The 57671-nt window shown below is 49.4% G+C and carries 52 protein-coding genes and 2 pseudogenes (1 of these 54 running past the window's edge); 22 read left to right on the forward strand and 32 right to left on the reverse strand.

What is annotated here, in order from left to right; translation table 11 throughout:
- On the forward strand, positions 1 to 85 hold an 85-nt coding region (locus tag ACJHYW_RS12690; RefSeq protein WP_088551278.1), incomplete at its 5' end, for an IS3 family transposase.
- A 99-nt stretch (positions 86 to 184) separates the two neighbouring features.
- Positions 185 to 334, forward strand: coding sequence for a type I toxin-antitoxin system toxin HokB (gene hokB / locus ACJHYW_RS12695; protein ID WP_001320773.1), 150 nt, complete (start codon positions 185 to 187; stop codon positions 332 to 334).
- Here hokB and yncP read toward each other — a convergent pair.
- The 3 genes from yncP to cybB all read right to left on the reverse strand — a co-directional run bounded on the left by yncP (position 312) and on the right by cybB (position 1354).
- Positions 312 to 380: a hypothetical protein gene (yncP, locus tag ACJHYW_RS12700; protein ID WP_212591405.1), complete on the reverse strand. Its 69-nt coding sequence runs from the start codon at positions 378 to 380 to the stop codon at positions 312 to 314. The two genes, hokB and yncP, sit on opposite strands and share 23 nt — an antisense overlap.
- A gap of 25 nt (positions 381 to 405) precedes the next feature.
- Positions 406 to 579: a hypothetical protein gene (locus tag ACJHYW_RS12705; RefSeq protein WP_000731851.1), complete on the reverse strand. Its 174-nt coding sequence runs from the start codon at positions 577 to 579 to the stop codon at positions 406 to 408.
- 244 nt (positions 580 to 823) lie between these two features.
- Positions 824 to 1354, reverse strand: a complete 531-nt coding sequence (gene cybB / locus ACJHYW_RS12710; RefSeq protein ID WP_001361839.1) for a cytochrome b561 — start codon at positions 1352 to 1354, stop codon at positions 824 to 826.
- A 188-nt stretch (positions 1355 to 1542) separates the two neighbouring features.
- Between cybB and gap the strand changes: the two genes are divergently transcribed.
- Positions 1543 to 2544 carry a type I glyceraldehyde-3-phosphate dehydrogenase gene (gene gap / locus ACJHYW_RS12715; RefSeq protein WP_000048646.1) on the forward strand — a complete coding sequence of 334 codons (1002 nt, stop codon included), beginning with the start codon at positions 1543 to 1545 and terminating at the stop codon, positions 2542 to 2544.
- A gap of 40 nt (positions 2545 to 2584) precedes the next feature.
- Here gap and aldA read toward each other — a convergent pair whose 3' ends face one another.
- The 3 genes from aldA to hrpA form a co-directional block, all read right to left on the reverse strand.
- A complete protein-coding gene (gene aldA / locus ACJHYW_RS12720) occupies positions 2585 to 4024 on the reverse strand; it encodes an aldehyde dehydrogenase (protein WP_000115973.1) in 1440 nt (479 codons plus the stop codon).
- A 196-nt stretch (positions 4025 to 4220) separates the two neighbouring features.
- Complete coding sequence (ydcF, locus tag ACJHYW_RS12725; RefSeq protein WP_001027939.1) at positions 4221 to 5021, reverse strand: DUF218 domain-containing protein YdcF; 801 nt, start codon at positions 5019 to 5021, stop codon at positions 4221 to 4223.
- Between the two features lie 272 nt (positions 5022 to 5293).
- Positions 5294 to 9196 carry an ATP-dependent RNA helicase HrpA gene (gene hrpA, locus ACJHYW_RS12730; RefSeq protein WP_000139608.1) on the reverse strand — a complete coding sequence of 1301 codons (3903 nt, stop codon included), beginning with the start codon at positions 9194 to 9196 and terminating at the stop codon, positions 5294 to 5296.
- Between the two features lie 200 nt (positions 9197 to 9396).
- Here hrpA and azoR point away from each other — a divergent pair, with 200 nt between their 5' ends.
- The gene (gene azoR / locus ACJHYW_RS12735) at positions 9397 to 10002 is read left to right on the forward strand and encodes an FMN-dependent NADH-azoreductase (RefSeq protein ID WP_000048962.1); all 606 of its coding nucleotides are present in this window, start codon (positions 9397 to 9399) and stop codon (positions 10000 to 10002) included.
- Positions 10003 to 10055: 53 nt separating this feature from the next.
- On the opposite strand, the gene ACJHYW_RS12740 is transcribed toward azoR, so the two are convergent.
- The 8 genes and pseudogenes from ACJHYW_RS12740 to ACJHYW_RS12775 form a co-directional block, all read right to left on the reverse strand.
- The gene (locus ACJHYW_RS12740) at positions 10056 to 11348 is read right to left on the reverse strand and encodes a phosphatase PAP2/dual specificity phosphatase family protein (RefSeq protein WP_024179513.1); all 1293 of its coding nucleotides are present in this window, start codon (positions 11346 to 11348) and stop codon (positions 10056 to 10058) included.
- Between the two features lie 13 nt (positions 11349 to 11361).
- Positions 11362 to 13119 carry a bifunctional alpha/beta hydrolase/class I SAM-dependent methyltransferase gene (locus ACJHYW_RS12745; RefSeq protein ID WP_000431188.1) on the reverse strand — a complete coding sequence of 586 codons (1758 nt, stop codon included), beginning with the start codon at positions 13117 to 13119 and terminating at the stop codon, positions 11362 to 11364.
- Between the two features lie 15 nt (positions 13120 to 13134).
- Positions 13135 to 14031, reverse strand: coding sequence for a phosphatidate cytidylyltransferase (locus ACJHYW_RS12750; protein WP_000890921.1), 897 nt, complete (start codon positions 14029 to 14031; stop codon positions 13135 to 13137).
- On the reverse strand, positions 14031 to 14636 hold the full coding sequence (locus ACJHYW_RS12755) for a CDP-alcohol phosphatidyltransferase family protein (protein ID WP_000177518.1): 606 nt from the start codon (positions 14634 to 14636) through the stop codon (positions 14031 to 14033). Before ACJHYW_RS12755 ends, ACJHYW_RS12750 begins: the two co-directional genes overlap by 1 nt.
- Before the next feature lie 170 nt (positions 14637 to 14806).
- Positions 14807 to 17113 carry a DUF2773 domain-containing bactofilin gene (locus tag ACJHYW_RS12760; protein WP_061092961.1) on the reverse strand — a complete coding sequence of 769 codons (2307 nt, stop codon included), beginning with the start codon at positions 17111 to 17113 and terminating at the stop codon, positions 14807 to 14809.
- 63 nt (positions 17114 to 17176) lie between these two features.
- Positions 17177 to 18037, reverse strand: coding sequence for a pyridoxine 4-dehydrogenase (gene pdxI, locus ACJHYW_RS12765; protein ID WP_000097798.1), 861 nt, complete (start codon positions 18035 to 18037; stop codon positions 17177 to 17179).
- A gap of 231 nt (positions 18038 to 18268) precedes the next feature.
- Complete coding sequence (paaY, locus tag ACJHYW_RS12770; protein WP_001123442.1) at positions 18269 to 18859, reverse strand: phenylacetic acid degradation protein PaaY; 591 nt, start codon at positions 18857 to 18859, stop codon at positions 18269 to 18271.
- Positions 18841 to 18993: pseudogene (locus tag ACJHYW_RS12775) on the reverse strand (phenylacetic acid degradation operon negative regulatory protein PaaX); the annotation flags it as partial. The pseudogene ACJHYW_RS12775 and the gene paaY, both read right to left, overlap by 19 nt.
- On the opposite strand from ACJHYW_RS12775, the pseudogene ACJHYW_RS12780 reads away from it, so the two are divergent.
- Positions 18994 to 19200: pseudogene (locus tag ACJHYW_RS12780) on the forward strand (helix-turn-helix domain-containing protein); the annotation flags it as partial.
- Between the two features lie 170 nt (positions 19201 to 19370).
- Here the strand turns inward: ACJHYW_RS12780 and ACJHYW_RS12785 are convergent.
- From ACJHYW_RS12785 to ACJHYW_RS12795, 3 genes are read right to left on the reverse strand one after another with little or no spacing between them, the layout of a single operon-like run.
- Positions 19371 to 19700, reverse strand: a complete 330-nt coding sequence (locus ACJHYW_RS12785) for a YdbL family protein (protein WP_072275320.1) — start codon at positions 19698 to 19700, stop codon at positions 19371 to 19373.
- 4 nt (positions 19701 to 19704) lie between these two features.
- Entirely contained in the window at positions 19705 to 19890 is a 186-nt protein-coding gene (locus ACJHYW_RS12790; protein ID WP_000698145.1) for a YnbE family lipoprotein, read from the reverse strand.
- The gene (locus tag ACJHYW_RS12795) at positions 19887 to 22526 is read right to left on the reverse strand and encodes a YdbH family protein (RefSeq protein ID WP_410233362.1); all 2640 of its coding nucleotides are present in this window, start codon (positions 22524 to 22526) and stop codon (positions 19887 to 19889) included. The genes ACJHYW_RS12790 and ACJHYW_RS12795 overlap by 4 nt, the downstream gene beginning before the upstream one ends.
- Positions 22527 to 22733: 207 nt before the next feature.
- Here ACJHYW_RS12795 and ldhA point away from each other — a divergent pair, with 207 nt between their 5' ends.
- Together ldhA and hslJ are read left to right on the forward strand one after the other, a co-directional pair.
- Entirely contained in the window at positions 22734 to 23723 is a 990-nt protein-coding gene (ldhA, locus tag ACJHYW_RS12800; protein WP_000762236.1) for a D-lactate dehydrogenase, read from the forward strand.
- 110 nt (positions 23724 to 23833) lie between these two features.
- Positions 23834 to 24256: a heat shock protein HslJ gene (gene hslJ / locus ACJHYW_RS12805; RefSeq protein WP_001298828.1), complete on the forward strand. Its 423-nt coding sequence runs from the start codon at positions 23834 to 23836 to the stop codon at positions 24254 to 24256.
- On the opposite strand, the gene ACJHYW_RS12810 is transcribed toward hslJ, so the two are convergent.
- Complete coding sequence (locus tag ACJHYW_RS12810) at positions 24253 to 24519, reverse strand: DUF333 domain-containing protein (RefSeq protein ID WP_001295715.1); 267 nt, start codon at positions 24517 to 24519, stop codon at positions 24253 to 24255. The genes hslJ and ACJHYW_RS12810 overlap by 4 nt on opposite strands.
- 273 nt (positions 24520 to 24792) lie before the next feature.
- Here ACJHYW_RS12810 and nifJ point away from each other — a divergent pair, with 273 nt between their 5' ends.
- The 4 genes from nifJ (at position 24793) to ttcA (ending at position 31497) form a co-directional block, all read left to right on the forward strand.
- Positions 24793 to 28317 carry a pyruvate:ferredoxin (flavodoxin) oxidoreductase gene (gene nifJ, locus ACJHYW_RS12815; protein ID WP_000628178.1) on the forward strand — a complete coding sequence of 1175 codons (3525 nt, stop codon included), beginning with the start codon at positions 24793 to 24795 and terminating at the stop codon, positions 28315 to 28317.
- A gap of 360 nt (positions 28318 to 28677) precedes the next feature.
- On the forward strand, positions 28678 to 29811 hold the full coding sequence (gene ompN / locus ACJHYW_RS12820) for a porin OmpN (protein WP_000837933.1): 1134 nt from the start codon (positions 28678 to 28680) through the stop codon (positions 29809 to 29811).
- 140 nt (positions 29812 to 29951) lie between these two features.
- Positions 29952 to 30386: a universal stress protein UspF gene (uspF, locus tag ACJHYW_RS12825; protein WP_001295593.1), complete on the forward strand. Its 435-nt coding sequence runs from the start codon at positions 29952 to 29954 to the stop codon at positions 30384 to 30386.
- A 175-nt stretch (positions 30387 to 30561) separates the two neighbouring features.
- The gene (gene ttcA, locus ACJHYW_RS12830; protein ID WP_000081418.1) at positions 30562 to 31497 is read left to right on the forward strand and encodes a tRNA 2-thiocytidine(32) synthetase TtcA; all 936 of its coding nucleotides are present in this window, start codon (positions 30562 to 30564) and stop codon (positions 31495 to 31497) included.
- Positions 31498 to 31625: 128 nt separating this feature from the next.
- Here ttcA and dbpA read toward each other — a convergent pair whose 3' ends face one another.
- The 4 genes from dbpA to ydaN all read right to left on the reverse strand — a co-directional run bounded on the left by dbpA (position 31626) and on the right by ydaN (position 34521).
- The gene (dbpA, locus tag ACJHYW_RS12835) at positions 31626 to 32999 is read right to left on the reverse strand and encodes an ATP-dependent RNA helicase DbpA (protein WP_000123786.1); all 1374 of its coding nucleotides are present in this window, start codon (positions 32997 to 32999) and stop codon (positions 31626 to 31628) included.
- 29 nt (positions 33000 to 33028) lie between these two features.
- Positions 33029 to 33202, reverse strand: coding sequence for a protein YnaL (gene ynaL / locus ACJHYW_RS12840; RefSeq protein WP_001296046.1), 174 nt, complete (start codon positions 33200 to 33202; stop codon positions 33029 to 33031).
- Positions 33203 to 33476: 274 nt separating this feature from the next.
- Positions 33477 to 34460 (reverse strand): zinc transporter ZntB, encoded by a 984-nt coding sequence (zntB, locus tag ACJHYW_RS12845; protein ID WP_000387388.1) that lies wholly within the window; start codon positions 34458 to 34460, stop codon positions 33477 to 33479.
- A gap of 13 nt (positions 34461 to 34473) precedes the next feature.
- Positions 34474 to 34521, reverse strand: a complete 48-nt coding sequence (gene ydaN, locus ACJHYW_RS12850; protein ID WP_211180494.1) for a protein YnaN — start codon at positions 34519 to 34521, stop codon at positions 34474 to 34476.
- Positions 34522 to 34714: 193 nt separating this feature from the next.
- On the opposite strand from ydaN, the gene dgcM reads away from it, so the two are divergent.
- On the forward strand, positions 34715 to 35947 hold the full coding sequence (gene dgcM, locus ACJHYW_RS12855; protein WP_001361837.1) for a diguanylate cyclase DgcM: 1233 nt from the start codon (positions 34715 to 34717) through the stop codon (positions 35945 to 35947).
- Positions 35948 to 35967: 20 nt separating this feature from the next.
- Here dgcM and smrA read toward each other — a convergent pair whose 3' ends face one another.
- A complete protein-coding gene (gene smrA / locus ACJHYW_RS12860; RefSeq protein WP_001046840.1) occupies positions 35968 to 36531 on the reverse strand; it encodes a DNA endonuclease SmrA in 564 nt (187 codons plus the stop codon).
- A 329-nt stretch (positions 36532 to 36860) separates the two neighbouring features.
- Positions 36861 to 37769, reverse strand: coding sequence for a LysR family transcriptional regulator (locus ACJHYW_RS12865; protein ID WP_000885457.1), 909 nt, complete (start codon positions 37767 to 37769; stop codon positions 36861 to 36863).
- A gap of 175 nt (positions 37770 to 37944) precedes the next feature.
- Between ACJHYW_RS12865 and abgA the strand changes: the two genes are divergently transcribed.
- The 6 genes from abgA to uspE all read left to right on the forward strand — a co-directional run bounded on the left by abgA (position 37945) and on the right by uspE (position 44838).
- Positions 37945 to 39255, forward strand: a complete 1311-nt coding sequence (gene abgA, locus ACJHYW_RS12870) for a p-aminobenzoyl-glutamate hydrolase subunit AbgA (protein ID WP_000444923.1) — start codon at positions 37945 to 37947, stop codon at positions 39253 to 39255.
- Positions 39255 to 40700 carry a p-aminobenzoyl-glutamate hydrolase subunit AbgB gene (abgB, locus tag ACJHYW_RS12875; RefSeq protein ID WP_001156455.1) on the forward strand — a complete coding sequence of 482 codons (1446 nt, stop codon included), beginning with the start codon at positions 39255 to 39257 and terminating at the stop codon, positions 40698 to 40700. The genes abgA and abgB overlap by 1 nt, the downstream gene beginning before the upstream one ends.
- Positions 40701 to 40736: 36 nt before the next feature.
- Complete coding sequence (abgT, locus tag ACJHYW_RS12880) at positions 40737 to 42263, forward strand: p-aminobenzoyl-glutamate transporter (RefSeq protein WP_000062964.1); 1527 nt, start codon at positions 40737 to 40739, stop codon at positions 42261 to 42263.
- Between the two features lie 10 nt (positions 42264 to 42273).
- Positions 42274 to 42789, forward strand: coding sequence for a methylated-DNA--[protein]-cysteine S-methyltransferase (gene ogt, locus ACJHYW_RS12885; protein ID WP_000945046.1), 516 nt, complete (start codon positions 42274 to 42276; stop codon positions 42787 to 42789).
- A gap of 194 nt (positions 42790 to 42983) precedes the next feature.
- Positions 42984 to 43736: a fumarate/nitrate reduction transcriptional regulator Fnr gene (gene fnr / locus ACJHYW_RS12890; RefSeq protein ID WP_000611911.1), complete on the forward strand. Its 753-nt coding sequence runs from the start codon at positions 42984 to 42986 to the stop codon at positions 43734 to 43736.
- A 151-nt stretch (positions 43737 to 43887) separates the two neighbouring features.
- The gene (gene uspE, locus ACJHYW_RS12895) at positions 43888 to 44838 is read left to right on the forward strand and encodes a universal stress protein UspE (protein ID WP_001262123.1); all 951 of its coding nucleotides are present in this window, start codon (positions 43888 to 43890) and stop codon (positions 44836 to 44838) included.
- Positions 44839 to 44887: 49 nt separating this feature from the next.
- Here uspE and ACJHYW_RS12900 read toward each other — a convergent pair whose 3' ends face one another.
- Positions 44888 to 45145 carry a DUF2534 family protein gene (locus ACJHYW_RS12900; RefSeq protein WP_000605090.1) on the reverse strand — a complete coding sequence of 86 codons (258 nt, stop codon included), beginning with the start codon at positions 45143 to 45145 and terminating at the stop codon, positions 44888 to 44890.
- A 243-nt stretch (positions 45146 to 45388) separates the two neighbouring features.
- Between ACJHYW_RS12900 and ynaI the strand changes: the two genes are divergently transcribed.
- Positions 45389 to 46420 (forward strand): low conductance mechanosensitive channel YnaI, encoded by a 1032-nt coding sequence (gene ynaI / locus ACJHYW_RS12905; protein ID WP_000559889.1) that lies wholly within the window; start codon positions 45389 to 45391, stop codon positions 46418 to 46420.
- Positions 46421 to 46470: 50 nt separating this feature from the next.
- Here ynaI and mppA read toward each other — a convergent pair whose 3' ends face one another.
- Positions 46471 to 48084 carry a murein tripeptide ABC transporter substrate-binding protein MppA gene (mppA, locus tag ACJHYW_RS12910; protein WP_000683029.1) on the reverse strand — a complete coding sequence of 538 codons (1614 nt, stop codon included), beginning with the start codon at positions 48082 to 48084 and terminating at the stop codon, positions 46471 to 46473.
- Between the two features lie 182 nt (positions 48085 to 48266).
- On the opposite strand from mppA, the gene mpaA reads away from it, so the two are divergent.
- Positions 48267 to 48995, forward strand: coding sequence for a murein tripeptide amidase MpaA (mpaA, locus tag ACJHYW_RS12915; RefSeq protein WP_001327891.1), 729 nt, complete (start codon positions 48267 to 48269; stop codon positions 48993 to 48995).
- Here mpaA and ycjG read toward each other — a convergent pair.
- Positions 48970 to 49935 (reverse strand): L-Ala-D/L-Glu epimerase, encoded by a 966-nt coding sequence (gene ycjG / locus ACJHYW_RS12920; protein ID WP_001361834.1) that lies wholly within the window; start codon positions 49933 to 49935, stop codon positions 48970 to 48972. The genes mpaA and ycjG overlap by 26 nt on opposite strands.
- Positions 49936 to 50053: 118 nt before the next feature.
- Here ycjG and tpx point away from each other — a divergent pair, with 118 nt between their 5' ends.
- Positions 50054 to 50560: a thiol peroxidase gene (gene tpx / locus ACJHYW_RS12925; protein ID WP_000084387.1), complete on the forward strand. Its 507-nt coding sequence runs from the start codon at positions 50054 to 50056 to the stop codon at positions 50558 to 50560.
- Between the two features lie 43 nt (positions 50561 to 50603).
- Here tpx and tyrR read toward each other — a convergent pair whose 3' ends face one another.
- The 3 genes from tyrR to ACJHYW_RS12940 all read right to left on the reverse strand — a co-directional run bounded on the left by tyrR (position 50604) and on the right by ACJHYW_RS12940 (position 54748).
- On the reverse strand, positions 50604 to 52145 hold the full coding sequence (gene tyrR / locus ACJHYW_RS12930; protein ID WP_001296041.1) for a transcriptional regulator TyrR: 1542 nt from the start codon (positions 52143 to 52145) through the stop codon (positions 50604 to 50606).
- A gap of 147 nt (positions 52146 to 52292) precedes the next feature.
- A complete protein-coding gene (locus ACJHYW_RS12935; RefSeq protein ID WP_000138717.1) occupies positions 52293 to 53354 on the reverse strand; it encodes a YcjF family protein in 1062 nt (353 codons plus the stop codon).
- Positions 53351 to 54748, reverse strand: a complete 1398-nt coding sequence (locus tag ACJHYW_RS12940) for a YcjX family protein (RefSeq protein ID WP_000825768.1) — start codon at positions 54746 to 54748, stop codon at positions 53351 to 53353. Before ACJHYW_RS12940 ends, ACJHYW_RS12935 begins: the two co-directional genes overlap by 4 nt.
- A gap of 143 nt (positions 54749 to 54891) precedes the next feature.
- On the opposite strand from ACJHYW_RS12940, the gene ACJHYW_RS12945 reads away from it, so the two are divergent.
- On the forward strand, positions 54892 to 55890 hold the full coding sequence (locus tag ACJHYW_RS12945) for a LacI family DNA-binding transcriptional regulator (protein ID WP_000075366.1): 999 nt from the start codon (positions 54892 to 54894) through the stop codon (positions 55888 to 55890).
- Between the two features lie 50 nt (positions 55891 to 55940).
- Here ACJHYW_RS12945 and ompG read toward each other — a convergent pair whose 3' ends face one another.
- Together ompG and ACJHYW_RS12955 are read right to left on the reverse strand one after the other, a co-directional pair.
- Positions 55941 to 56846: a monomeric porin OmpG gene (ompG, locus tag ACJHYW_RS12950; RefSeq protein ID WP_280740079.1), complete on the reverse strand. Its 906-nt coding sequence runs from the start codon at positions 56844 to 56846 to the stop codon at positions 55941 to 55943.
- Between the two features lie 44 nt (positions 56847 to 56890).
- Positions 56891 to 57671: the 3' portion of an ABC transporter ATP-binding protein gene (locus ACJHYW_RS12955; protein ID WP_000068002.1), read on the reverse strand. 302 nt of this gene lie beyond the right edge of the window; 781 of the gene's 1083 nt are visible here — the last part of the coding sequence; the start codon falls outside the window, past its right edge; it ends in the stop codon at positions 56891 to 56893.

Below are 57671 nucleotides of genomic sequence, written 5' to 3' on the forward strand. Positions count from 1 at the left end.
CTACAACAGCAGAAGAATTAGCCTGAAATTAAAAGGTCTGACTCCAATTGAATATCGGAATCAGACCTATATGCCTCGTGTTTAACTGTCCAACTTTCTGGGGTCAGTACAAACCGAGGCCAACGAATGAACCTAGCAATTCAGATCTTAGCCTCTTACCCGCCATCCGGCAAAGAGAAAGGCTATGAAGCACAACCCTCTGGTGGTGTGTCTGCTCATTATCTGCATTACGATTCTGACATTCACACTCCTGACCCGACAAACGCTCTACGAACTGCGGTTCCGGGACGGTGATAAGGAGGTTGCTGCGCTCATGGCCTGCACGTCCAGGTAAGGGCAAGCGCGGGGATTTTCCCCGCGCATCTGACTAGCAGATTCATTTTCTCATGGCACCCCTTTTACACTTCAGTTAGTGCATGTTTTTTTCGATGCACTAATAGAACCATCATTACAGACAAATTTGCCGCCTGCCGTACAGTGTGAGATCCCCCCTTTCGAACCAGAACAGGGTTTGCGCCCGGCATCGGCATAAAAGGAAACAAGCGCTCCTATAACCAAGATAAGTGCCAGTTTTTTCATATAACCTCCATGGTTTATCGAATCTTATGTTCGATTTGAACGTTATACGCTGGTTTATTTTGATACTGTTGATGAGATCAAAGATCGTGTGAATTGATTAAAGATAAGCCAGATGGACATATGGACAAGGATTATGGTTTTATTTGTCATACAAATAAATATAATAGGCGCTTCCGATGTAGGCCCGTACTCTTCGCCTGTACCGCGGGTCGGTTTTAGTACAGGCGTTTTCTTTAAAGATCCTTCAGGAACGTTTACGCGGCATCATGCGTAGAAGTGTGTTGTCCTTCCAGAAATAGTGGTGTGCCAGTGCAGCCGCAGCGTGCAACCCGATGACAAAATATCCCAGATTCGCCAGCGTCTCATGCCACCACTTTAAGCTATCAACCCGTTCGAAATTGGCCTCTGCTGCATAAGGCATTGTCATACCAAACGCAGACCACGGGTTGCCCCGGTTATACATCATCACCAAACCAATCACTGGCAGCGCAATAAACAGGAGATAGATCACCAAATGTCCCAAATGCGCCAGTCCCGTCATCATCGGTTTTGGTTTAGGTACAATCGGCGGAGTTGGGTATTTAAGCCTTAACAAAAGACGAACAACCATCAGCACGAGAATTGAGATGCCACAGGAAACATGAATCATGTTGATAAGCGGCCTATCGCCACGTGGGAAAAAACCACGAAACTCCATTGCGCAATACGCTGCGATAACCAGCAAAAAGACCAGCCAGTGAATGCCGATTTGTAACCTTGAATATTTACTTTCCATAACATTTCCTGCTTTAACATAATTTTCCGTTAACATAACGAGCTTTTCTTAAAATTTCATTAAATATTGTTCACCCGTTTTCAGTACGTTACGTTTCACGGCAAGAATGTAGATTGCCCATCCCGCCATCCTGGTCTAAGCCTGGAAAGGATCAATTTTCATCCGAACGTTCCTGACAGGAGAAGACCATGAGTAAAGTTGGTATTAACGGTTTTGGTCGTATCGGTCGACTGGTGTTGCGTCGATTACTTGAAGTCAAAAGCAACATAGACATTGTTGCTATTAATGATCTCACTTCCCCAAAAATTCTCGCCTACCTGTTGAAACATGATTCAAACTACGGACCGTTCCCCTGGAGCGTTGATTTTACGGAAGATTCACTTATCGTTGATGGAAAAAGTATCGCGGTTTACGCCGAAAAAGAGGCTAAAAATATTCCATGGAAAGCGAAAGGCGCAGAAATCATTGTCGAATGTACTGGCTTTTATACCTCCGCCGAGAAATCGCAGGCGCACCTTGATGCTGGTGCGAAGAAGGTGTTGATTTCCGCCCCTGCCGGTGAAATGAAAACCATCGTTTATAACGTCAATGACGACACACTGGATGGCAACGACACCATTGTTTCCGTGGCGTCATGCACCACTAACTGTCTTGCACCGATGGCCAAAGCCTTGCACGACAGTTTCGGAATAGAAGTCGGCACGATGACGACCATTCATGCCTATACCGGCACTCAGTCACTGGTGGATGGTCCGCGAGGTAAAGATCTACGCGCTTCACGTGCAGCGGCAGAAAATATCATTCCCCACACTACAGGTGCGGCAAAAGCCATTGGTCTGGTGATCCCGGAACTGAGCGGCAAACTGAAAGGTCATGCGCAACGCGTGCCGGTGAAAACAGGTTCGGTCACTGAGCTGGTGTCCATTCTCGGAAAAAAAGTGACTGCCGAAGAGGTGAATAACGCACTTAAACAAGCAACCACCAATAACGAGTCATTTGGTTATACCGATGAAGAAATAGTCTCTTCCGATATCATTGGCAGCCATTTCGGTTCGGTGTTTGATGCCACGCAAACGGAAATTACCGCCGTGGGCGATTTACAACTGGTGAAAACGGTCGCCTGGTACGATAACGAATATGGCTTCGTCACACAGCTCATTCGCACCCTCGAAAAATTCGCTAAACTCTGACGCACACAGGCGGAGGAAAAACCTCCGCCTCTTCCACTCATTAAGACTGTAAATAAACCACCTGGGTCTGCAGATATTCATGCAGGCCATGTTTACCATCTGCGCCGCCAATACCAGATTTACGCCATCCGGCGTGGAAGCCTTGCATAGCTTCGAAGTTTTCACGGTTGATGTAAGTTTCACCAAACTTCAGCCCGTTAATGGCTTTCATCGCGACGTTCAGATTTTGGGTATAGATTGATGAGGTCAGGCCGTAATCACTATCATTCGCCATTGAGATAGCCTCTTCCAGCGTATCAAATGCGACCACCGGCAGAACCGGGCCAAAGGTTTCCTCATGCATAATCGACATTTCCTGGCGAACATCCAGCAGCAATGTCGGCGGATAATAATATCCTTTCCCCTCTACCGCTTTGCCACCCAACGCCACTCTCGCCCCTTCTTCTACTGCGCGCGCCACTTTTTGCTCGACCCTTTCCAGCGCCGCGGCGTTAATCAACGGCCCCATCGCAATGTCGTTGCGTTCAGCGGGGTTACCAAATTGAACCGCCTGCAACGCTTCACCCAGCCGATTGACAAACTGATCATAAATGCCTTTCTGTACATAAACACGTTCTGCACAGTTACACACTTGCCCACTATTAATAACGCGTGAATCAACGATGGCTTTGACTGCCAGTTCAAGATCGGCATCGTCCATTACGATAGCCGGTGCTTTACCCCCCAATTCCAGGCACACTTTGGTGATGTTTTTCGCCGCAGTCGCCATAATCTTTTCACCTGCAGAGACGCTGCCTGTCATACTGACCATTGCGACCTTTGGGTTACCCGCCAGTTCTTGCCCAACGGTTTCACCACGCCCCAGAACAAGGTTAAACACGCCGCGCGGAAGGCCTATTTCATCGACAATTTTGGCGAATGCAATCGCATTGTTTGGCGTAAATTCACTGGGTTTAATGACGATGGTATTACCGGTCAAAAGAGCGGGGGCCATTTTGCGGGCAATGAGGAAGAACGGGAAGTTCCACGGCAGAATGCCGGTAGTCACGCCAAGCGCACGTTTAAACAGAAGAATATTTTCTCCTGGACGATCGCTTTGAATAATCTCGCCTTCATAACGCCGTGCCCACTCCGCCATGTAATCGATATAGTCCGCAGTAAAAGCCACTTCGACTTCAGCCAGCTGCTGGATCTTGCCCCCTTCTTCAACAATCAGCGCACTGATTTCGCTGGCGCGTTTGCGGATCCCGGCGGAGATTTTGCGCAACCAACTGGCGCGTTCAATAGCAGGCAACGCTTCCCATTCTGGTTGTGCACGTTCTGCTGCATCGATTGCCTTACGGACATCCTCGGCCTGACCATCGGGAATGCGGGAAATGACAGCCTCTGTTGCAGGGTTTACCACATCAATCCATGCGTCTCCACGCCAGGTAACAAACTGTCCATCAATATACATAGGATGTTGAACGGGTACTGACATGAGCGACTCCTGTGATTTATATGTTTGTTTTTAGTAAATACATTGTTAATTAACATCAATCATCAGAGAGACGGCATCATGAAAGGACAATTCTGTGAAGGGCTTCATAAAAACAAGTGTAAAAGGAATAAGAGGCAGAAATAAAAGGCAGGAGTTATGCCCGTTTGCAAACAAGTGGTTCACAAACGGGCAATTTTTAACGTAACGAGCGACTTTCCATCGCCTCGATGAGCACCGCATCGTGTTTCAGCGTTTGCCATGCCTGGATGACTTCTGCCGGAAAATCAACGTGAACGATAAAATCTCGCCCGCGGGGACCGTAGCCATCGCTATCATCGTGTAAACGCGGCAGCTCGCCAGTGAGTAGTGATAGATAACGCTCAACCGGCCATAATCCTTGTAACTGATTAATAAAGATTACACTGTCTGCGTTATTTCCTAACTGAGGAACGAATCCGGGATAACTTAACCAGCGTGGTGCATCGGGATTGTCCCCGGTCATACGGCGGAACGTCGCCATCGTGCGCCGCTGCATGGTGGGGTCCTGAACAACGATAGCTGTGTGAACTCGTTCTACGGCCTGATTCAATAGCGCGATGCTAAAGCGTGCGTTTTCACCGCAGTTTGTTGACTGGTCTTCAATCCAGATTTTTTCATGCGGAATGTGCCAGAACTGATGAGCGATATCCGCCAGGATGGTAGCTTCAGCTCTGCCAGTGGTGCGGATAGTGTTGTAGTGCGGATGCTGTGCGATGGCGCTATACAAAAAAGTTGTCGAGTGACCGATACCACCACTAATCAGTAAAGGAATTTGCTGATCGCGGGCAATCTTACATGCCGCATCGATAGTCGGCATAACCGCATTGCCTGCAAGGATCACGCAATCGGCCTGATACGGCACCTCACCGGAGAAATCATCCTGCGCCAGCCACTGACCGATAACATTTATGGCATCTATGGTTGCCGGCGAAAGCGTCGGAAACGGGGTAATGTTCATGGTTCCTCCTTATCGTTCCCTTAAGAATACTGCGTGAGATAATAGTGAGAAGCGGAGCACTCTGAAAGGAGGAAGTCGTATTTCCTTAACTACCACTCCGCAAGCCTGACATATCTTTTAAGGAAATGCTGTAGATAAACATTATTCATCTTGCAGCAGAGAATTGTATTTTTCTGAACTCCTGAATTTTTTCCCATACCGTTTTTAGAATTAATAAAAAACCCGGCGCTAAATGCTTACCGGGTTTTAGATTTATCAGGCAAATAGCAGTGTTAACCGCTAATCTGCTCCATCGCCTGCAAAATACGCTTATCTGAAATCGGATAAGGCGTACCAAGTTGTTGAGCGAAGTAACTAACGCGCAACTCTTCTATCATCCAACGGATCTCTTTCACGTCTTCATCCTCACGACGTGCGGGCGGCAGTTTGTTGATCCATTGCTGCCACGCCTGCTGGACGTTTTCGACTTTCAGCATCTGAGCACGGTCACGATGCGGATCAACCGCCAGTTTTTCCAGTCGTTTTTCAATCGCCTGCAAATAACGCAGCGTGTCGCCCAACCGTTTGAAGCCGTTACCAGTGACAAAACCGCGATATACCAACCCGCCCATCTGCGCTTTAATGTCAGAAAGCCCCAGCGCCATAGTCATATCCACCCGCCCTTTCAGACGTTTATTGATATTGAACACCGCAGTGAGGATTTGCTCGACCTGCTTCGCAATATCCACCACCGTGTCGTTCAGTTCAGCACGGACTTTTTCATGCAGCGCAGCAAAGCCTTCTTCCGTCCAGACCGGGCCACCATTGGCGTCGATCAGTTGATCCACCCCGCAGGAGATACAGTCGTCGATCAGCTCCAGCACTTTGCCATACGGGTTAAAGTACAGCCCCAGCTTGGCTTTGTTCGGTAACTTTTCATGCAAATACTTGATCGGCGATGGAATATTCAGCAGCAGTAGACGGCGAAGACCGTTCCACATTGCCTGCTTTTGTTCCAGCGGATTATCAAACAGTTTGATCGCCACGCTGTCGCGTTCATCCACCAGCGCTGGCCACGCCTTCACTTTGTAGTTGCCACGCTTCTGTTCGTAGCTTTCCGGCAGCTGACCAAAACTCCAGATATGTAAGCCGCTCTGCTCGATACCGTCATCCGCCACCGCAGACAGCGTTTCCTGCACTTTGCCTTTCAGCGCATCTTTCAGATCTTGTAGAGAGCGCCCTTCTTTTAGCTTCTTGTTTTTGTCATCCACCACACGGAAGGTGATTTTCAGGTGATCGGGCACCTGATCCCAGTGCCAGTCTTCGCGGTCAACGGTAACACCGGTCATCCGCCGTAACTCGCGCTCAAGGCTGTCGAGCAACGGTAACTCCAGCGGTGTGACGCGGCCTAAAAACGCTTCGGCGTAGTTTGGTGCAGGCACAAAATTACGGCGTACCGGTTTCGGCAACGATTTAATCAGTGCGATGATCAGTTCACGACGCAGGCCGGGGATTTGCCATTCAAACCCGCTCTCTTCTACCTGATTAAGCAGCGGCAGCGGGATATGCACAGTCACACCGTCAGCATCCGCGCCGGGCTCAAACTGATAGCTCAAACGCAGCTTGAGATTGCCCTGATGCCAGAAGTTCGGATAATCCAGCTTGCTGATTTTTTCCGCCCCTTCTTTGATCAACATGCTCTTTTCAAAGTTGAGCAAATCAGGCGTTTCGCGGCTGACTTTTTTCCACCAGCTGTCGAAGTGACGAGCGGAGATTACATCGTGGCTGATGCGCTGGTCGTAGAACTCAAACAACGTTTCGTCATCAACCAGAATATCGCGGCGACGTGATTTGTGTTCCAGCTCTTCCACTTCGGCCCGCAGTTTCAGGTTTTCACGGAAGAATGCGTGACGCGTCTGCCAGTCACCTTCCACCAGAGCGTGGCGAATAAAGAGTTCACGACATAACGCCGGATCGATCTGGCTGTAGTTGACCTTGCGCGCAGCAACAATCGGCAAACCATAAACAGTGACTTTTTCCGTTGCCATCACCGCGCCCTGCGCCCGTTCCCAGTGCGGTTCGCTGTAGGTGCGTTTAATCAAATGCTGAGCAACGGGTTCTACCCATTCAGGGTCGATACGCGCAGCAATACGCCCCCACAGGCGGCTGGTTTCTACCAGTTCCGCCACCATTACCCATTTCGGCGGCTTTTTAAATAAGCCGGAACCGGGGAAAATGGAGAAACGCGCGTTACGTGCGCCGGTATATTCTTGTTTATCGGCATCTTTCATGCCGATATGGGAAAGTAAACCCGTCAGCAACGCAATGTGAATTTCACGATACTCCGCCGGTTCGCTGTTAACCGGAATGCCAAGTTCTTTCACCACCTGGCGCAACTGGGTGTAGATATCCTGCCATTCGCGCACGCGCAGATAGTTGAGATAATCGGTACGACACAGGCGACGGAAGGCGTTGGAAGAAAGCGCCTTTTGCTGCTCGCCAAGATAATTCCACAGATTTACAAACGCGAGGAAGTCGGATTCTTTGTCGTGGAAGCGACGATGTTTTTCGTCCGATGCCTGCTGTTTATCCATCGGACGCTCGCGCGGATCCTGAATGGAGAGCGCGGACGTGATAATCATCGCCTCACGCACGCAGCCATGTTTTTGCGCTTCCAGCACCATACGCGCCAGACGTGGGTCGACAGGCAACTGCGAGAGCTGGCGACCGAGCGGCGTCAGTTTATAGGCGCTGGCCTGTTCATCCGTGGTGATCGCGCCCAGTTCTTCGAGCAGACGCACGCCATCCTGGATATTGCGTTTATCCGGTGCTTCAACAAACGGGAACGCAGCGATATCGCCCAGCCCCAGCGCAGTCATCTGCAAAATAACCGAGGCCAGGTTGGTACGCAGAATCTCCGGATCGGTAAATTCCGGGCGCGAAAGGAAATCGTCTTCGGAATAGAGACGAATACAGATCCCTTCGGACACACGACCACAGCGGCCTTTACGCTGATTGGCAGACGCCTGCGAAATGGGTTCAATCGGCAAACGCTGCACTTTGGTGCGATAGCTGTAGCGGCTGATACGCGCTGTACCGGGGTCGATAACGTATTTAATACCCGGTACGGTCAGCGAGGTTTCCGCGACGTTGGTCGCCAGCACAATGCGCCGTCCACTGTGCGACTGGAAGACGCGGTTCTGTTCGCTGTTCGAAAGCCGCGCATAAAGCGGCAAGATTTCGGTATGCCGCAGATTTAGCTTGTTCAGCGCATCGGCGGTATCGCGAATTTCCCGCTCACCGCTCATAAAGATCAGAATGTCGCCAGGGCTTTCCTGGCTCAGTTCGTCTACGGCGTCAAAAATCGCCTGCAACTGATCGCGCTCGGTGTCATCAGCTTCTTCAACGATCGGGCGATAGCGCACTTCCACCGGATAGGTCCGACCGGAGACTTCGATAATCGGCGCATTATTAAAGTGGCGCGAAAAGCGTTCCGGGTCGATAGTCGCGGAAGTAATAATGATTTTTAGGTCAGGACGCCGCGGCAGCAACTCTTTCAAATAGCCGAGCAGAAAATCGATATTCAGGCTGCGTTCGTGCGCTTCGTCAATAATGATGGTGTCGTACTGCATCAGCAGGCGGTCTTGCTGGATCTCTGCCAGCAGGATACCGTCGGTCATCAGCTTGACCATCGTGTTATCACTTACGTGATCGCTGAAACGCACTTTGTAACCGATGCAACCGCCCGGCTCCGTTTTCAGCTCTTCCGCAATACGGTTAGCCACCGTTCGTGCCGCCAGGCGACGCGGTTGGGTATGACCGATCAGCCCTTTAATACCGCGCCCCAGCTCCATACAGATTTTCGGTAGCTGAGTCGTTTTACCGGAACCGGTTTCCCCGGCGACGATCACCACCTGGTGATCACGAATCGCGTCGAGAATGTCCTGCTTTTTCTGACTAACCGGCAAATTGTCGGGATAAGTGATTTCCGGTCGTGCCGCTTCACGCAGCAGTACTTTCCCTGCCGCCTGGTCAATCTCTTTCGCCATCTCCTGGAAAATGGCCTGTTGTGCATCAGGATTTTTAACCTTCTTAACACCGTGCAGACGGCGAGAAAAACGCTGTCTGTCGCGCAGCATCAGCGAATCCAGCCGCTGCTGCAAGGCCGTAAAGGTCAATTTTTGTTGTTCTGTCATAACGTTAGTGGGCAGTAGGCTGCCTGATTAATTTTCTTTTAAATGATAGATATAGAGTACCACATCGCGGCTTTCTATGCGTTGTTCAATAAATTCGAACATAGGCTTCGATTTATTGCGCTATCTCTGTGGCAGGATTGTGAATAAAGTGTCAGCAAGCAACGGGGCATCGCCCATTCAAACATCTATAAGGAAACACCATGAGCAAGGTATTAGTTCTTAAATCCAGCATCCTGGCAGGGTACTCTCAGTCTAATCAGTTGTCCGATTATTTTGTTGAACAATGGCGCGAAAAGCACTCCGCTGATGAAATCACCGTTCGCGACCTGGCTGCAAATCCGATTCCGGTGCTGGATGGCGAACTGGTTGGTGCGCTGCGTCCGAGCGATGCGCCGCTGACTCCGCGTCAGCAGGAAGCGCTGGCGCTTTCCGATGAGCTGATTGCCGAGCTGAAATCCCACGACGTTATCGTTATTGCGGCACCGATGTATAACTTCAACATCTCGACTCAGTTGAAAAACTATTTTGACCTGGTTGCACGTGCAGGCGTTACTTTCCGCTATACCGAGAACGGTCCGGAAGGTCTGGTAACGGGTAAAAAAGCCATCGTGATTACCAGCCGCGGTGGGATCCATAAAGATGGCCCAACGGATCTGGTAACGCCGTATCTGTCCACATTCCTGGGCTTTATCGGCATTACCGATGTGAAATTTGTCTTCGCCGAAGGGATCGCGTACGGCCCGGAAATGGCAGCGAAAGCACAGTCTGACGCGAAAGCAGCCATCGACAGTATTGTTGCTGCATAACCGGACACTATTTTGATGTGGACTGTAGATATTCAGTCCACATCTCAATCCGCTTACCTGTTTTCCCATAATTTCAGCATCGCTTTGTGCTCTTCCTTAAGCACAATCCGCGAGCGTCTGGCTCGAATATAACTAATCGCTTCATCAACGGTTTTACAATGTCCGTAACATAACAGCCATGCCGCCACCACCAGCGCACTGCGCGATAATCCCAACGCGCAATGGACCAGAACGCCGCCTTGCTCTTCGCGTAATGTTTCCAACATCGCCACGGCCTGTCGGAGCTCCCCCTCTTCCGGAACCACCAGATCCAGCATCGGTACACAAAAATAGAGTTGATCTTTTGTGGCTCGTCCGCGAGGGAATTCAAAGGTGACGTCCAGAACCGCATTCTGTGCCGGAATATGTTGTGGAAACGCCCCTAAATAAACACCAGCAGTAATTTTGCTCACTGGCTCAAGGCGAAGACAAAACCAACGCATAGACAGCCACATCCCGATGCGCCATGGCAATGTCAGCCAGTAAACGGCGGGCGGGAGTTTCCCCTGACTATCTTTACCTGTTGTTATCGCGCCAAGCCCACCGTACCCACGGCCAATAATGAATAGCGATAATACTGGCCAACATAACCAGACTGACCACCATAACTGAAGCATTATCATTAGCTCCATCAACACAATGCACGAGCACGCGCCTGCGACATATGGCAGTGCTATTTTGATTCGACGTTGATCAGGTTTCTGATAATTCCAACGACGGTCTACGGGCACCATCCAGTCAATTAACATACCTACCGCCAGCCCCGTGATGACATCAATAAAATGATGCTGCCAGGTCGTCAGCGTCGAAATGGCGATGAGTAAAAACCATCCGCCGCAGACTTTACGCCACCTCACAGCCAGATGCTGACGAAAGTGACGCCAAAGTAGCCAGCAGAGAATAATATGCAGCGAAGGAGACTGGTTATAGGGCAGATCAAACAGTTCAAGTTGCGAAAATAGCCATCCTGTCACCCCACTCACTTCAGGACGGATAAAACTAAACTTCAGCGGATAGAGAAAAAAACCGCAGCAGGCCATTACCGTTGCCAGAATAAGCCGGTGAACCAGACGGCGCTGCTCAAATGTCGAGCTACAAATGAACAGCGAAAATCCATATAAAAGATCCAGACTCCAGTAAGGAACAATAGTCCAGGGAAGAAAAGGGATCGCCGTTTCCCAACCGAATACCTGACTGGGGATATCATGGTTGTTAAGATCCTGAGTCGCGGTGAACTGATTAAGAAATCCATATGTGAAGAAGAAAAACGGGGCCAGCAACAATAACCAGCCAGCTCCTTGTAGCAATACGTTCCGGCGTTCAGTTGTCACGACGCACCGCCATCGAAACCGTAAAAATGCCCCACACATCAATCCGTTGTGTGCATTTATCGAATCCGGCATCATGCACGAGCGAATCCATCTCCCCTTGCGAACGCACGCGCATTACCCACGGTTTACCATCTTTATGACTGGTTAACACCCCGGCAATCAGCTCCAGTTGTGGGTGCCACGGCTGCCCGGTGTAGAGGAGAATGCCACCCGGATCGATGGCATTGGCAAGACCTGCGAGTGAGTTTTTTACCTGCTCATTTTCGGGAAAAAGCTCATACAGTCCAGAGACAATCGCCAGCGTAGGCCGCGGAGTTAACGCGCTGAGTTCCTCCGGGTTAAACGCATCGCCCTGTTCAAAACGCACCCGCCCAGACATTCCCCGTTGAGCAATCATCTCTTGCCCCTGTGCAACATTTAACTCGCTGTAATCACGTAACAAAATATCGCTTACGGCAGGCTCGTTTGCCAGCGCATCCAGTACATAGCGCCCATGCCCTGCGGCAATGTCAACCACGCGGACGGCTAAACCTTTGGCGTGGAGATCGGCAACGGCTTGTTTAATCAGTATTTGTAAATGGGTTTTGCGCTGGCGAATACCGCGCCAGCCAACACTGTTCAGGTAGATTTTGTCGATTAAGCGCCCGAATGCGTTACTACCTTGCGGTTGATTTTGATAGACATAATCCAGCGAACTGCCTGAATCAAAGCCGGTGCTCATTCCGAGATGCAGGCCCGCAGAGTGCGTCCCGAACAATTTCATCTCTTTACGCATAAAGCGATACGCCAAATCAACCGGCGATAATGGCACGGGTCCACCTGAAAGTAGCCGCCATCGATCCGCTGATGGTCCTGTGCAGTCTTCATGCTGATAATCAAATTTTTGTGACTTGTTAGCATATAAATGACTAATAAAGCTTTGCATTTTTTCAAATACCAGCGCCCTGTTCTCTTCACCCAACGTGTCGTGATAAAAGCCTGGCAGCAGATACAGCTCTTTGAGAGGGCTACGTAAACGCTGATAAAAATCAATCTGCGGTTGGCGATGCACCACATAGTCATCGCCTGATATCAGAAGTTGCGTGGGGAGCGTAATCGCCGCCGCATCGCTAACAATACGTTCAGACGTTTTATAGAGATCGAGCAAGATATTGACGGCAATCGCCCGTGTGATCAGCGGATCATTATTGAAACTTGCCACCCGTTGCCGATCGTGGGTCAAATAGCGTCCTTTCACATAGGAATTAATAAAAAACAGACCACGCAGACGATGCCATAACGCCAGCGCAGGACGTGCCAGCGGCACATACAATTTAACCTTAAAGGCCGGAGAAGCCAGCACCAGCCCGCGAATAGCAGGCGCATAATCATGAACCCATGTAGCAACCATCACTGCGCCGACGCTTTGCGCGATCACAACCACCTCTTCCAGTCCGACCTGGCTGTCGCTGGCAGCAAAACGGACAAATTCATCGACATCCTGCACTGAACGCGCAAGAGATGGGCTATAACCACGCGGCCCTGACGTTTGTCCATGCCCTCGGGCATCCCATGCATAAAAAGCAGTATCTGGCATCGCCAGTTCATCAACGAGATGTTGTAGACGCCCGGAATGTTCATGACCGCGATGAAATAAGACGATGACCTTTTTCGCCCCGGGCTGTAAAGCGGGCCAGTGCCGATAAAACAACGCTGTATTATCACTGGTAGTAAAAAAATATTCCCCAGGGATGCGTGGATTTTCCATTTTCTCTATTTTCCTTCAGTAACAGCAGTAGCGAATAAAATAAAAAAATACCGGGGCAGTGAAAATTAATGAGTCAATCCTGTCAAGGAGTCCGCCATGTCCTGGTAATAGTTTTCCGCTATCTTTAACACCAACATCTCGTTTGATGGCTGACATCACTACATCGCCGCAAAAACCACTAATACCAATTAACAAACCCGCTAATAATGCCTGTAATGTATTTAGCGGTGTCAGCAACGGTCCAATAATCAGTGACGCAATCATGGTGGTGATGACGCCCCCCACCAGACCTTCCAGCGTTTTTCCCGGGCTGACTTTGGGGACCACTTTTCTTCTGCCGCAGGATTTCCCCCATAAATACTGTGCAATATCGTTTGACTCGGTTAATGCCAAAAGAAATAACACCAGTAACGCCTCGCCCTGGATATTTATGGTTGGCAACATTAACAACCAGGCGGCATGACTCAAGGCGAAAACGGTCATTATCCAGCCCCAAAAAATGGCGCTCACTGTATGCAGAAAACCGGAGGGGTCACCCACAAAAACTCGCCAGGTGGCTAATATCAGAAACCCAGCCAAAGGTATAAATAACAGAAACAGCTCAAAGTAATTAAAACCGATAAGCAAATAGTTAAGAGGAATACCCCAATATAACCAACGCGGAAAATGTACAGATATAAGCGTACAATATTCTTTCAATGCCAGAAAACTTATCAGCGCAAAAAACGTCAACGTCATCCAGCGTGGACCTGAAATCACCATTGAAAAACAAATGACGATGCCCCACCAGGTACGAATACGTAATGTAACCTCACCCCCTTTTCTCTCCGGTAACCGCCATATCAGAAAACGGTTTATCAGCGTTGCTAAAATTAACAACGCGAAAAGTGTTGCCAGAGATTTTTCCAGCATTATCTTTCAGCACTCATAAAAAGCACACTTCGACAACGATTAATCGCAGTCCAGATAAGCAGAATTGAAGCAATGCCCCATAAAAGATTATTCCATTGCATCCACTGTGGATAAATGGCAACGGCTAGCCCCCACAGACCAAATATTAACGCGCGATCGCTTTTGCCAAATGGACCGGCATAACTGCGAATACCGTTAATCGTCTGCGCGAGTAAACCACAAAACTCAGTCAATATGGTGCAAAATAACATGATTATTACGAGTGATGCGTTACTTTCCGGTAAAAATAAAAACGGTAAATAGAGCGCAATATCGGAAATAACATCGCCAGTTTCATTCAAAATCTCCCCCAGACGTGTTTGCTGATTGCACTCACGCGCCAACATGCCATCCAGCGCATTGAGCGCCATACGGATAAAAAGCACGATAGGCAATAGCAAAAAGAGGATGGGTTGTGCCACCAACATCAACAGCAATCCGGTAAGAAGAGAAAGCGCCAGTGCAGCAAGAGTGATGTGATTCGCTGTAACGTGGTGCTTATAAAGCCAAAACATCGTCGGCCTTAACAGCGACTGAAAGAGCGGTTTTATCTGGTAGAGCGTCATTATCAATCCTTGATAATTCGGTTTGCGCTATGGTGCATCAATTCCCCTGACGGAGATATCGCAACACGCCGCTTCATTAAAAATTCAGAATATATCAAGGTATTGGGGACTCACTGTCAGGAATTATTATCCCCAATTAATCAAAGGGTTAAAAAATATTACGCTGTTATTCAATACAACTCATCAAGTTTTCTCATCGCTTGTTCCCGTATTGCGCGCGTCTTACCATTAAGCGCCAGCTGGCGGACTAAATCCAGTTCAGGTTTAACAAGCTCTAACGCCAGCAAAGGATCACGTTTCAGCCTCGCCTTCAATACATCAACTGGGAAACGGGGATTATTCATCGCCATAATCCACCACTCGGGATCAATTTCTGCCGCCAGTGCCGCAGACGGTGTATGGCGATTGTTAAGTGCGCCGAACTTGAAAAATGTAAGATTGCTTTTCGCCAGCGTACTCCACCATATACGATCCGGTTGTTTTGCCAGTTTATCCAGTTGCGCTAACGCATCGGGGTCAAGTGCATAATAAACACGTAACGCTTCGTTAACCTGCGCACGAGAGCTGTTTTCCTGCCTCAGAAAAAACTTCGCCCAAATATCATTGCGTGGCATATTTTGCTGTAATTCCTTGAGGACAACAGCGGGTAAATTATCCCAACTAACTAATGCACTCTCTAAAAAGTCCCAGCCTTCCGAACGTATCAGAGAGGTGGCATTTAATAGCATCTGGTCATCAACTTCACCGTGGCTAATCAGCTCAGACAAAATCATATCAGCGCTGGTTTCATATGCTGCAGAATCTGCTTTCGGATTATTTTTTCGATGCGATAAAGCGCGATGCCAAATTTTTTGTTTCATCGCCGTACTCAGATACTGATTTTTCGCCAGATTACTCCACCCTGCAGGATCGTTGAAACGTGTCAATAACCGTTGTAAAGCAGCGTCAGAGTGAATTATCTGCATATCCCGACAGCAAAAATAGGCAGGAAATTTTTTCTCCATCTTTTTAACAAAATTAAACTGTAAGTTATCTGGCAATGCTAAAAATAACACACGTATTAGATCATCGTCATTCTCGAATTTTTGGTGTAAATATACTGCTATTTTGTCACTCTCTTGTGGCGTCATCCGCAACAATTGACCATGGTGTTTAATCTCTGCCAGCTTGAACGCTAAGTTTGTGACAACATCGTTTGATGAATCGTTCGCCAACTGCATTGCCTGATTGTAGGTGAGTTGTCCTCCAGCACCGACCTGACGAATAGAGGAATCATCACTGCGGATATAGCCATCAATAATGGATTCGGGCAATAACCACGCATCTTTATAAAGCTCCTGAATGATCATATCCCAATCTCTTTTCGCCAGAGTCATGACGATATCCAGAGGGAGATTTTCACGTAGCGCAAGATTCAACGGACCGGCACCATCAGGTAGACGACTCATTCGCGTCATTATTTCGACAGCGAGCGGTTCACGGTTGAGCAAACCCAGAACAACAGGCTGGTAACCCAATTGCTGATCGGTCAACTCCAGAATCTCATTGTCAGGCATATATCTCGCCATACTTTCAATCGTTTGTTCATCATTGCTATTAATAAGTTGTTTGCGTAGGTTAACTGAAATTCCTTTAAGCCTTGGGAGAGTTCGCATTATGGCAAGATCAAATGTCGCAATGTCTCGTCCTTCAAATGCAGCAACGTTGCCTTCATCCAGCATTTGCAATTCCTGCACTAATTCAGGAGAAGGCTTAGGGCGAAACAGCGCTTCTTTTTTCATCTGATTACAGACATTCCCTGCCATGCGAATATTGCTTCGCTTAAAAATTTCTTTCAGAGCATCTTCATCATTTATTAGGCCCCAATAATATGCATCAGGATTTATTATCGTTAGCGCTTTTTTGACATTTTCAGTGTCATTTTTGTCTCCCGCTCGGACCATGAATTCACTATTTGTCGAAGACACAACAACAGGTGCAATTATGTCATTGATAAATATCCCGCGCGCATTAATACTCCCCTTAATCGTAGACGGATTATAGTAATATGAGTCGATAAATACCAGTCCACTTGCATTTATCGAACCGGTAATTAACAGTGGTGAATCCGTAACTATATTCGTTGCCGTCACATCACCGAGAATAACCCATGGATTAGAAAGAGAGAAAGTGGAAATATTTCCTTTGACTGTCAAATTGCCAAGAACAATCAATTTTTCATTACTCTCTATATTACCTTCCACCACTAAATTGCCACGATGCACTTTCCAGTCCGGTGCAGATAAACCGACGGGGACAAGATTCACGCTACTATTGATAGCTTGTTCAATTTGCTGTTTATCTTCAGCGGTAGCCGCAGAAAAAAATGGTTCAATATCAACTGTATTTGCAACACATCGAAGTTCCGCCTGTACTGGAAGACTCAGGATAAACAGGGGAAGTAAACCTATCCAGCTGCAAATCCTGGGCTTAAACATATGCACTCCATGCCATTAAAAAAGAAACAAAAGGGAAATGCATCTTTCCCTTTTGTATATTCGTTATTCTCGCGAAATACCATCCAACGTAGACAACACTTCCTCAGAAAGATGCAATTTTTCAGCAGCCATATTCTCCCGTAAATGCGCAACAGAAGACGTCCCTGGGATCAGCAAAATATTCGGTGAACGTTGTAACAGCCACGCCAGCGCCACCTGCATTGGTGTTGCACCCAGGCTCGCAGCAACATCGGAAAGCGTTGAAGATTGCAGCGGCGTAAAGCCCCCGAGCGGAAAGAACGGCACGTAGGCAATGCCGTCACGAGCCAAAGCATCAATCATTGCGTCATCAGCACGATGAGCAATGTTGTATTCGTTCTGCACACAGACGATTTCGGTAATCTTACGCGCCTCTGCAACCTGCGTCGGTGTAACGTTGCTCAGACCAATATGTTTTACCAGGCCTTGTTCTTGCATCTCTGCCAGCACGGTCAGGCTGGCTTCAATCGATCCTTCCGCTGGGCCATGACCATCCCCCATCATAACGCGCAGGTTAACCACATCCAGTACGTCCAGCCCGAGATTACGTAGATTATCGTGCACCGCTTTTTGCAACTCTGCCGGAGAAAATGCGGGCAACCAGGAGGCGTCCTCTCCACGCCGCGCCCCAATTTTAGTAACAATGGTCAGGTCGTCAGAGTAAGGATAAAGCGCTTCGCGGATAATCTGATTGGTGACGTGCGGACCATAAAAGTCGCTGGTATCAATGTGATTGACGCCCAATGCCAGCGCCTCGCGCAGCACAGTTATAGCGACGTGGCGATCTCTTGGGGGGCCAAAAACCCCAGGACCTGCCAGTTGCATCGCGCCATAACCAAGACGGTTAACGGATTTTGTACCGAGAGTAAATGTGTTGCTGCTCATCGCACCCTGCCCTGTAATAAAACGAATTCAGAAAAATCAGTATAGAAACGAAAAGAGTTAAATAATGCGAAGGCGTAAACAAGATTACTGGATGAGTTGCTCTATTGCCCTGAAAGACACCAAAACAAAACGCGTAAAGCCCCGCATTCGGCAATAAAAAAACCGCAACCTGTATCAGCGTTGCGGTTTAGGTATCACATGCTAAAAATTAGAACGTCCAGCATCAGGACGTTACTGTTTCGGTCGCAGATTCTCATCAAATACCAGGCGCTGCCTGCCAGGTTCAACTTCCCGCAATGGCTCGACTTGATGTAACGTCTGCTTACAGCGTGTCACCAGCACCTGGTACTCATGCGTACCCTGCTTTTTCCATGCCAACTCCTGCTCACTGAGTTCACGAATCGCTTTCGCCGGGCTGCCGACAATCAGGTAATTAGCTGGCATTTCTGCTTTGGCTTTCACAAATGCGGATGCGCCAACAATGCTGTTCTCGCCAATCACCGCACCGTCTATCACTACCGCGTTCATTCCCACTAATGCATTGCGGCGGATAATGCAGCCGTGAAGGATAGCGCTATGACCAATATGTCCATCTTCTTCCACGACAGTATCCTGCTCGGGAAAACCGTGCATAACGCAATTATCCTGAATGTTCGCGCCATCTTTCACCACGATACGACCAAAATCGCCACGCAGGCTGGCATTTGGCCCAACGTAAACGCCCTTGCCGAGAATAACATCGCCGATCAATACCGCTGTCGGATGGACAAAACTCTCTTCTGGCACAACCGGAGTCAGACCGTCTATCTGATAAATTGGCATAACGCCTCCTGTTCAATATTCAAGCCGCCAAAACGTTGAAAATACAGGCTTCCCGGCGCAGGCAATTCACCGACCGAGGTTTCACCTTTTTCACTAACGAACGCTAAAGCAGCAGGCGCTACGCGCTGATAAAGTTTGCCGATAAAGGTTTGATAGTCGCGCAATATATCCGTAACCGTCGTCTCGATTTTTGTGCAGATGCGATTCGCCATGCCGCAGATGATGAAAAACTGGCAGGCATTGGCTTTCATTGGGGATTTTCCGACCAGAGTCATTTTTCAACGGTATTTAAGCAACGCTTTGGGATGACGCCAGGCGAGTATCGACGTAAATTCCGCTAACTAATTAGCGTTGCATGTACAGCAACGCTAATTAGTTAAAACAGATATTTGACTATGCATTTTCAGGGCGAAAGGCAATTTGACAGGAGTTTTTGAATAATCATCTTGTTTCCGGAAAATAGATTAATCGCCTTCTCCAGTAGAATTATCCCGATATTGCAGTTTTGCTATCAAAATTTTCGCACCCATTTACCGTTTATCCCTTGTACATATTCCCCCGGTTTGGCCCGAGCTACGAGCTTTTGCCCGGCAAGTTTCGCGATATCATCCACCGACACATTATTTTGCTTTGCCAGTTGTTGGTAGCTCGTTTTACGCGCGGCGTTAATCTCTGTTACTAATTTCTCTGTTTCAGCATCCGTTTTCAGCGCAACCAGATAACCGTAAAATGTTTCACCTACCCGTCCCTGGGTTCTGGCTTCATCCAGAGTCAATGCCATTACATTGCTGCTTACCAGCCCAACAAGAAACGTACAAAGAAGTAATGTTTTCTTCATCATCGCCTCAGAAAAGATCGCTACGAGTCTCAAGCAGCTCTTCGACATCTTTGTCTGCCTTGATGATGATCTCATGCTCAATTTTAACGTTCATATTGATAGTGATCGGTTCCTTAGGGGCAGCGACTTCAATGCGAGGCGTACAGCCAACCAGCATAAAAGATGACGTCAACGCAGCCAGTAAAATTTTCATTGTTTATCCTCACACTCTTTTCCTTGCGGACAGTCATTTCCCGGCAGACGCGCGTTCTGCTCCAGCCATGCCTGGAGATTATCGCCAAAGCGTAAACTGCGCCACAGCGTAAAAATATTCTCTTCATGATGGTAATTAAGGTTTACCGTACCGCTTTTACCATCAACGCGACTGGTACCTGTAATGTTGGCCTGCATGGTTAATAAACCGAGATTATCTAAATTAATTTTTGTCGATGAACGGCTAATTTCCATATAGCGCAACCAGTTAATTGCTGAACCCGCAGTCATATTGTCTTTCACCACCGCATCTGCGGTGTCTTTATCCAGCCGCAAGGTCATTGGCCCGCTATTTGCCAGCCAACCATCTTTCACTATCCATTTTTCGTTGTTTAGCCATAACGGCAATGCACCACTAAATGCCCCGGACATGGCGAATTGTTTCGGATTGACGGCGCTAACCAGTTCGCTGGAGGAAAGATTATTCAGCCGCAACAGCGCCGGGTCATGTTGCGGCATACGTAATTGTTTCATCAGCACGTTACCGCCTAACACATCAACGCTAACATCAGTCAACAGCAATGGTTCTTCTTCAGTCCACGGATAACGACCTTGCAAATCAGCCGTAATATTTTTCGCTGTCACCAGATTAATCACTTCGGCAATTCGCAACGTAACGGGGCCGCGAGTCCCCAGATGCCAGGCTCCATCGGCAAAACGGAAAGGCAGGACAAAATCGACACTGTTAACCTGATTATCTGGCATCCAGGCACTACCGCCTTTCAACACACCGTGCCCTCCCGCGCGGAATTCTTGTTCAGGCGCAGCAGAAAATGCGACCTGGGCATATAGTTCGCCATCGCGTAAGTTCATCTTCCAGTCGGGTGGCACCAGCGGCTGGAATACGGTCAGTGATTGTTTAGGCCACCAGGCGTTACCGCGCAGACGAATACCGTCCCAGCGACCATTTAACCGAACCGGGCCAATCTCACCAGCATGTAAATCGCCTTTAAAGAGGAAATACGTCGGATCGCGTCCATCGACGCTAAATTTTAAGGTTGATGGCGGTAACACACTGCCACCAGTGAACAGCGTTTGCCCGGCGTCCAGTGACAGCGCGCCGCTAAAGGAGGGATGCTGTGCGTCACGTACCCAGACGACGGGCTTGTCGAGAATTAGTCGCGGCTTTTCTACCGTCATCGTACCGTATTGTAACTGGTCGAAACCGGTGGAGAGATCGGTCAGCGTAATCGTGCTGTCATGCCACTCACCCTTTCCTGCGACATCCCAGGTGGCATTCATCGGTGTAAAACTGCCTTTTCCCCAGTAGCGCCACTGCCAGCGGCCAGCGTCAGGGAGAAAATCATTCGCCAGTCCATCCATATGCAGCACGAAATCGCCCAGTTCATTTTCATGCGCCTGCAAAATGGCCTGCAAACGTCCGTCAACACCACGTTGGGTGACTTTTACACCCGCTAAAGGCCAGCGGATTTCATCGATGTCCAGCGAATCGATGACTCTTCCCTTTGAACGAAGTAACGCGCCTGGCTCAAAGGTCAACGTTGGGTCAGTCAGACTTCCACTTAGCTGCGCAGGTAAACGGGCATATAAAATGAGATCCGCCTGTTTCGCTTCACCGGTCAGCTGCATAGGCAGCTGGCTGTTATCCATGCTTAATTTTCCAGGGCCAAAATTAAGCACCGCGTTGCCCTTACCCGCTTGCCCCTGGGTCAGCACACTCAGTCGTCCGCTGACCAGAGCGTTCTCGAGCCCTGCCTGCCAGTTGTCGACTTTGACACCCAGTCTGCCACTCAAAGGAAAACCTGCATACGGCCAACTCCAGCGACCATCGCTTACGGTCAATTGTTGACGAGTAATTTGCCACGGCAAATCGAACAACGGATCGCCGTTATCCCGTGCCAGCACAATCAATTGCCCGCTATTTTCCTGCCAGTCCAGCTCTGCATCCACCAGTGACGGTTCCTGCGGCAAGTTTAACGTCGCAGTAGCATGCCCACTTACAGGAAGTCCATCCGGCACGAGCGGCATAGTAAATTCCCCCACCAGTTTAACCGGCGGCTGATTTTCAAACGCGACGACATCCAGTTCGCTGACTGTAAGTTGCTGCCCTTTCAGCTGGCCTTGAAATTTAACTTTTTCGCCCTGATAACGCAGTTGCTGGATATCAGAGGTTAATGCGAGAGAGAGTTTTCCCTGCCACTCCTGCCAGGGAGAAAAAATCAGTTTATCGATATTGATCCAGGTGTTAGGCAACATGGCCTGCCACTGCGCGAGGGTTTTTGGAGCGGCAGGCGATTGCTCCGTCTGCGGCAATTTCGCCAGACAAGCAGAATCAAGTTCTACCGTGCCGACGTTCAATAACCAGCGGCTCGGATGTGAAAGGCTGGCGTTGGTGATATGCGCAAGCTGACAATCTCCCACCAGATAACGGAGATCGGGGATGATTAAACCTTTACGCGTAATGCGTGGGCTTTCATCTAATGCAATACGTGTCCCGAGCGGTAGCCAGATGCCCGCCAGCGTGGGAACCCACAGCCCGAGCGTCATCAGCAGCGTCAACGGCACAAGAATAATCAGTAATAACAGCGCGAGAACGGCTTTATATTTACCCAGCATGGGTAGTTAATATCCTGATTTAGCGAAAAATTAAGCATTCAATACGGGTATTGTGGCATGTTTAACCGTTCAGTTGAAGGTTGCGCCTACACTAAGCATAGTTGTTGATGAATTTTTCAATATCGCCATAGCTTTCAATTATATTTGAAATTTTGTAAAATATTTTTAGTAGCTTAAATGTGATTCAACATCACTGGAGAAAGTCTTATGAAACTCGCCGTTTATAGCACAAAACAGTACGACAAGAAGTACCTGCAACAGGTGAACGAGTCCTTTGGCTTTGAGCTGGAATTTTTTGACTTTCTGCTGACGGAAAAAACCGCTAAAACTGCCAATGGCTGCGAAGCGGTATGTATTTTCGTAAACGATGACGGCAGCCGCCCGGTGCTGGAAGAGCTGAAAAAGCACGGCGTTAAATATATCGCCCTGCGCTGTGCCGGTTTCAATAACGTCGACCTTGACGCGGCAAAAGAACTGGGGCTGAAAGTAGTCCGTGTTCCAGCCTATGATCCAGAAGCCGTTGCTGAACATGCCATCGGTATGATGATGACGCTGAACCGCCGTATTCACCGCGCGTATCAGCGTACCCGTGACGCCAACTTCTCTCTGGAAGGTCTGACCGGCTTTACTATGTATGGCAAAACGGCAGGCGTTATCGGTACCGGCAAAATCGGTGTGGCGATGCTGCGCATTCTGAAAGGTTTTGGTATGCGTCTGCTGGCGTTCGATCCGTATCCAAGTGCGGCGGCACTGGAACTCGGTGTGGAGTATGTCGATCTGCCAACCCTGTTCTCTGAATCAGACGTTATCTCTCTGCACTGCCCGCTGACACCGGAAAACTATCATCTGTTGAACGAAGCTGCCTTCGAACAGATGAAAAATGGCGTGATGATCGTCAATACCAGTCGCGGTGCATTGATTGATTCTCAGGCGGCAATTGAAGCGCTGAAAAATCAGAAAATTGGTTCGTTGGGTATGGACGTGTATGAAAACGAACGCGATCTGTTCTTTGAAGATAAATCCAACGACGTAATCCAGGATGACGTATTCCGTCGTCTGTCTGCCTGCCACAACGTGCTGTTTACCGGGCACCAGGCATTCCTGACAGCAGAAGCTCTGACCAGTATTTCTCAGACTACGCTGCAAAACTTAAGCAATCTGGAAAAAGGCGAAACCTGCCCGAACGAACTGGTTTAATCTTGCCGCTCCCCTGCATTCCAGGGGAGCTTATTCAGATAATCCCCAAAGACCTTTCATCCTCTATTCTTAAAATAGCCCTGAGTCAGAAACTGTAATTGAGAACCACAATGAAGAAAGTAGCCGCGTTTGTTGCGCTAAGCCTGCTGATGGCGGGATGTGTAAGTAATGACAAAATTGCTGTAACCCCAGAACAGCTACAGCATCATCGCTTTGTGCTGGAAAGCGTAAACGGTAAGCCCGTGACCAGCGATAAAAATCCGCCAGAAATCAGCTTTGGTGAAAAGATGATGATTTCCGGCAGCATGTGTAACCGCTTTAGCGGTGAAGGCAAACTGTCTAATGGTGAACTGACAGCCAAAGGACTGGCAATGACCCGTATGATGTGCGCCAACCCACAGCTTAATGAACTCGATAACACCATTAGCGAAATGCTGAAAGAAGGTGCACAAGTGGATCTGACTGCGAACCAGTTAACGCTGGCGACCGCGAAACAGACATTAACTTATAAGCTGGCGGATTTAATGAATTAATAGCTGCCACAGCTCCCGGCGGCAAGTGACTGTTCGCTACAGCGTTTGCCGTTGGGTAATGCACACATCCCAATCGCCGTACCATCCAGTTGACGGGCAACAGAAAGCGAACCGCCGATCATTGCACAATTTGCTTCTCCACTACTGGACATCGACGCTTTTAAACCTGGCGCTACGTGCGCCGCAGTCGCCTGCTGAACAGGTTCACTACTACACGCCGACAATAATAAAGCGGCACACCCTACCCAAAACGCTGCTCGCATCTTTTCTTCCTCTGATCTTCAAGCCAAACGACACCGCCATAAATAATAGGCAGCACAGAGGGCGGCGTCGAGAGCTGTCCTGCGCGTTGCCCCGCATTTTTACTTTTTTATGGCTATTTTTTTGCCCTCTGTTTGATCAAAACATTCATTACGCTGATGTGGGGGACACAAAAGCGAAAATGCAGAAGAAAGCCATTTGCTAAAATTGAAAGATAACTACTGGGCGCGCAGCAATTTCGTGCGCCCCTCATTTGCGCAATGTAAGGGTGTCATATGATTACTATTGACGGTAATGGCGCGGTTGCTTCGGTGGCGTTTCGCACCAGTGAAGTTATCGCCATCTACCCTATTACCCCCAGTTCCACGATGGCAGAACAGGCTGATGCCTGGGCCGGAAACGGCTTGAAGAACGTTTGGGGAGACACACCACGCGTGGTTGAAATGCAGTCGGAAGCGGGTGCTATCGCTACCGTGCATGGCGCTTTGCAGACGGGTGCCCTTTCAACATCGTTTACGTCATCGCAGGGTTTGCTGCTGATGATCCCGACGCTGTACAAACTGGCAGGCGAACTGACGCCATTTGTCCTGCATGTAGCGGCACGTACCGTTGCCACACATGCACTCTCTATTTTTGGCGATCATTCCGACGTTATGGCGGTGCGCCAGACGGGTTGCGCGATGTTGTGTGCGGCTAACGTCCAGGAAGCGCAAGACTTTGCTCTCATTTCGCACATCGCAACGCTGAAGAGCCGCGTGCCATTTATTCATTTCTTTGATGGTTTCCGCACGTCCCACGAAATCAATAAAATTGTCCCGCTGGCCGATGACACTATTCTTGATCTCATGCCGCAGGCCGAAATTGATGCTCATCGCGCCCGGGCGCTCAACCCGGAACATCCGGTGATCCGCGGTACGTCCGCCAATCCTGACACTTATTTCCAGTCTCGCGAAGCCACCAACCCATGGTACAACGCAGTCTATGACCATGTTGAACAGGCGATGAATGATTTCGCTGCCGCGACAGGTCGCCAGTATCAGCCGTTTGAGTATTACGGGCATCCACAAGCGGAACGGGTGATTATCCTGATGGGCTCTGCCATTGGCACCTGTGAAGAAGTGGTTGATGAATTGCTGACCCGTGGCGAAAAAGTCGGCGTGCTGAAAGTTCGCCTGTACCGTCCCTTCTCCGCCAAACACTTGCTACAAGCTCTGCCGGGATCCGTATGCAGCGTGGCGGTACTGGACAGAACCAAAGAACCCGGTGCCCAGGCAGAACCGCTCTATCTGGATGTGATGACCGCACTGGCAGAAGCCTTTAATAATGGCGAGCGCGAAACCCTGCCCCGTGTCATTGGTGGGCGCTATGGTCTTTCATCCAAAGAATTTGGCCCGGACTGTGTACTGGCGGTATTTGCCGAGCTCAACGCGGCTAAACCGAAAGCGCGCTTTACGGTTGGTATTTACGATGATGTGACCAATCTGTCACTGCCGTTGCCGGAAAACACCCTGCCAAACTCGGCGAAACTTGAAGCCTTGTTTTATGGCCTTGGTAGTGATGGCAGCGTTTCCGCGACCAAAAACAATATCAAGATTATCGGTAATTCCACGCCGTGGTACGCACAGGGCTATTTTGTTTACGACTCCAAAAAGGCGGGCGGCCTGACGGTTTCTCACCTTCGCGTGAGCGAACAGCCGATTCGTTCCGCTTATCTGATTTCCCAGGCTGATTTTGTTGGCTGCCACCAGTTGCAGTTTATTGATAAATATCAGATGGCTGAACGTTTAAAACCTGGCGGCATTTTCCTGCTCAACACGCCGTACAGCGCAGATGAAGTATGGTCGCGCTTGCCGCAGGAAGTTCAGGCCGTGTTAAACCAGAAAAAAGCGCGCTTCTATGTGATTAACGCGGCGAAAATCGCCCGCGAATGTGGCCTGGCGGCCCGTATTAATACCGTCATGCAGATGGCTTTTTTCCATCTTACGCAAATTCTGCCTGGCGATAGCGCCCTCGCAGAATTGCAGGGTGCGATTGCCAAAAGTTACAGTAGCAAAGGTCAGGATCTGGTGGAACGCAACTGGCAGGCTCTGGCGCTGGCACGTGAATCCGTAGAAGAAGTTCCGCTGCAACCAGTAAATCCGCACAGCGCCAATCGACCGCCAGTGGTTTCCGATGCCGCCCCTGATTTCGTGAAAACCGTAACCGCGGCGATGCTCGCCGGGCTTGGTGATGCCCTCCCCGTTTCGGCGCTGCCGCCAGACGGCACCTGGCCGATGGGCACCACGCGCTGGGAAAAACGCAATATCGCCGAAGAGATCCCCATCTGGAAAGAGGAACTCTGTACCCAATGTAACCACTGCGTCGCTGCTTGCCCACACTCAGCTATTCGCGCAAAAGTGGTACCGCCTGAAGCGATGGAAAACGCCCCTGCCAGCCTGCATTCGCTGGATGTGAAATCGCGTGATATGCGCGGGCAGAAATATGTCTTGCAGGTGGCACCGGAAGATTGCACCGGCTGTAACCTGTGCGTCGAAGTTTGCCCGGCGAAAGACCGTCAGAATCCAGAGATTAAAGCCATCAATATGATGTCGCGGCTGGAACATGTCGAAGAAGAGAAAATCAATTACGATTTCTTCCTCAACCTGCCAGAAATCGACCGTAGCAAACTGGAACGTATTGATATTCGTACATCACAGCTGATTACACCGCTGTTTGAATATTCCGGTGCTTGCTCCGGTTGTGGCGAGACGCCGTATATTAAATTGCTGACTCAGCTCTATGGCGATCGGATGTTGATCGCTAACGCTACGGGTTGTTCTTCAATTTATGGTGGTAACCTGCCCTCCACACCATATACCACTGATGCCAACGGTCGTGGACCGGCATGGGCGAACTCGCTGTTTGAAGATAACGCCGAATTCGGCCTTGGTTTCCGCCTTACGGTCGATCAACACCGTGTCCGCGTGCTGCGTCTGCTGGATCAATTTGCCGATAAAATCCCGGCGGAATTACTGACTGCGTTGAAATCAGACGCCACGCCAGAGGTTCGTCGTGAACAGGTCGCAGCTTTACGCCAGCAACTCAACGATGTTGCCGAAGCACATGAACTGCTGCGTGACGCAGATGCACTGGTGGAAAAATCAATCTGGCTGATTGGTGGCGATGGCTGGGCTTACGATATTGGCTTTGGCGGTCTGGATCATGTATTGAGCCTGACGGAAAACGTCAACATTCTGGTGCTGGATACGCAATGCTATTCCAACACTGGTGGTCAGGCGTCGAAAGCGACACCGCTGGGTGCAGTAACTAAGTTCGGCGAGCACGGCAAACGTAAAGCGCGTAAAGATCTTGGCGTCAGTATGATGATGTACGGTCATGTTTATGTGGCGCAGATTTCTCTCGGCGCGCAGCTGAACCAGACGGTGAAAGCGATTCAGGAAGCGGAAGCGTATCCGGGACCATCGCTGATCATTGCTTATAGCCCGTGTGAAGAGCATGGTTACGATCTGGCTCTCAGCCACGACCAGATGCGCCAACTCACTGCTACCGGCTTCTGGCCGCTATATCGCTTTGATCCACGTCGAGCCGATGAAGGCAAACTGCCGCTGGCACTGGATTCACGCCCGCCGTCAGAAGCACTGGAAGAAACGTTACTTCATGAGCAACGTTTCCGTCGTCTGAATTCGCAGCAGCCAGAAGTGGCAGAACAGTTATGGAAAGATGCTGCAGCTGATTTGCAAAAACGCTATGACTTCCTGGCACAAATGGCCGGAAAAGCGGAAAAAAGCAACACCGATTAAATGCTCTGGATAAGGATTATCCAATTCTAAAAAAAAGCCCGGACGACTGTTCGGGCTTGTCTCATTATTTGTTGGATAAATAGTAACAAGGGTCCAACAGAAAATAATCTTTGTGACAATAAAGGCATATAACCCGCGAAGAATAACGCATCACTATTTAAATGTATAATTTTTATTTTGTATATGTCGCCAACAATATATTCACCAAACTTATCATCATTTCCGTAGAATTATTTGATTAAGGTTTTACTTAAGGCGTAACAAATGATATTTATCGTCTAACTGAACTTCTCCTTTAGGATGTTTTCACTCCCCGAAATGGGGATAAAAGGCAAATAAAATAACTAAAGGATTTATTCAATGAAAAGCAAAGTACTGGCACTCTTAATTCCTGCCCTGCTCGCCGCAGGTGCTGCACATGCAGCCGAAGTTTATAATAAAGACGGCAACAAATTAGATCTGTATGGCAAAGTTGATGGCCTGCATTATTTTTCTGATAATTCAGCGAAAGATGGCGACCAGAGCTATGCGCGTCTGGGTTTTAAAGGCGAAACCCAAATTAACGATCAACTCACTGGCTACGGTCAATGGGAATACAATATTCAGGCAAACAACACTGAATCTTCAACAAACCAGTCATGGACCCGTCTGGCATTTGCCGGACTGAAATTTGCAGATTACGGTTCTTTCGATTACGGACGTAATTATGGCGTAATGTACGACATCGAAGGCTGGACCGATATGCTGCCTGAATTTGGCGGTGACTCTTATACCAATGCAGACAACTTTATGACTGGTCGTGCCAACGGCGTCGCGACTTATCGTAATACTGATTTCTTCGGTCTGGTAAATGGTCTGAACTTCGCAGTGCAGTATCAAGGTAACAACGAAGGTGCCAGTAATGGTCAGGAAGGCACCAACAACGGACGTGATGTTCGCCATGAAAACGGTGACGGCTGGGGTCTTTCCACAACATATGATTTAGGCATGGGCTTTAGCGCTGGTGCGGCATACACCTCATCTGACCGCACCAATGACCAGGTTAACCATACTGCGGCAGGTGGTGATAAAGCAGACGCGTGGACTGCTGGGCTAAAATACGATGCTAACAATATTTACCTGGCAACCATGTATTCAGAAACGCGTAACATGACCCCGTTTGGCGACAGCGATTATGCAGTTGCGAACAAAACCCAGAACTTTGAAGTTACTGCACAGTACCAGTTTGATTTTGGTCTGCGTCCGGCAGTCTCTTTCCTGATGTCTAAAGGCCGTGACCTTCACGCTGCCGGTGGTGCAGACAACCCGGCAGGTGTTGATGATAAAGATCTGGTTAAATACGCCGATGTTGGCGCGACTTACTATTTCAACAAAAATATGTCCACCTACGTTGACTATAAAATCAACCTGTTGGATGAAGATGACAGCTTCTACGCTGCCAACGGCATCTCTACCGATGATATTGTCGCTTTAGGTCTGGTTTATCAGTTCTAAATCCTCCTGCCCGCTGTTATGGCGGGCTTTTTCTGCTTATTCTTCCTCCTTTGATCTAAATTAAAAATGTGAACTCCGTCATTACACAAAAAGTGTCATCTGGCGTTACACTTTATGCGGATACTAAAACAGGAGGTTTTATGAACAGAACGATTCTTGTCCCTATCGATATTTCCGATTCAGAATTAACTCAACGCGTGATTAGCCACGTTGAGGCAGAGGCAAAGATTGATGATGCAGAGGTTCATTTCCTGACGGTAATACCTTCACTGCCCTACTATGCCTCTCTGGGTTTAGCGTATTCCGCAGAATTACCGGCAATGGATGACCTGAAAGCGGAAGCCAAATCGCAACTGGAAGAGATCATTAAAAAATTTAAACTACCAACCGACAGAGTGCATGTCCATGTTGAGGAAGGCTCGCCCAAAGACCGCATTCTGGAATTGGCGAAGAAGATCCCCGCTCATATGATCATCATTGCTTCCCATCGACCGGATATCACCACTTATCTGCTCGGTTCTAACGCCGCAGCTGTAGTGCGTCACGCAGAGTGCTCCGTGCTGGTTGTGCGCTGACACTAACGCCCGCACATTGCTGCGGGCTTTTTGATTCATTTCGCAAATGTGCTGACATTTTCCCCTCTAATCCGTACCATACACGCCACAGTTTTTATATCAGATTTCTTATGCTGGGCGTTCCGGCATGACGCATACTCTTCTGATGCCATATAACGAATTGAGTCGCTTTTAAATGTCGCAAAATCAAGAAATTAGTAAGAAAGAACAATACAATCTGAACAAATTACAAAAACGTCTGCGTCGTAACGTGGGCGAAGCCATTGCTGACTTCAATATGATTGAAGAAGGCGATCGCATCATGGTTTGCCTCTCCGGGGGTAAAGACAGCTATACCATGCTGGAAATTCTGCGCAATTTGCAGCAAAGCGCGCCAATCAATTTTTCGCTGGTGGCTGTTAACCTCGATCAAAAACAACCGGGCTTTCCGGAACACGTTCTGCCCGAGTATCTTGAAAAGCTGGGCGTTGAGTACAAGATTGTGGAAGAGAACACTTACGGTATCGTGAAAGAGAAGATTCCGGAGGGCAAAACCACTTGCTCACTGTGTTCTCGTCTTCGTCGCGGTATCCTTTATCGCACCGCAACGGAACTGGGGGCGACGAAGATCGCGTTGGGTCACCATCGTGACGATATCCTGCAAACGCTGTTCTTAAATATGTTCTACGGCGGCAAGATGAAAGGTATGCCTCCGAAACTGATGAGCGATGATGGCAAACATATCGTGATTCGCCCGCTGGCCTACTGCCGCGAGAAAGATATTCAGCGCTTTGCCGATGCAAAAGCGTTCCCGATTATTCCGTGCAACCTGTGCGGTTCACAGCCTAACCTGCAACGTCAGGTGATTGCTGACATGTTGCGTGACTGGGATAAACGTTATCCGGGGCGTATCGAGACGATGTTCAGCGCGATGCAGAATGTGGTGCCATCGCATCTGTGCGATACCAACCTGTTCGATTTCAAAGGCATTACCCACGGTTCTGAAGTGGTTAACGGGGGTGATCTGGCGTTTGATCGCGAAGAGATCCCTCTACAACCGGCGGGTTGGCAGCCTGAAGAAGATGAAAATCAGTTGGATGAGTTACGACTGAATGTGGTTGAAGTGAAATAACCCGGATAGCGCCCGATGCGCAAGCTTATCGGGCTACTCTTATGGAGGCCGGAGAAGACGCGGCCAGCGTCGCATCCGGCAATCCCGAAGAAGATATTGACTCTTGCACCCTGCGATTCAACATTTCATTATTTTAATAACCGCACCCGGCACGTTTTTCCTTTAATCTTCCCGCCCTGTAACTGTTTCCATGCTTTATGAGCAACAGCCTGACGCACCGCGACATAGACATGCGCCGGATGCACGGCGATTTTGCCAATATCTGCGCCATCAAGCCCGATATCTCCTGTCAGCGCACCTAATACATCACCCGGGCGCATTTTGGCTTTTTTCCCGCCATCGATACATAACGTTGCCATTTCGGCTTCCAGCGGCACAATGGAACTATTAGCTGGCGGCGTTTGCCAGTTAAGTTTTATCTGCAACATGTCAGAAATGATATTGGCCCGCTGTGCTTCTTCCGGGGCACAGAAACTGATCGCCAGACCGCTATTTCCTGCACGCGCTGTACGACCGATGCGATGTACATGAACTTCAGGGTCCCACGCCAGTTCAAAGTTCACTACCAGCTCAAGCGATTTAATATCCAGACCACGCGCAGCAACATCAGTCGCGACCAGTACACGGGCGCTACCGTTAGCAAAACGTACCAGAGTCTGATCGCGATCGCGTTGCTCCAGATCGCCGTGTAACGACAATGCACTTTGCCCTACTTCATTCAGCGCGTCACAGACAGCCTGGCAATCTTTTTTGGTATTGCAAAACACCACGCAAGAGGATGGCTGATGCAAACTTAATAACCGTTGCAACAACGGAATTTTGCCTTTGCTGAATGTCTCATAAAATTGTTGTTCAATGGGAGGCAGAGCATCTGTTGAGTCAATTTCAATCGCTAAAGGATCGCGTTGCACTCGTCCGCTGATTGCGGCGATGGCTTCCGGCCAGGTTGCCGAAAACAGAAGCGTCTGTCGAGATGCTGGCGCAAAACGGATGACATCATCAATGGCGTCGCTAAATCCCATATCCAGCATGCGGTCGGCCTCATCCATCACCAAAGTATTCAGCGCATCCAGTGATACCGTGCCTTTTTGCAGATGGTCCAGCAAACGACCCGGGGTTGCCACGATAATATGCGGCGCATGTTGCAACGAATCACGCTGCATACCGAACGGTTGACCACCGCACAAAGTCAAAATTTTGGTATTTGGCAGAAAACGCGCCAGCCGACGCAATTCACCTGCCACCTGATCCGCCAGTTCACGCGTAGGACACAGCACTAAAGCCTGGGTCTGAAATAGCGACGCATCAATTTTCTGTAGCAGCCCGAGGCCAAAAGCCGCCGTTTTGCCGCTGCCGGTTTTCGCCTGCACGCGAACATCTTTTCCGGCAAGGATCGCCGGAAGCGCGGCGGCCTGCACCTGCGTCATGGTTAAATAACCCAACTCATTAAGGTTCGTGAGTTGGGCGGGAGGCAAAACATTCAGGGTAGAAAAAGCGGTCACAATCTATTCTCGTGGTCATCGACGCAAAGTTAGCAGGCGCGTATCCTCGCAGATCTACGCTCACGATGCGACAATTTAATCGGTTCTTCATCGGGTGGTGGGTCAGGCATGGGTTGCGGGCGAGGGATCGGATCGGGCACTGGAACAGGATCGCCAGGAATCGGTTCAGGGACAGGAATTTGCAAATAAATAAGTGTCGTCATATTTCCCTCCGGTCATTGGGTGGACTCTTAAAGGGTAGACGCTGATAAATAACAGGCAAAAAAAAGCCGACTCATCAAAGTCGGCGTCGTACGAATCAATTGTGCTATGCAGTAATTCAAAAAAGGAAGTAAGACAATATGGAGCGCAACGCCCATCGCTTGACGTTGCATTCACCTGCGAGAGAGATATTGCCCTGATTAGGTAGGGAGTTTATTGACTTCGCTCAAACTTTACGGCGTTTTTGTATACAGAATCCCGGAGAAATTGCTTTTGTTACAACCATTTACTACGATGCAACCATAAAGCAACACCGCCAATAAGAACAACTAACAGAATACAAAAAATTGAAAATCCGAATTGCCACCCGCCGCCAGGGATCCCACCAAGGTTGACGCCAAATAACCCGGTCAGAAAGGTACTGGGTAAAAAGACCATTGCCATCAACGACATTGTATAGGTACGACGCGCTAAATTTTCCTGCATCACCTGAGCGATTTCATCCGCCATCACGCCAGTCCGTGCTATACAGGCGTCGATTTCGTCAAGGCCGCGCCCAAGGCGATCGGCAATATCCTGCATCCGACGGCGTTGGTCATCGCTCATCCACGGCAAACGTTCACTGGCAAGACGAGCATAAACATCACGTTGCGGTGCCATATAGCGACGCATCACAATTAATTGTTTGCGCAGAAGAGCCAGGAATCCACGCGGTGGAATTTGCTGATCAAGGAGATTATCTTCAAGGTCGATAATTTTATCATGCAGCTGCTCGATAAATTCGCTGGAATGATCGGTCAACGCATCGCACACATCCACCAGCCATCCCCCGCAATCGGTCGGACCCGTGCCCTCTTCCAGATCGCTTACCACATCGTCCAGCGCCAGCACTTTGCGTTGTCGGGTCGAAACAATTAACCGCCCGTCCATATATACACGCATGGCGACCAGTTGATCGGGGCGTTCATCGGTGCTGCCGTTTATACAGCGCAATGTAATCAGCGTGCCTTCACCGAGACGGCTGACTCGGGGCCGTGTGCTCTCGCCCGCCAGCGCATCACGTACGTTATTGGGAAGCAGCGGTGTTGTCGCCAGCCATTGGGCGCTATCATGGTGTACATAATTAAGGTGGAGCCAGCAGGGATGCGCTTCATCAATCACATCTGTATTTTCCAGCGGTTTAACGCCGCCTCTACCATCCAGCATCCATGCAAATACTGCATCCGGGACATTAACGTCCGATCCCTTAATCGCTTCCACAGTGCCTCCATCATCAACGCATTATTTTGTAGTCTAGCCTTCTGGCCCTGTTACGCAACATCTCATCACCCCATTACCCTGAAATGATTAATAAAATTCTGTCTAAATTGAATACAAAAAGCAAAATGCTTTTCCATATACAAACCGTGTGAAGTGTTAAATAGCGTCTATCATTATCAGAATTATCTGATCATATGACGTGGCTTTTTTGCGATCGGATAGCAACAAAAATTGATAAAAATAACGGGATCTCAATGATTACGCACAACTTCAATACCCTGGACTTACTCACCAGTCCTGTCTGGATCGTTTCGCCCTTTGAGGAACAGTTAATTTATGCCAACAGCGCGGCGCGACTGTTGATGCAAGACCTCACGTTTAGTCAGCTACGAACCGGTCCCTATTCCGTCTCCTCACAAAAAGAACTGCCAAAATACCTCTCCGATCTGCAAAACCAACACGATATTATCGAAATCCTCACCGTTCAACGTAAAGAAGAGGAAACAGCATTAAGCTGTCGGCTTGTTTTGCGAGAGCTTACAGAAGCAGAACCGGTGATTATTTTCGAAGGTATCGAAGCACCGGCAACGCTGGGTTTAAAAGCCAGTCGCTCGGCAAATTATCAGCGCAAAAAACAAGGTTTTTATGCGCGCTTTTTTCTGACTAACTCTGCACCAATGTTGTTGATTGACCCCTCACGAGATGGCCAAATCGTTGATGCTAACCTCGCCGCACTCAATTTCTATGGCTATAACCATGAAACGATGTGCCAGAAACATACCTGGGAAATAAATATGCTCGGGCGACGCGTCATGCCTATCATGCATGAAATTTCGCATTTACCCGGTGGCCATAAGCCTTTGAATTTTGTTCATAAACTGGCGGATGGTTCGACTCGTCATGTGCAGACCTATGCCGGTCCGATTGAAATTTATGGCGACAAGCTCATGTTATGTATTGTGCATGATATTACTGAGCAAAAACGGCTGGAGGAGCAGCTGGAACATGCTGCCCACCATGACGCGATGACCGGATTACTGAATCGGCGACAGTTTTATCACATTACCGAGCCAGGCCAAATGCAGCACCTCGCCATCGCTCAGGATTACAGCTTATTGCTCATCGACACCGATCGTTTTAAACACATTAACGATCTCTATGGGCATTCTAAAGGTGATGAGGTGTTATGCGCCCTCGCCCGCACCCTCGAAAGTTGCGCTCGCAAAGGCGATTTGGTGTTTCGTTGGGGAGGCGAAGAGTTTGTCTTATTGCTACCAAGAACCCCACTGGATACCGCGCTTTCGCTGGCTGAAACTATCCGCGTAAGCGTGGCAAAAGTGAGTATTTCGGGCTTACCACGCTTTACCGTCAGCATTGGTGTGGCGCATCACGAAGGAAATGAAAGCATCGATGAGCTGTTTAAACGCGTTGATGATGCTTTGTATCGGGCGAAAAATGATGGACGCAACCGCGTGCTGGCGGCATAAGCCGCGGATGCGTCTCGAGATCAACGACTGCGCTTAGCGTGGCGCTCCCAGTTTTCTTGCTTTGCCTGTGCCGTTTTACGTAGTGCGACGTAACACGCCCCGCTGCCGCCATGATGCGGTAGCGCGGTACAATATGCCTGGACATCATCAAATTCGGTCAACCAGCGCGCCACATAGCTGCGGACAATATTGGCATGCGATTTATCTTCCCGCCCTTTACCATGAATAATCAGCACATTACGCAAACCATCCGCCAGGGCTTGTTGAATGAAACTGAACACCATTTTGCGGCACTCTTCCACCGGCTGGCGCAAAAGATTCAGGCTCGCCTGTTGCGGATATTTACCACTGCGCAGCTTATCCAGCACCCCATGTTGCAACCCTTCCCGCCGAAACTCCAGCGGCTGAGTTAGCGGGATGATGTCGAGAAATCCAGTGGTGAGGAAATTATCAAGTTGCAGCGTGTCGATACGCTGCGGCGCACGTTGGTTACGCGTTGGATGCCAGTGGACATCTGTAGCACGTTTCAGCGGCTGGACATCTTCCATGGCGTCAAGAAACAGCGATTTGTCGTCAAGGTTCATGTTACATCCTCCCGCAATTAAGAGCGCGATATGATAACCAGACCGGGCTGGTCCAACAACGTATTACCCAAATTTCCAGTAATAAGTTCCAAATGTTGCCGATATTTTAAGCAAAATGCTTATGCATGATTATTCATTCACTATATTAATAATGTAACTTATATTTTCGTGAAATCTGTCACTGAAGAAAATTGGCAACTAAAGGTTAAAACCGTTATAACACAGTCACCGGCGCAGAGGAGACCATGCCGGATTTAAGACGCGGATGCACTGCTGTGTGTACTGTAGAGTCTGGCGGATGTCGACAGACTCTATTTTTTTATGCAGTTTTAACTTTGCAGATAGCCGCATTCTCGCCGAAATTGCGTGATTAATGACGCGGTCAGTGGTGTCTGGCGACTATCACGCCGCTGAATCAAATAATAGGTCGCTTTCGGTAAAATTTCGCTAACCGGCAACATCACCAGCCCCTGTCCGTGCAAGGGATCGCAGCCCATTTCTTCAGGTAGTATGCTGAGAAAATCGCTTTTTGCCACCAGACTGATACAGGCTGAGAACGTCTCGCAGACTACGCCGACCTGTGGCGTTTGCGCCTGATCGTCAAGCAATTCACTCAACTGTTTGTAGTAGCTGCCGTGTGGCGTCGGCATTGTCCAGCTGTAGTCCAGTAACTGTTTGATCGAACGGGCACCAATGGCGGGATGTCCCGGGCGGCAAAAGATCGCGAATTGCTTTTCCAGTAATTTCTCAAAAGTAAATTCGTGGTCGTAGGGTCCCTGATAATAGGTATTGATGGTGAAATCCAGTTCTCCCTGGCGCAATTCATTAATCATCGACACCAGTTGCCCTTCCATAATGCGTACTTTTACCTGCGGATGCTGCTGATGAAAACGAGATATGACAGCTGGCATCAGACTGCGGGAAATACTGGCCCCCATGCCGATATTAATTTGCCCTGCCAGTTGCCCTTGTCGTTGGCGAATATCCTCTTGCGCTGCGCGCAGCTCTTCAAGAATAAGACTGGCGTGCTGATAAAAACTTTCACCGGCATCAGTTAACGTCACGCCTTTACTACGGCGAAAAAAGAGTTGTGCCGCCAACCCTTCTTCCAGCTCCTGAATAGATTTACTCAGTGCCGGTTGCGACATATTCAACATTCGGCTCGCTCCGCGAATGCTGCCCTGACGAGCCACTTCAACAAAAGCCCGAATTTGATGAATTTTTACCTGAAAAGCCATGACGCCACCGATAACCGTTATTTATCAGACCAAAGAAACTGGCATCTACTTTAATGCAGATGATTGTGTCAGGGTAATTTATGAACGGTTAAAACTGTGAAAAATCAGTTAGTGATAAGTAAAAACTATCGCTACGTGAACCGGGTCACACTTTTTACTGATGACGGGAAAGGTTATGGAGTCTTTGAATCAATTTATTAATTCGCTTGCCCCAAAATTATCGCACTGGCGACGTGATTTTCACCACTATGCAGAGTCTGGCTGGGTGGAATTCCGCACTGCCACCGTTGTTGCGGAAGAATTGCACCAGCTCGGTTATTCACTGGCGCTGGGCCGCGAAGTCGTTAATGAAAGTAGCCGGATGGGATTACCTGATGAATTCACTCTACAACGCGAATTCGAGCGCGCTCGTCAACAGGGGGCGCTAGAACAATGGATTGCGGCTTTTGAAGGCGGTTTCACTGGCATCGTCGCTACCCTGGATACTGGTCGCCCCGGTCCGGTGATGGCTTTCCGTGTCGATATGGACGCGCTGGATCTCAGTGAAGAGCAGGATGTCAGCCATCGCCCCTACCGCGACGGTTTTGCGTCATGTAACGCCGGAATGATGCATGCCTGTGGTCATGATGGACATACCGCCATTGGGCTTGGGCTGGCGCATACCCTTAAACAGTTCGAGTCCGGACTACATGGCGTCATCAAACTGATTTTTCAACCTGCAGAGGAAGGTACGCGTGGCGCGCGGGCGATGGTCGATGCAGGAGTAGTGGATGATGTTGATTATTTTACTGCCGTTCACATTGGCACTGGCGTACCTGCGGGCACCGTGGTGTGCGGCAGTGATAATTTTATGGCAACCACCAAATTTGACGCGCACTTCACCGGGACCGCCGCTCACGCAGGCGCAAAACCAGAAGACGGTCACAATGCCTTGTTGGCTGCAGCACAAGCAACTCTTGCACTGCATGCAATCGCCCCGCACAGCGAAGGCGCTTCCAGAGTAAACGTGGGCGTTATGCAGGCAGGAAGCGGTCGTAATGTTGTTCCTGCCTCGGCGTTGCTGAAAGTGGAAACACGCGGGGCCAGCGACGTCATTAATCAATATGTTTTTGAACGTGCACAACAAGCGATTCAGGGCGCAGCAACCATGTATGGTGTCGGCGTTGAAACTCGTCTGATGGGTGCTGCTACCGCCAGTTCTCCTTCGCCGCAATGGGTCGCATGGTTGCAAATCCAGGCGGCTCAGGTCGCGGGGGTCAATCAGGCCATTGAACGTGTTGAAGCGCCTGCGGGTTCCGAAGATGCCACATTAATGATGGCCCGCGTGCAGCGACATCAAGGGCAAGCCTCCTACATGGTATTTGGCACACAGCTGGCGGCAGGTCATCACAATGAAAAATTCGATTTTGACGAGCAGGTTCTCGCTATTGCCGTCGAAACGCTGGCGCGCACCGCGCTCAATTTTCCCTGGACGCGAGGTATCTGATGCAGGAAATCTATCGTTTTATCGACGATGCGATTGAAGCCGATCGCCAACGTTATACCGATATTGCCGATCAAATCTGGGATCATCCAGAAACACGTTTTGAAGAGTTCTGGTCAGCGGAGCATCTGGCTTCGGCGCTGGAGTCTGCAGGCTTCACCGTTACCCGCAACGTAGGCAATATCCCAAATGCCTTTATTGCTTCGTTTGGTCAAGGCAAACCGGTTATCGCCCTGCTGGGGGAATATGACGCCCTGGCAGGTTTAAGTCAGCAAGCAAGTTGCGCGCAACCTACATCCGCGACGCCCGGTGAAAATGGTCACGGTTGCGGACACAATTTGCTGGGAACCGCCGCCTTTGCCGCTGCAATAGCCGTCAAGAAATGGCTGGAACAATATGGGCAAGGCGGCACGGTGCGCTTTTATGGTTGTCCTGGCGAAGAAGGCGGCTCGGGTAAAACGTTCATGGTCCGCGAGGGGGTATTTGATGATGTGGATGCGGCACTCACCTGGCACCCGGAAGCCTTTGCCGGTATGTTCAATACCCGCACGCTGGCAAACATTCAGGCATCATGGCGCTTTAAAGGGATCGCAGCACATGCCGCGAATTCCCCTCATTTGGGACGCAGCGCCCTTGATGCCGTAACGTTGATGACCACTGGCACCAACTTCCTCAACGAACATATTATTGAAAAAGCGCGCGTACACTATGCCATCACAGATAGCGGCGGGATCTCGCCCAACGTGGTCCAGGCGCAGGCAGAAGTGCTTTATCTTATCCGCGCCCCCGAAATGACCGATGTGCAGCATATTTATGATCGGGTCGCCAAAATCGCCGAAGGTGCGGCATTGATGACCGAAACCACGGTTGAATGCCGCTTCGACAAAGCCTGTTCCAGTTATCTCCCGAATCGCACCTTAGAAAATGCCATGTACCGAGCCCTATCCCATTTTGGTACCCCGGAATGGAACTCCGAAGAACTGGCTTTTGCGAAACAAATTCAGGCTACGCTCACCCCCAACGATCGGCAAAACAGTCTGAATAATATCGCCGCAACCGGTGGCGAAAACGGCAAGGCTTTTGCACTACGTCATCGTGAAACGGTACTGGCGAATGAAGTCGCTCCATATGCCGCCACCGATAACGTGCTTGCGGCATCGACTGATGTCGGCGACGTCAGTTGGAAACTGCCTGTTGCCCAGTGTTTCAGCCCCTGTTTTGCCGTCGGTACCCCGCTACATACGTGGCAACTGGTTAGCCAGGGGCGAACATCTATTGCTCATAAAGGAATGCTGCTGGCGGCGAAAACTATGGCAGCAACCACACTTAATCTCTTCATTGATTCAGGGCTATTGCAAGAATGCCAACAAGAGCATCAGCAAGTTACGGACACGCAACCGTATCACTGCCCTATCCCGAAAAACGTGACACCGTCACCTTTAAAATAACAACAACAACGCAAACACAACAAACGAGGAATGCCCATGAGTATGTCATCCATACCGTCGTCCTCCCAATCCGGGAAGCTCTATGGCTGGGTCGAAAGAATTGGTAACAAGGTTCCCCATCCTTTTTTGCTCTTTATCTATTTGATTATCGTACTCATGGTGACGACGGCAATTTTGTCGGCCTTTGGCGTCAGTGCGAAAAACCCGACCGATGGTACGCCGGTGGTGGTGAAAAACCTGCTCAGTGTGGAAGGATTACACTGGTTTTTACCCAATGTTATTAAAAACTTTAGCGGTTTTGCTCCACTTGGTGCGATCCTGGCGCTGGTTTTAGGTGCCGGTCTGGCGGAGCGCGTAGGCTTACTGCCAGCGCTAATGGTTAAAATGGCATCGCATGTTAATGCCCGCTACGCCAGTTATATGGTGCTGTTTATTGCTTTTTTCAGCCACATTTCTTCCGATGCGGCGTTAGTGATCATGCCACCGATGGGTGCGCTAATTTTTCTGGCGGTGGGCAGGCATCCAGTTGCAGGTTTACTTGCCGCCATTGCAGGCGTAGGTTGCGGCTTTACGGCTAATTTACTGATTGTCACAACCGACGTGTTGCTGTCGGGGATCAGCACGGAGGCTGCGGCTGCGTTCAATCCGCAAATGCACGTCAGTGTAATTGATAACTGGTATTTTATGGCCAGCTCCGTAGTCGTACTGACGATTGTTGGCGGCCTGATAACCGACAAAATCATCGAGCCACGGTTAGGTCAATGGCAGGGAAACAGCGATGAGAAACTGCAGACATTGACCGAAAGTCAGCGTTTTGGTTTACGCATAGCAGGTGTCGTATCGCTACTTTTTATTGCTGCGATTGCGCTGATGGTGATCCCGGAAAACGGGATATTGCGCGATCCGATTAATCACACCGTGATGCCATCCCCCTTTATTAAAGGTATCGTGCCACTGATCATTCTTTTTTTCTTTGTGGTCTCGCTGGCTTATGGCATCGCTACCCGCACAATTCGACATCAGGCGGATTTACCGCATTTAATGATTGAACCGATGAAAGAGATGGCGGGATTTATCGTGATGGTTTTTCCCCTCGCCCAGTTTGTCGCCATGTTTAACTGGAGCAACATGGGGAAATTCATCGCCGTGGGGCTGACCGATATACTGGAAAGTTCAGGGCTTAGCGGCATCCCGGCGTTTGTCGGTCTGGCGTTGCTTTCCTCTTTCTTATGCATGTTTATCGCCAGCGGTTCCGCAATCTGGTCGATTCTGGCCCCCATTTTCGTACCAATGTTTATGCTACTTGGCTTTCACCCGGCATTTGCGCAAATCCTCTTTCGTATTGCCGACTCATCCGTATTGCCTTTAGCGCCGGTATCTCCTTTTGTTCCACTGTTTCTTGGATTCCTGCAACGTTACAAACCAGACGCGAAACTAGGTACTTACTATTCGTTAGTTTTGCCCTATCCACTTATCTTTTTGGTGGTATGGCTGCTGATGTTGCTGGCGTGGTATCTTGTCGGTCTGCCGATAGGTCCGGGGATTTACCCACGTTTGTCTTAAGAGAGAACGGATGCTGAGATTACTTGAAGAAAAAATTGTCACGCCACTGGGTCCACTGTGGGTGATTTGCGATGAGCAATTTCGCCTGCGGGCGGTTGAATGGGAAGAGTACAGCGAACGCATGGTGCAGCTGCTGGACATCCATTATCGCAAAGAAGGCTATGAGCGCATTTCTGCCACCAACCCAGGTGGTTTAAGCGACAAGCTTCGTGAATATTTTGCCGGTAATCTTAGCATTATTGATACGCTTCCCACTGCCACGGGGGGGACGCCATTTCAGCGCGAAGTCTGGAAAACATTACGCACAATCCCCTGCGGGCAGGTAATGCATTACGGCCAACTGGCTGAACAATTGGGCCGCCCCGGTGCGGCGCGTGCCGTAGGTGCGGCAAATGGATCGAATCCCATCAGCATTGTTGTGCCTTGTCATCGGGTCATTGGCAGAAACGGTACCATGACCGGATATGCAGGCGGAGTTCAGCGAAAAGAGTGGTTATTACGCCACGAAGGTTATCTTTTGCTGTAAACATTAAACAATTTGTGCCAGCTTGTTCACACTTTTATGTAAAGTTACCCTTAACAACTTAAGGGTTTTCAAATAGATAGACATATATTTACATCTAATATCGGAATTCTCTGCTGTTAAGGTTTGCTTAGACTTACTTGCTCCCTAAAAAGATGTTAAAATTGACAAATATCAATTACGGCTTGAGCAGACCTATGATCCCGGAAAAGCGAATTATACGGCGCATTCAGTCTGGCGGTTGTGCTATCCATTGCCAGGATTGCAGCATCAGCCAGCTTTGCATCCCGTTCACACTCAACGAACATGAGCTTGATCAGCTTGATAATATCATTGAGCGGAAGAAGCCTATTCAGAAAGGCCAGACGCTGTTTAAGGCTGGTGATGAACTAAAATCGCTTTATGCCATCCGCTCCGGTACGATTAAAAGTTATACCATTACTGAGCAAGGCGACGAGCAAATCACTGGTTTCCATTTAGCTGGTGACCTGGTGGGATTTGATGCAATCGGCAGCGGTCATCACCCGAGCTTCGCGCAGGCGCTGGAAACCTCGATGGTATGTGAAATCCCGTTCGAAACGCTGGACGATTTGTCCGGTAAAATGCCGAATCTGCGTCAGCAGATGATGCGTCTGATGAGCGGTGAAATCAAAGGCGATCAGGACATGATCCTGCTGTTGTCGAAGAAAAATGCCGAGGAACGTCTGGCTGCATTCATCTACAACCTGTCCCGTCGTTTTGCCCAACGCGGCTTCTCCCCTCGTGAATTCCGCCTGACGATGACTCGTGGCGATATCGGTAACTATCTGGGCCTGACGGTAGAAACCATCAGCCGTCTGCTGGGTCGCTTCCAGAAAAGCGGTATGCTGGCAGTCAAAGGTAAATACATCACCATCGAAAATAACGATGCGCTGGCCCAGCTTGCTGGTCACACGCGTAACGTTGCCTGATTCTTCCGCATAACTCACTATCCTTCTGTCATATCATTAAATTTTTCTGATTTATTGATCTGACAGAAGGTTCATCACTGTTTCATTCACCAGATATGGGTTAATCTTTTAATTACAAACTGCGTTGACAGTTGTTGTAAGGAGACCCTGTATGGCTATGTATCAGAACATGCTCGTTGTTATCGATCCTAACCAGGACGACCAACCAGCATTGCGGCGAGCTGTTTATTTACATCAACGGATTGGTGGCAAAATTAAAGCCTTTTTGCCGATCTATGACTTCTCATACGAAATGACCACCCTGCTCTCTCCGGACGAACGTACCGCTATGCGTCAGGGCGTCATCAGCCAGCGTACAGCCTGGATCCACGAGCAGGCAAAATATTATCTCAATGCTGGCGTTCCCATTGAAATTAAAGTGGTCTGGCATAACCGTCCTTTCGAAGCCATCATTCAGGAAGTGATCAGCGGCGGGCACGATTTGGTGCTAAAAATGGCGCACCAACATGACCGTCTGGAAGCGGTGATTTTTACGCCAACGGACTGGCATCTGTTACGCAAATGCCCAAGCCCGGTGTGGATGGTGAAAGACCAGCCGTGGCCGGAAGGGGGTAAGGCGCTGGTGGCGGTGAATCTCGCCAGTGAAGAACCGTACCATAATGCGCTCAATGAAAAACTGGTCAAAGAGACGATCGAACTGGCGGAACAAGTCAACCATACCGAAGTTCATCTGGTTGGCGCTTATCCGGTAACGCCAATTAATATCGCGATTGAACTGCCGGAATTTGATCCGAGCGTTTATAACGATGCCATTCGTGGGCAACATTTGCTGGCAATGAAAGCCCTGCGGCAGAAATTCGGCATTAATGAAAACATGACGCACGTAGAAAAAGGTCTGCCCGAAGAGGTGATTCCTGATTTGGCGGAGCACTTACAGGCGGGGATTGTGGTTCTGGGCACGGTCGGACGCACCGGTATTTCAGCAGCATTCCTTGGCAACACGGCGGAACAGGTGATTGATCATCTTCGCTGCGACCTGCTGGTCATTAAACCTGACCAGTATCAGACACCCGTTGAACTGGATGACGAAGAAGACGATTAACGACTCTTCAATAACTGACAAGGCCCGAGTTATCGGGCCTATTTTTTACTTACTGCTCTTCGCCGCCAAGGAAATAAATTCCCAACGGGATTGCCAGCAACACAGTAAAGACCAGGCTATAAACAAAAATCATCGATGACTGAATCACATACATTGATGTCGTCCACTCAGACAGCGGAATATTGTACTGTTCTATAACGCCGCCGATGGTCGCGCGAGTCACAACCGACGCCGCAATAATGAAAACCGCCAACAAACCAAAGAGAAATTTCTTCCCTTTCGCTGACTTCAGTTTCGCCATAATCATGATGTAATCCTTGTGCAGACAAATTTCTTGTTACCTAAACGTAACAATACCATGACATTTCACCGTTGTCTGCTCTGAAAACCTCACCTCTTAGCTGGATTTACAATCAACGCATTGATTAGTTAGCTAATGTTGCTACTTCCTTCCCTGACTATTGATGATCTGAATGAATTGTCGCGGTAAAATAGCCCCGCCAGGGGTTTCCGGCATGACGACAATTATCTGGAGGAGCCTGATAAAACAATGATCGCTGAACTGTTTACAAATAATGCGCTTAATCTGGTCATTATTTTCGGTAGCTGCGCAGCATTGATTCTGATGAGCTTTTGGTTTCGCCGTGGAAATCGTAAAAGAAAAGGATTTTTATTCCATGCGGTGCAATTTTTAATCTACACCATAATTATTAGTGCTGTTGGTAGCATCATTAACTATGTTATAGAAAACTATAAACTCAAATTTATCACCCCAGGCGTTATCGATTTTATCTGTACGTCCCTGATTGCGGTTATTCTGACGATTAAGCTATTTCTGCTGATTAATCAGTTTGAAAAACAGCAGATTAAAAAAGGTCGCGATATCACCAGTGCGCGGATCATGTCGCGCATTATCAAAATCACCATTATTGTGGTGCTTGTTCTGCTTTATGGCGAACATTTCGGCATGAGCCTTTCTGGCTTGTTGACCTTTGGTGGTATTGGTGGTCTGGCTGTCGGTATGGCCGGTAAAGATATTTTGAGTAACTTCTTTTCCGGGATTATGCTCTATTTCGACCGTCCTTTCAGTATTGGCGACTGGATCCGTTCACCGGACAGAAATATCGAAGGTACAGTAGCGGAAATTGGCTGGCGAATTACCAAAATTAAGACCTTTGATAATCGTCCATTGTACGTACCGAACTCGCTGTTTTCGTCGATCAGCGTAGAAAATCCTGGACGAATGACCAACCGGCGCATTACCACGACCATTGGTTTACGTTATGAGGATGCGGCAAAAGTGGGCGTTATTGTCGAAGCCGTACGTGAGATGCTGAAAAATCACCCGGCCATCGACCAGCGACAAACCTTACTGGTTTATTTCAACCAGTTTGCTGACTCTTCATTGAATATTATGGTTTATTGCTTTACCAAAACCACGGTATGGGCTGAATGGCTTGCTGCACAGCAAGACGTTTATTTGAAGATTATCGATATTGTACAGTCACACGGTGCGGACTTTGCCTTCCCCAGTCAGACGCTGTATATGGATAACATTACACCGCCGGACCAGGGTCGCTAAATCAGACATCACTGGCGTTATCCACAAGGGTAACGCCAGTTCCCATCACATCAATGCTTCACAATATACATAGTCCGACTGTACGCCACATCTTCAGGGTTATTAATGGGATAACCTTTCAGCCACGGCTTGATTAATCGTCCATTGGTATATTGATAAATTGGTGCAATCGGTGCTTGCTCCATGAGGATTTTTTCTGCCGCGTTGTAATCGGCATTACGCGCTTTAACGGTATTTTCCGTCGATGCCTGGGCCAGAACTTTGTCATATGCCGGATTGTTAAAGCGTGAAATATTCCCGGAATGCGTTGACGTTAATAATGTCAGGAAAGTGGAGGGTTCATTATAATCACCTACCCACGAGGCGCGGATAACATCAAAATTGCCGGTGTTACGGCTATCGATATAGGTTTTCCATTCCTGGTTTTGCAATTTAACATCTACACCCAGGTTCTTTTTCCACATCGATGCTACAGCAATCGCAATTTTTTGATGGTTTTCTGAAGTGTTATACAAAAGCGTCAACTTCAGCGGTTTTTGCGGACCATAACCAGCTGCGCTCAACAAAGTTTTTGCCTGCGCATTCAGTTCTTCCTGACTCATTTGTTCAAACGGCGAAGGTTCCGGCGTAAATCCTGCAGTAACATCTGGTGTAAAATGCCACGCTGGCTTTTCACCCGTCCCTAACACTTTTTCGGTCATCAGGCGGCGATCTATCGTCATACTTAATGCCAGACGAACTCGCTGATCTGCCGTCGGCCCTTTTTGCGTGTTAAACGCATAATAATAGGTCCCGAGCTGCGGCGGCGTATAAACCTGCCCCGGAATATCCTTCAACAGCTTCTGATACATATTTTTCGGGAAGGATTCGGTGATATCAATATCCCCCGCGAGATAACGCTTAGTGGCTGCGGATTCCTGATTAATTGGCAGGAAGGTCACTTTTTGCAGCACCGTTTTGGCGTTATCCCAATAATGGGTATTAGGTACCACGACCAGTTTTTCATTGACTACGCGCTCTTTAAGAACATAAGCGCCATTACCGATCAGATTTCCGGGTTTCGTCCACTCTTTACTGCTTTCTACGTTGGCTTTTTGCACCGGGAAGAAGGCAAAGTTAGCGGTTAAATTCACAAACCACGGCAACGGTTTATCAAGCTGGATTTTCAAAGTATGGGCATCAACTGCGGTGACGCCAAGCTGGTCAGGCGTGGCTTTACCATCAATAATCGCCTGTGCGTTGTTGATTCCCGCCAGCGCGGCAAACCATGCAAATGGCGACAATGTTTTTGGGTCCACCAGACGTTGCCAGCTGTAGACAAAATCTTGCGCCGTTACCGGAGTGCCATCCGCCCATTTTGCGTTATCGCGCAGGGTAAATGTCCAGATACGGTTGTCATTACTTTTCCACTGAGTCGCAACGCCGGGGACAATCTCCCCTTTTTCGTTCTGATTCACCAGTCCTTCAAACAGATCGCGAATGACCTGAATCTCTGGCAGGCCCACGGCTTTAGCGGGATCCAGCGACGCAGGCTCATCTTTAATGTGGCGCACCAGCTCCTGCTTCTCTGCCAGTACTGTGCCGCTCGGAACTTCAGCAGCATACGAAAGAGAAATGCTGCTGACCAACAGCGCACAACACGTGACTGAAACAGAGTGCTTCATAAGTTTCCCTCTAACCGACATTAAAATTGATGCGTAATTATTTGTTTCGCCTTAAAGAAATGCAAACAACTTCCGGCAAAAAAGTGATACAAGATCGATAACATAGCGTTGAAGAAAAGGATTTGATAATCCGCAAAATTTGCACAACACTGCCTGTAATACTTCCTGAACCAGAGACGATCATGACCGTAACTCGCCCACGCGCCGAACGCGGCGCATTTCCGCCCGGTACAGAACATTACGGACGTTCATTATTGGGCGCGCCTTTGATCTGGTTTCCGGCCCCAGCCGCCAGTCACGAAAGTGGTTTGATTCTGGCTGGCACCCACGGTGATGAAAACTCTTCGGTCGTGACCCTCTCCTGTGCTCTGCGGACATTGACACCTTCTTTGCGCCGCCATCATGTGGTGCTGTGTGTGAATCCTGACGGCTGCCAGTTAGGGTTACGGGCCAATGCTAATGGCGTGGATTTAAATAGAAACTTTCCGGCAGCAAACTGGAAGGAAGGTGAAACGGTTTATCGCTGGAACAGCGCCGCTGAAGAACGTGATGTCGTTTTACTGACAGGTGACAAACCTGGCTCCGAACCTGAAACTCAGGCGCTGTGCCAGCTTATACACCGCATTCAACCTGCCTGGGTGGTCTCATTCCACGATCCGCTGGCCTGTATTGAAGATCCCAGACACAGCGAATTAGGTGAATGGCTGGCCCAGGCGTTTGAATTGCCTCTGGTAACCAGCGTCGGTTATGAAACGCCTGGCTCTTTCGGCAGTTGGTGTGCAGATCTCAACTTGCATTGCATCACCGCAGAGTTTCCACCCATCTCCTCCGACGAAGCCAGCGAAAAATATCTCTTTGCGATGGCAAACTTGCTGCGCTGGCATCCTAAAGATGCAATTCGCCCGTCGTGAACTGAAGCGCCGGTTCCACATCTACCGCCAGCCAGGTCGGTCCGTCAAGATCGGCGAAACTGACCTGCGGCACCAGCGGTAAAGCGGCGCTAATGGCCCGAGAGGTACACAACATGCAGCCCAGCATCAGACGAAAACCTTGTGCACGCGCTTCAGTCGCCAGCGCCAGCGCTTCCGTCAGACCACCGGTTTTATCAAGCTTAATGTTAACCATATCATAGCGCCCTTTCAGCGCCTTCAGATTGCTACGAGTATGACAACTTTCATCAGCACAAATCGGTAACGGATGAATAAAATTCTCCAGCGCCGCATCGTCCTGCGCAGAAAGCGGTTGTTCAAGCATCGCAACGCCTAAATCTGCCAATAGCTGGCAACGCGCCGCCAACCCTTCTGCACGCCAGGATTCATTTGCATCAACGATCAGCGTCGCATCGGGCACAGCTGTGCGAATTGCCACCATCCGCTCACTGATAAGATGGTTATCCAGCTTCACTTTCAGTAATTTCGCGCCTGCCTGCCAGAGTGTTGATGCACTATTGGCCATCTGATCAGGCGTACCGATGACTATCGTCTGTGCCGTGGTGACTGTCTCGGAAAGCGTTATGCCGATCAAATCAGCCAGCGATTGCTGCTGTTTTCGCGCCGCCAGATCCCACAATGCACAATCCAGCGCATTACGTGCTGCGCCGGCAGGGAGGATTTTTTGTAACTCCTCCCGTGTCAGCCCTTTCTCTAATTGCGGCACGACGCTCATAATTTGCGCCATTACCGAGGCATCACTTTCGCCATAGCGCGGATAAGGCGTACATTCGCCCGTACCTTTGACGCCATCTTCTTCCAGTTCAACCACCACCACGCGCGCTTCACTGCGACTTCCCCGGGCAATCACAAACGGGGTATGTAAGGGCCAGGCCTCCTCAAATACCTTAACGGTTCTCATCTTTACTCCTTGTTGTCGCGGTGGTCTGCGGATTAAGCGCAAATAGCGTTTGCTGTGTTATTGACAGTTAGCATAAACTAGGTGTGACGTTAACTATATGTAAACAGGAAAGATAATCATGTCACAAACCGTTCATTTCCAGGGCAACCCGGTTACAGTCGCCAATTCCATCCCGCAGGCGGGTAGCAAAGCGCAGACTTTTACTCTCGTGGCAAAAGATCTGTCTGACGTCACCCTCGGTCAGTTTGCGGGTAAACGCAAAGTGCTGAACATTTTCCCGAGTATTGATACCGGTGTTTGCGCCGCATCAGTACGTAAGTTTAACCAACTGGCAACCGAGATCGACAACACCGTTGTGCTGTGTATCTCTGCCGATCTGCCATTCGCCCAGTCTCGTTTCTGCGGCGCAGAAGGTCTGAACAACGTTATCACCCTCTCCACTTTCCGTAACGCTGAATTCCTGCAAGCCTACGGTGTGGCAATTGCTGATGGCCCACTGAAAGGTCTGGCAGCGCGTGCCGTTGTGGTTATTGATGAAAATGACAATGTGATTTTCAGCCAGCTGGTGGATGAAATCACCACCGAGCCGGATTACGAAGCAGCTCTGGCTGTACTGAAAGCATAAGTTAATATGCCTGATGGTGTTGCACCATCAGGCATATTCGCGCTTACTCTTCGTTCTTCTTCTGACTCAGACCGTATTCCCGCAACTTATTGGCAATCGCGGTATGCGAAACGCCGAGACGTTTTGCCAGTTTGCGCGTGCTGGGATAATTGCGATAAAGCTGAGTTAATACCGAGCGTTCAAAACGGCTGGTAATTTCGTCCAGCGAACCTTCCATCGCATCTTCGCCCACGGCTACCGTTGCGGCGTCATAATCCGGCAACAAAATATCCTGAGGACGCAGCTCATAGCCGTCCAGTTGTGTCAGTGCGCGATAGATAGCGTTCTTTAACTGCCGCACATTTCCCGGCCACGCATAACGCGTAAGTACAGTATTCAGATCAGCGGCCAGTTTCGGACGCGGCACGCCCTGCTCGTCGGCAAAGCGGGCGACGAACAGCTCGGTTAACGGCATGATGTCCTGCGGACAGTCACGTAGCGGCGGCAGATTGAGCGTCAACACGTTCAGACGATAATAGAGATCTTCACGGAACACGCCTTTTTGCACCAGTTCGACCAGATTCTTCTGCGTAGCACAAATCACCCGCACATCGACATGCACCTCATGGTCTTCGCCAACCCGACGGAAGGTGCCATCATTAAGGAAACGCAGTAATTTCGCCTGCATCCGTGGTGACATCTCACCTATTTCATCCAACAGCACCGAACCACCGTTCGCCTGCTCAAAGAACCCTTTCTTCCCTTCCGGAGCATGACCAAACAGTTCACTCTCGACCGCATCTTCCGGTATAGACGCACAGTTCAGCGCCAGGTAAGGTTTGCTCGCTCTGGGGCTTGCCTGATGACAGGCATACGCAAAGAGATCTTTTCCGGTGCCGGTATCACCCGTAATCAGCAGCGGCGCGCTTAGCATCGCCAGTTTCTGCGCCTGTTCGACAACATGCTTCATTTTCGGGCTGACAGCGACAATTTGACTGAAGGCGCTGACGTCCTGGGCGGCGACATTTTGCAACTGACGGCCCATACGAATCGTTGATCGCAACATCACCACCGCACCTGTCAGGACGTGTTGATCATTTTCATCCTGAAGATAAACAGGCGTAATCTCCATCAGGAAGTTCTGCCCATTAATAACGACATGCTCGTTATGGGAATCTTGCGGTTCGCTTTCCAGCCAGCGTAAAAAATTAAAGCCGTTAATCAATTGCGCGGCGGTATGGTTGCGCAGGCGATCCAATTTTTGCCCAAAAAGCTGACAGCTCGCCGGGTTCGCCATATCCACTTTGCTTTTCATATCGACAGAGAGCACTGGTTCAGGCAACGCCTCCAGTAACGCGCTCAACGCCAGATGCTCACGTTCGGAAGGCATCCACGGGACAGTACGCACATCGGTAACACCTGCAATACGGCGTATTTCGGCCATCAGACTGCTGAAACTCTCAAACTCCAGTTCAGCAAAATTGAGGTAGATTCGCCCAATGGGATCAATCTCAATACCGCGTAAATCAATGCCTCTTAGCACGAGTAGATCGAGTAATTCGCGGGTCAGACCGAGTCGGTCTTCACAAAAGACTTCCAGACGCATGGGAACCTTCACCTGAAAAAAGAACAATTAATATGATGATATGACACTATTTGAATAGCAGGAAGGTTTCTGTCAACAATCATTGACACAAAGACGGAAAAACGGGCACTTCGGCGTAAAGATATCCGGTCAGCACCCGATATTGCATTATTTTTCGCTGGGCGTTTTGCCTTTTTGCAGAGTTTCTTTCACCTGACCGATAAGCTGACGACGGAAATCCCCGAGGCGTGGCTTGTCATCGTCAATCCACGGCAGCGGGCGGCAAAGCTCCATAGCTTTAATCCCCAGTCGTGCCGTCAGAAGTCCTGCACCAATCCCCTGAGCTGCGCGGGTAGACAAACGAGCAGCGAGATCTTGCGACATCCAGTCCATCCCCACTTCGCGCACCAGTTCGCTGGCTCCGGCGAAAGCGATATTCAGCAATACCAGCTTGAACAGGCGCAAACGGCTGTAATACCCCAGTTCAATGCCATACAGCGTGGCGATGCGATTAATCAAACGCAGATTGCGCCAGGCGATAAATGCCATATCCACCAGCGCCAGCGGGCTGACCGCAATCATCAATGTTGATTCCGCTGCCGAACGGCTGATTTCACGCCGCGCCTGGGCATCTAAAACTGGCTGGACCAAATGCGCATACAAACTGACCACTTCACGGTCGTTTTGCGTTTCATGGATTGAGGCATACCAGCGTTGCAGAGCCGGATGTGACTGATCGATGCCCGCCTGCTGCGCCAGTTTTTCGCAAAATGCGCGGCCTTTGCCGGTGCCATGGCTGTGCAATAAATCACGCGCTTCGTCGCGTTCATGGGCGCGCTGTCGCAAGCGCCATAAGCGCCGCCACTCTGTTACCACAGAACCTACGCCAGCGCCGATAATCAATGCCCCTGCGGCACATCCACCCAGCGCTACCCAGTCCTGGGTTTGCCAGGCATTCATTGTCCACTGTACCCCCTGCCCGACAACGCTTGCGCCAAACAGAGCCAGCCCGCCCATCACCATTTTGCGCCACAGGCTGCGTTTAGGACGTAACGCTGCATCCATTACCGCTTCAACTTGCCCCTCTTCTTCAGGCGCTTCGTCGAGCGTGGCCGGGGCAAAATTTTGTGCCTGATTTTCGTCAAAGGTTTGCTGAGCCCTGAATTTTGGATTCTGATCGACCTCCAGTGGACCGTCGAAATCAATACGTGGTTTTAACGGTTCGGTCATCGCAATTTATCTCCTATTAAAAATTCCAGCGCAGCATCAAGGCGAATATGCGGTAGCGGTTTGTCGACATCCATCACCTGCGGACGAAACGCCTCAAACTGGAAGCCTTGCTTATCCCAGAACGCCTGACCAGGCAAACGTGCGGGAACTTCGCCAGGATAAACAGTGAGCGGTGCGCCATCACTGAGTCGATTACCGCGCAGCGCCGGGATTTTCTCACCGTTAACATCAATAATGCCGCTAGTGGTCGCCTGAACTGACGCCAGCCCCAGGCAGTCCATGCTGATCCCTTCGAACGCCGCATTTTGCCAGGCATCCTGAATCAGTTGTTGCAGTAATGAAACCATATTGGCGTGCTGATCGATGGTCACATGGTCTGCTTTAGTGGCAGCAAACAATAGCTTATCGATAACCGGTGAAAACAAACGCCGGAACAGGGTTCGCTGCCCGTAGTGGAAACTTTGCATCAGCTGCGTCAGCGCCAGACGCATATCATTAAATGCCTGTGGCCCACTGTTGAGAGGTTGCAGGCAATCCACCAGCACAATCTGGCGGTCAAAGCGCAGAAAATGATTCTTATAGAACCCCTTCACCACTTTCTCGCAGTAATAATTAAACCGCTCGCGCAGCATTCCGGCATTGGTATGCTTATCGGCCTGCGCCAGTTTGGACTCGCCCCAGGCATCGACATCCGGCCACGGGAAGAATTGCAGCGCGGGTGCTCCTGCCATATCTCCCGGCAAGACAAAGCGCCCAGGCTGAATAAAGTGCAACCCCTGCTGTTTGCAGTGGTGGAGATACTCGGTCCAGGCGGCGGCAATGTCTGCAAGACGGTTTTCGTCGGCAGGTGCTAACGGATCCAGCCCTTCACACATCATTCGCCATTTTGCCGACCATTCGCCGCGCTGACCATTGAGTAAGCCCGTCATCTGGCGCGACCAGCTTAAATAGTCCTGCGCCAACATCGGCAGATCGAGCAACCATTCGCCGGGATAATCCACAATCTCCAGATACAGCGTGGAGGTATCCTTAAAGTGGCGTAGCAGCGAATCGTTCGATTTAAAACGTAGCGCCAGGCGAATTTCGCTGACGCCGCGCGTTGGCGTTGGCCAGGCGGGTGGATCGCCATATAACTGCGCCAGCCCTTCATCATAGGTGAAGCGCGGAATGCCAAAGTCACGCTGGGGAATGCGTTTTACGCCCAGCAGCCGTTCTTCACGCACCGCGCTTAACAGCGGCAACCTTGCTCCGGCGTGAATATTGAGCAACTGATTGACCATCGCAGTGATAAACGCCGTTTTGCCGCTGCGGCTAAGTCCGGTTACGGCGAGGCGCAGATGTCTGTCGACACCCCGATTCACCAGCGCATTAAGTTCATTTTTAAGTCGCTTCATTGCTGTCCTGTGGACCAGAAAAAACCATCAGTAAGGATATGAATGTGGGGGCCAGGCCATTGATTATCAACTGCCCGTGTTGTCATCGACGGGCGAACTCCATAAGATGTGCAACATTCACGTTCGGACGGAGTTCCTGACCTATGTCCCCTACTATTTATGATATTGCCAGGGTTGCAGGCGTATCAAAATCCACCGTATCACGCGTGCTGAATAAGCAAACCAATATCTCCCCGGAAGCGCGCGAAAAAGTGTTACGGGCCATTGAAGAATTACAGTATCAACCAAACAAGCTGGCACGCGCGCTGACCTCTTCGGGTTTTGATGCCATTATGGTGATTTCTACCCGTTCGACCAAAACTACGGCGGGTAATCCGTTTTTCTCGGAAGTTTTACATGCCATCACCGCCAAAGCTGAAGAAGAAGGTTTCGACGTGATATTGCAGACGTCGCACAACCTGGCAGAAGACTTACAAAAATGCGAAAGCAAAATTAAGCAGAAAATGATTAAAGGCATTATTATGCTAAGTTCGCCTGCCGATGAATCCTTCTTTGCACAACTCGACAAATACGAGATCCCGGTGGTGGTGATCGGTAAAGTTGAAGGTCAATACAGCCATGTTTATTCCGTCGATACCGATAATTATGGCGACAGTATTGCGCTAACCGATGCGTTAATTGAAAGCGGGCATAAGAATATTGCATGCCTGCATGCGCCGCTTGATGTTCATGTTTCAGTGGATCGGGTAAATGGTTATAAGCAAAGCCTGGCTACGCATAATATTGCAGTGCGTGATGAATGGATTGTTGACGGCGGTTATACCCATGAGACAGCATTAAAAGCAGCACGGGAATTATTAAGCCAGTCACCGTTGCCTGAGGCAGTGTTTGCTACTGACAGCCTGAAATTAATGAGTATTTATCGTGCGGCGGCAGAGAAAAACATTGCTATTCCGCAGCAGTTAGCGGTGGTGGGTTATAGTAATGAAACGCTGTCGTTTATATTAACGCCTGCACCAGGCGGCATCGATGTTCCGACGCAGGAGTTAGGTCAACAAAGCTGCGAGTTATTATTCCAGCTAATTGCCGGAAAACCGTCACCACAAAATATTACCGTTGCCACGCATATGTCGTTGAAATAAATGTATGCCGGATTTGGCGCTCGCGCCGCATCCGGCAATTTAACCCATTATCAGAACGAGTAATTTACGCCGACACCTGCATAATGGAATTTATCGCTGTCGCCTTCGTCGTGATCCTGCCACTCAAACGCGTATTCCAGCGAAACGGAAAGACCATTCTGGAAATCATAACCGTAAAATAACCCCACACGGTTAAAATCATGGCCTTCACGTTCAATATCATCCTGCCAGTCCCAGTTACTCCAGCGATCCAGCCCAATGCGCGTATACGGCGTCACCGAGTGGTTGCCGAGCGTCAGCGGCAAATAGGCACGAATTTCTTGCGTGGAAAACTCACCGTTATTGCGGCTGTCGTCCATATTGAAGCCGCGCTCGAGATAATAGTTCACTCGCAAAACAACTGTTTCGTTGAAGGTATATTGCAGACCTGTTTCCGTTTCGACTCGGGTATCAGCGTAACCGGTCGTGTTCAGATCGTTGGCAAATTTATACATCGATAACCAACCGTTGAAACGTAAATCGTCAGTCAGTTTCACATCCCAGTCTGGCGCGATTTTCCAGCGCTGCATATTCGCCGTGTCTTTACCCGGTTCATCAACGTAGTGATAACCATAATTACGGAAACCGCCGGTCAGTCCGAAACTGAAATCATCGCTTTCGAGGAACTGATAATGCACCTCCAGCTCCGGGCGATCAAACCACGTTCCACGTTTACCCGCGCTATAATCTACCGGCCCTTCCTGATAATAGGCCAGAGAAATTCTCCACGGCCCGTTGGCGGCATTAAAATAGACAGAAGGCTCCGCGAGCCCATCCATATCTTCGCCATAACCCTCGACGTTTTCTATTTCGTACATCGCGCCGATATTAAAGTGCCAGTCGTTCTTTTCCTCGGCCTGTGCGCAAGCCATTCCCGCACACATCACCAGTGCGGTACAGGGTAATAACTTTTTCATTATTGTTCCTTGTATTATCCTGGGGGAATGCCTTCCCCCTGTATTTAGCGAATTGCTATTTCCGTTTCTGCATCAAAGAAATGACATTTAGTCATATCAAAATGAATAGTGATATTTTCTCCTGCATGATAATCATTTAACGCACCAGCACGGACCACTAACTCGTGCCCCCCAACCGTGGTGTAGAGCATAAATTCCGCACCGGTTAATTCTGCCACGCTAATTTTGGCGGAAATGTTATTTTCTTCTTGCGCGTCCGGATGAATATCTTCCGGGCGTATTCCCATCACGATGGGCTTATGCAAACTTTCCTGTGTTTTCAGAACCGCTAATTTCTCTTCGGGTATGGTTAATTTAAGCGTTTCCGTAACGAATTTATCGCCATCGATCGTGCCGCGAATAAAATTCATCGCAGGCGATCCAATAAATCCGGCAACAAACATATTCGCAGGTTGGTTATAAACCGTTTTCGGCGCACCGACCTGCTGAACAATCCCATCCTTCATAATCACAATCCGCGTCGCCATGGTCATCGCTTCGGTCTGATCGTGGGTCACGTAGATCATGGTGGTGTTCAGTTTCTGATGCAGCTTGCTGATCTCTGCGCGCATTTGTACGCGCAGCTTGGCATCAAGGTTAGAGAGCGGTTCATCCATTAAAAACACGCCCGCTTCGCGCACAATCGCCCGTCCGAGCGCCACACGCTGGCGTTGCCCGCCGGAAAGCACGCCCGGCTTGCGTTTCAGGTACTCTCGCAGGCCGAGAATTTGCGCCGCCCAGTTCACCCGCTCATCAATCACCTCTTTGGCGATTTTTTGCATCTTC

The sequence above is a fragment of the Escherichia sp. WS3063 genome, from assembly GCF_046486595.1.
Taxonomy (GTDB): domain Bacteria; phylum Pseudomonadota; class Gammaproteobacteria; order Enterobacterales; family Enterobacteriaceae; genus Escherichia; species Escherichia coli.

What these genes read in the sequence shown, in the direction of transcription:
- ynaI (WP_000559889.1), top strand. Translation starts at nt 45,389, where the DNA reads ATGATCGCTGAACTGTTTACAAATAATGCGCTTAATCTGGTCATTATT.
- mppA (WP_000683029.1), bottom strand. Translation starts at nt 48,084, where the DNA reads ATGAAGCACTCTGTTTCAGTCACGTGTTGTGCGCTGTTGGTCAGCAGC.
- hslJ (WP_001298828.1), top strand. Translation starts at nt 23,834, where the DNA reads ATGAAGAAAGTAGCCGCGTTTGTTGCGCTAAGCCTGCTGATGGCGGGA.
- abgT (WP_000062964.1), top strand. Translation starts at nt 40,737, where the DNA reads ATGAGTATGTCATCCATACCGTCGTCCTCCCAATCCGGGAAGCTCTAT.
- tyrR (WP_001296041.1), bottom strand. Translation starts at nt 52,145, where the DNA reads ATGCGTCTGGAAGTCTTTTGTGAAGACCGACTCGGTCTGACCCGCGAA.
- fnr (WP_000611911.1), top strand. Translation starts at nt 42,984, where the DNA reads ATGATCCCGGAAAAGCGAATTATACGGCGCATTCAGTCTGGCGGTTGT.
- ycjG (WP_001361834.1), bottom strand. Translation starts at nt 49,935, where the DNA reads ATGAGAACCGTTAAGGTATTTGAGGAGGCCTGGCCCTTACATACCCCG.
- hokB (WP_001320773.1), top strand. Translation starts at nt 185, where the DNA reads ATGAAGCACAACCCTCTGGTGGTGTGTCTGCTCATTATCTGCATTACG.
- ACJHYW_RS12935 (WP_000138717.1), bottom strand. Translation starts at nt 53,354, where the DNA reads ATGACCGAACCGTTAAAACCACGTATTGATTTCGACGGTCCACTGGAG.
- tpx (WP_000084387.1), top strand. Translation starts at nt 50,054, where the DNA reads ATGTCACAAACCGTTCATTTCCAGGGCAACCCGGTTACAGTCGCCAAT.
- ydcF (WP_001027939.1), bottom strand. Translation starts at nt 5,021, where the DNA reads ATGAACATTACCCCGTTTCCGACGCTTTCGCCGGCAACCATAGATGCC.
- ACJHYW_RS12865 (WP_000885457.1), bottom strand. Translation starts at nt 37,769, where the DNA reads ATGGCTTTTCAGGTAAAAATTCATCAAATTCGGGCTTTTGTTGAAGTG.
- ldhA (WP_000762236.1), top strand. Translation starts at nt 22,734, where the DNA reads ATGAAACTCGCCGTTTATAGCACAAAACAGTACGACAAGAAGTACCTG.
- ACJHYW_RS12900 (WP_000605090.1), bottom strand. Translation starts at nt 45,145, where the DNA reads ATGATTATGGCGAAACTGAAGTCAGCGAAAGGGAAGAAATTTCTCTTT.
- smrA (WP_001046840.1), bottom strand. Translation starts at nt 36,531, where the DNA reads ATGAACCTTGACGACAAATCGCTGTTTCTTGACGCCATGGAAGATGTC.
- cybB (WP_001361839.1), bottom strand. Translation starts at nt 1,354, where the DNA reads ATGGAAAGTAAATATTCAAGGTTACAAATCGGCATTCACTGGCTGGTC.
- ACJHYW_RS12760 (WP_061092961.1), bottom strand. Translation starts at nt 17,113, where the DNA reads ATGTTTAAGCCCAGGATTTGCAGCTGGATAGGTTTACTTCCCCTGTTT.
- aldA (WP_000115973.1), bottom strand. Translation starts at nt 4,024, where the DNA reads ATGTCAGTACCCGTTCAACATCCTATGTATATTGATGGACAGTTTGTT.
- ACJHYW_RS12945 (WP_000075366.1), top strand. Translation starts at nt 54,892, where the DNA reads ATGTCCCCTACTATTTATGATATTGCCAGGGTTGCAGGCGTATCAAAA.
- abgB (WP_001156455.1), top strand. Translation starts at nt 39,255, where the DNA reads ATGCAGGAAATCTATCGTTTTATCGACGATGCGATTGAAGCCGATCGC.
- ompN (WP_000837933.1), top strand. Translation starts at nt 28,678, where the DNA reads ATGAAAAGCAAAGTACTGGCACTCTTAATTCCTGCCCTGCTCGCCGCA.
- ompG (WP_280740079.1), bottom strand. Translation starts at nt 56,846, where the DNA reads ATGAAAAAGTTATTACCCTGTACCGCACTGGTGATGTGTGCGGGAATG.
- ACJHYW_RS12940 (WP_000825768.1), bottom strand. Translation starts at nt 54,748, where the DNA reads ATGAAGCGACTTAAAAATGAACTTAATGCGCTGGTGAATCGGGGTGTC.
- ACJHYW_RS12790 (WP_000698145.1), bottom strand. Translation starts at nt 19,890, where the DNA reads ATGAAAATTTTACTGGCTGCGTTGACGTCATCTTTTATGCTGGTTGGC.
- ACJHYW_RS12785 (WP_072275320.1), bottom strand. Translation starts at nt 19,700, where the DNA reads ATGATGAAGAAAACATTACTTCTTTGTACGTTTCTTGTTGGGCTGGTA.
- ACJHYW_RS12750 (WP_000890921.1), bottom strand. Translation starts at nt 14,031, where the DNA reads ATGCTGGAAAAATCTCTGGCAACACTTTTCGCGTTGTTAATTTTAGCA.
- azoR (WP_000048962.1), top strand. Translation starts at nt 9,397, where the DNA reads ATGAGCAAGGTATTAGTTCTTAAATCCAGCATCCTGGCAGGGTACTCT.
- ogt (WP_000945046.1), top strand. Translation starts at nt 42,274, where the DNA reads ATGCTGAGATTACTTGAAGAAAAAATTGTCACGCCACTGGGTCCACTG.
- ACJHYW_RS12810 (WP_001295715.1), bottom strand. Translation starts at nt 24,519, where the DNA reads ATGCGAGCAGCGTTTTGGGTAGGGTGTGCCGCTTTATTATTGTCGGCG.
- nifJ (WP_000628178.1), top strand. Translation starts at nt 24,793, where the DNA reads ATGATTACTATTGACGGTAATGGCGCGGTTGCTTCGGTGGCGTTTCGC.
- mpaA (WP_001327891.1), top strand. Translation starts at nt 48,267, where the DNA reads ATGACCGTAACTCGCCCACGCGCCGAACGCGGCGCATTTCCGCCCGGT.
- ACJHYW_RS12745 (WP_000431188.1), bottom strand. Translation starts at nt 13,119, where the DNA reads ATGGAAAATCCACGCATCCCTGGGGAATATTTTTTTACTACCAGTGAT.
- ACJHYW_RS12795 (WP_410233362.1), bottom strand. Translation starts at nt 22,526, where the DNA reads ATGCTGGGTAAATATAAAGCCGTTCTCGCGCTGTTATTACTGATTATT.
- pdxI (WP_000097798.1), bottom strand. Translation starts at nt 18,037, where the DNA reads ATGAGCAGCAACACATTTACTCTCGGTACAAAATCCGTTAACCGTCTT.
- abgA (WP_000444923.1), top strand. Translation starts at nt 37,945, where the DNA reads ATGGAGTCTTTGAATCAATTTATTAATTCGCTTGCCCCAAAATTATCG.
- uspF (WP_001295593.1), top strand. Translation starts at nt 29,952, where the DNA reads ATGAACAGAACGATTCTTGTCCCTATCGATATTTCCGATTCAGAATTA.
- uspE (WP_001262123.1), top strand. Translation starts at nt 43,888, where the DNA reads ATGGCTATGTATCAGAACATGCTCGTTGTTATCGATCCTAACCAGGAC.
- ACJHYW_RS12705 (WP_000731851.1), bottom strand. Translation starts at nt 579, where the DNA reads ATGAAAAAACTGGCACTTATCTTGGTTATAGGAGCGCTTGTTTCCTTT.
- ttcA (WP_000081418.1), top strand. Translation starts at nt 30,562, where the DNA reads ATGTCGCAAAATCAAGAAATTAGTAAGAAAGAACAATACAATCTGAAC.
- ynaL (WP_001296046.1), bottom strand. Translation starts at nt 33,202, where the DNA reads ATGACGACACTTATTTATTTGCAAATTCCTGTCCCTGAACCGATTCCT.
- paaY (WP_001123442.1), bottom strand. Translation starts at nt 18,859, where the DNA reads ATGCCAATTTATCAGATAGACGGTCTGACTCCGGTTGTGCCAGAAGAG.
- hrpA (WP_000139608.1), bottom strand. Translation starts at nt 9,196, where the DNA reads ATGACAGAACAACAAAAATTGACCTTTACGGCCTTGCAGCAGCGGCTG.
- ACJHYW_RS12755 (WP_000177518.1), bottom strand. Translation starts at nt 14,636, where the DNA reads ATGACGCTCTACCAGATAAAACCGCTCTTTCAGTCGCTGTTAAGGCCG.
- dgcM (WP_001361837.1), top strand. Translation starts at nt 34,715, where the DNA reads ATGATTACGCACAACTTCAATACCCTGGACTTACTCACCAGTCCTGTC.
- gap (WP_000048646.1), top strand. Translation starts at nt 1,543, where the DNA reads ATGAGTAAAGTTGGTATTAACGGTTTTGGTCGTATCGGTCGACTGGTG.